Consider the following 57,671-nt stretch of genomic DNA (forward strand, 5'->3'; position numbering starts at 1 on the left):
ATTCCTGTCCGGAGCGGATACCCAATTGCGTGGCTTGGCGGTGACCATGCCTCTGAAGCCAGAAGCGCTGCAGGTTGCCACTTTTGCTGACGGTTTGGCTAAAGTTACCGGCGCGGTTAACACCCTGGTCCCGGCTACGGGAGGGGACTGGACTGGATTTAATACTGACGTCCGGGGCATTGTCGAGGCTTTTCGGGGAACTACCGGGGAGGAATTGCCGTCAACGGGTAGCGCGGTTATCTTTGGCTCGGGCTCCACAGCGGCTTCTGCCCTAGCGGCTTGCGCAGAGCTGGGGATGAAAGAACTGACCATAATTTCGCGGAATACGGAACAAACGGGGGCAGCCTTTCAAGCCGCACGACGGATGGGCTTGTGCATTTCCGCAGTGGCGTGGCACCAGACCGAGGCGGTCAACCGAGCCCTGAGCGTGGCATGCCTGCTGATGGGAACAGTTCCCGCCCCCGTCCAAGATGCCCTGCCCATGGCACAGCTGCGGATTAATCCGAATTCGATATTACTGGACGCGGCTTACGCACCGTGGCCGACTCCGGTCGCCCGCTGGGCAAAGTCCTGCGGTGCTCAGATTATCCCTGGTTGGGAAATGCTGCTGCACCAAGGCGTCGCTCAGGTTAAATTGTTCACCGGAGAGGAAATTGACGCTGCGGTTTTACGCCCCACTTTGCAGAAAGTCGTCAACTCCACAGATTAGAATAAGTGCGAGCTTTGTCTCATGATTTGCAGGCTCCCTATGCAGTTACAGCGCAGTAACGAGAGAGAGGACCGATGCTCTGGCACGTTTTGACATGGATTTTTAGCGGAATTTGGGGTTTCGTGGTGGGCGCACTGACCACCAAAATCCTGCGTCAACGCCATCTCGAACTGCCAGATTTGCATTACCTACCGTTTTCACTGTGCCTCACCTTTGTTACGGTATTAATTAACGTCGCCCAGTGGCTCATTCTGGAATACTTTTCAAACGACATGTGTTGCACGCATCTGTTGCTTACGCTACCGGTGTATTTGAGTACCGCTCCGTTCTGTGCGTTATTCCTGACTGACGCCCGCTATCGGCTGCTGCCGAACCGGTTGCTGGGATTGGGAGCGGCTATGCTTCTGCCTCTGTTGAGTATTCTCGCCATAATCCTGCATGACCCGGAGGCGCTGGCACGGGTCTGGGGTTTGTCTTTGGCTATGGGGTTGGTTCTGGCTTTCGCCACGCATTTCGGTTTAGGGATGGGAGACGTCAAACTCGGAGCGCTACTCAGTGCCTGGTTAGGTCTTTATGATTGGTTTGCACCCCTGGTCATGCTGCTGTTGGCATCCTTTTTAGCCGGAGTGTTTGCCCTAATTCTCATCATCAGCAAGAAGCTCGATTTAGACAATGACATTGCTTTTGGTCCCTGGCTCATCACGGGTGCGTTCATTACGTGGGTCGTGTATCTCCCTTCGATATTGGACGGTATCTAGCTGGGGTTGCTATCACGAGGGCGGGGCATCCGGTTCGGGATGTTTTGCGAAATGTGGCAAGATGAACTCATGCTGGAATGTGTCACTGCGGGGGAATCGCACGGAGCTGCCCTGGTCGCTGTGCTCAGCGGGTTACCTGCGGGCATTGAAATCACCACTGATACCCTGACCAAAGCCCTGGAACAACGGAGAAGGGGATACGGCAGGGGAGCGCGCCAAAAGTTTGAGCAGGACGTGGTGACCATCCTGTCGGGGTTGCGTCACGGAAAAACGTTGGGTTCTCCGGTAGCTGTAGAAATTAAGAACACAGAATGGCCCAGATGGCAGACTGTCATGAGCCCGGACCCGGTGCCTCGTCGGGCGCTGCTTCGGGACGCGGGGCGAGGCGACGTGCGTGAGGTGGCACGGAACCAGAAACTTACGAAACCGCGGCCGGGACATGCTGATTTTGCAGGCATGATGAAGTACGGCTTCACTGATGCCCGTAATGTGTTGGAACGTTCTTCGGCTCGCGAAACCGCTGCCCGGGTGGCGTTGGGGGCTTTTGCGCAAGCATTTCTGGATCAGGTCGCAGGTATTCGTATAGTGTCTCATGTCACGTCCCTGGGACCGGTTTCGGTTTCTCTGCGTGCCCCGGTGCCTCGACCAGAAGATGTGGATTATCTGGATCGTGACCCGGTGCGCTGCTTGGATCCGCATACGTCTGAACAGATGGTGCAGGCTATCGACCAAGCGCAGCATACGGGTGACACTTTAGGAGGAGTGATTCAGGTCATTGCTTACGGGGTGCCGGTCGGTTTAGGCTCTCACGTGAGCCGCGACCGCCGGCTGGATGCGCGTCTCGCCGCTGCCTTGGTTTCTATGCAAGCTGTAAAAGGGATCGAAATTGGTGCTGCTTTCCTGCAAGCCTCCCTGCCTGGCAGCAAAGCTCACGACCCTCTCTACCGCGGTGACCAGCCAGCTGAGGCAAACACCGGCTTGGGCATGATAGTGCGCCCCAGTAACCTGGCAGGTGGCATCGAAGGCGGAATGTCCAACGGCAATCCGATTGTGGTCTCTGCTGCGGTGAAACCTATCTCTACAGTGCCCCACGCCCTACCCACCCTGGATGTGGCAGATGGCAGCCCTGCAACCGGGTTACACCAGCGTTCGGATACAACCGCCGTGGTACCGGCGGCGGTCATCGCGCAGTCCGAAGTTGCCCTGGTGCTGGCTGATGCTCTGTTGGAAAAAACTGGCGGGGATTCGGCCGCGGAGTGTTCGCGAAACTTATGGGCTTATTTGGACGAAGTCACCCAAAGGAACACATTTTCATGACTCGCAAGATTGTTTTGATGGGATTACCAACCTCCGGTAAGACCAAAACTGCCAGGCTGTTGGCTCAAATGTTGCACGCCACCTGGGTTGATACCGATTTAGAAATTGAGCGGCGTTTCGGCAAAGCTATTCCTTGGATTTTTAAAGAACTTGGGGAGGAAGGCTTTCGCGCCCTCGAATATGCGGTGGTACGGGATGTTCTGCGCGGACCAGCTCAGATTGTTTCCCTGGGAGGTGGTGCCCCAATCTATGTCCCGACCCGTGAGTTGCTGCATGGACACACTGTCTACTATCTGAAAGCGGATCCAGACTTTCTGGTGGACCGTCGGGGGGGACGTGCCGGGCGTCCTGGATCACATAAAGGCACCCAAGTCCGTCCTTTGCTGGCAGGCGACTTGCGGAAACGGATGCATGAGCTGTATCGGGAACGAAGAGATATTTATGAAAGCATCGCTTCGGTGGTCATCGACGCGCAGCGCAAAAGTGGCGAAATAGCAAATGCCATTATCACGCAGGAAGAAACTCTGGCTGGTCGTCTCTGGGTGTCTACTCCGAGCCAACCCTATGCCGTCAGTTTCGGGCAAGATTTAAATTCTCAGGTGACCGACTTGATGAAGGCTCACACGAAAAAAGTTTTGGTGTTGAGCGCGCCTCCGGTCGCATCGGCAGCAAACAGTTTAGCGCTGCACCTAGATTCGTTGGGCAAACACGTCACCGTGAAAGTGTTGCCTGACGGAGAGGCTGCTAAGCAGCTTCCGGTGCTTTCTGAAGTATGGGAAGCAGCTGCCAGTGCCGGTCTGGAACGCCGCGATTTAGTGGTTGCCCTGGGCGGAGGAGCCACTACTGATTTGGGTGGTTTCGCGGCTGCGACCTGGCTACGCGGCATTGACCTCATCACGGTGCCGACCACCCTGCTGGCGATGGTTGATGCCGCAGTTGGAGGCAAGACTGGTATTGATTGGAGTACCGGGAAGAATTTGGTGGGAGCGTTTTATCCTCCCATCGGGGTGGCGGTGGATTTCACGACTTTGCGGACGCTCTCTCCCCAGCATCTGCGAGAAGGCTTAGCGGAGGCTCTGAAGTGTGGGTTTATCCGCGACCAACAGATTCTAGACATTGCTCAGGATAATGCGCCGGCGCTGCTGGATCCCGATTCCCCTTCGCTTCGCGAAATTATTCGGCTGGCTGTCACGGTAAAAGCCGACGTGGTATCTGCCGATTTATATGAATCAGGGCAGCGGGAACACCTGAATTACGGTCATACTTTGGCGCACGCCATAGAACGGGTAGAGGACTACCGTTTCCCCCATGGTCTAGCAGTGTCTATTGGGATGGTGTTTGCGGCAAACCTCGCCACGGTGCTGGGTTTAGGTTCAAAAGACTTGTCTGCGCGCCTGCGTGAGCAGCTGGAAGCTGTCGGTCTGCCCACCACCTATACCGACCACACTTTTGCGGAACTATTACCCGTCATGTTCACCGATAAAAAAGTTCGTGGCGGGCAGTTGCGGTTTGTCCTGCTGGAAGATTGGGGCAAACCCGTGGTCGTTCCGGTGGCTGATTCCCAAGCCCTGGTCAAGGCGGCAGAACTGACAGGAATTCCCCTGTGAGTCGACGCTGTTCGCTAGCTTTAGTGTCTCTGCCGGGAGCTCGCCTGCAGGAGTTGGCACAGGCAATTTCGCCGAACCTCGGGCTGCCCGTAATAGGTGCAGAGGACTTCGGTTCCTGGTCGCCGCACTGCGCTCCCGCCGTGTTCGTGTTGCCCTCTGACGTGCTCGAGAGCGGGGCAACTGACCGGGTAGAGGACTTTCGGCACGCCGGGAATCCGGTCTTTTTCCTGGATCTGCCATGGGAGGACTCGTGGCACGCGATGAACCCGGAGAATCTCCGTGACCCCAACGGCTTGCCTTGGCGCGCAGCCTATCGTCGCTTAGCCAAAAGCCGTCGCGAGCAACTCATGGCGCACGCTGACCACACGGTCGACGTGGACGGTACTTTCACAGAATTGGCGCACCGCCTGTTGAAAGTTATTACTACAAACGGCTATAGTTAGCCAGTGGTCTGCTTTTTCGGTAGACTGTTTGAGCTGATTTTGCTAACTGTTAAGACTGTAAAGGATGAAACGTGGCAACGACTAATGATTTGAAAAACGGCTTGGTGATGAAGATTGACAACCAGTTGTGGCAGGTTGTCGAATTCCAACATGTAAAGCCCGGTAAAGGACCGGCTTTCGTGCGCACCAAGATTAAGAACATCCTTTCGGGCAAAATCGTTGACCGGACCTTTAACGCGGGACTAAAGATTGAAACCGCGACCGTGGATCGTCGCGACATGACCTACTCATACAACGACGGCACCGATTACGTATTCATGGACGAAAAGACCTTCGAAATGGTCAACGTCACCCCTGAAATCGTGGGGGATGCCGCACACTTCCTGTTGGAAAACCAGAAATGCATCCTGGCTTTCAACGAAGGCAACGTTTTGTTTATCGAGTTGCCTGCCTCGGTCGTGCTTGAGATTTCGCATACTGAACCCGGTCTGCAAGGTGACCGCTCCAATGCGGGCACCAAGCCTGCCACCCTAGAGACGGGATACGACATTCAGGTACCGCTGTTCTTGAATATCGGTGACAAAGTGAAGGTTGATACCCGCTCTGGCGACTACATTTCGCGGGTCACTGATTAATACTGTCGTGGACGCGAGCCGGGGCGCAGGCTTCCGGCTCGCGTTACGCATTTTCGCGAGGGGATGAGACCGTGGGACACAAATTGCCGCGACGCACGCGGGAGCGGATACGTGCCGTTGACGTGCTGTATGAGGCGCACGTGCGGGGCTGGGACACTCCTGAAGGCATATTTTCTCTGTCTCAGCTGCGTCAAGACGAGACTACCGCCCAAACTCCATTACCGGCGTATGCCGTGGAAATATTGGAAGGCGTGGCGGAGCATTTGGAGCGGATTGACGCAGCTCTAGCTACGTACTCAAAAGCCTGGCCTTTGCATCGGATGCCGGAGGTCGACCTGGCGATTATGCGGGTCGCGGCTTGGGAAATCTTGTTCAATCCTGATGTTACTGGACCGGTCGCTATCACCGCGGCGATGCAAATCGCAGAGGAACGATCGACTGACGAATCGCCGAAATTTATTAACGGTTTGCTGGGCGCCATCGACGACATGAGGGATACGTTGAGCAATACTGAGACTGACCAAACTTTGAGTGGTGAGGCAATTGCCAAACTTGAGTTCTCGGTACCTCAGAGCTTCGATACCGTCGCCAAGACCGCAGCGGCGGGCGGTGTTTTGGAACAGATTGACTTAGACAGCCTGGAATAGAGTCCGCAGTTAGTCTCGATTCATCATTTCACGCAAGATGTCCGCGGATTTTTCCGAGTTCTCCAAAGTCTCGTTGATGGTTTGGGCTTTCTGTTGTGCTTTTGCCCACTTTTGGAAACGAGCCGCAGCCTCTGGTGAGTTGTCTGGTTGGGTGACCTCGTTACTCAATCCCGGCTTGTCCTCGTTGCCAAAAAGAAGCTGCATTAATAGCTCGCGTTTCTCGTCCATAACCCTATTATCGGCGATTAATTCCCCGAGTTTAGCCTGAAAACGCCCGATGTTGAGATTTGTGGGCGGTGGTGTGTCTGTTGCGTGCAGAGACACCATAACTGACCCCTTTTTCGGCGTCATGGCGTGAGATTCGGAGGTGACAGAAAAAACGTGTACTATTGAGTCGCTATAAAACCTTTAATTTTGCCCTGTGAGGCAGAAAGGAAAAATATGGAAAAAACAGTGTTGGGCAGTGCTGACATTGCCCGTTCGCTGAAACGACTGGCCTTCGAGATAATGGAGAAAAACCAAGGTCTTGAAGATGTCGTTCTGTTAGGAATCCCCACCCGTGGCGTTGATTTAGCCAATCGGTTGGGGTCTTTTTTAAAGGAAAATAATCCCGATACAGACGTCCCGGTTGGCACCTTGGACATCACTCTGTACCGCGATGATCTTTCCCGTCAACCGATACGAGTCCCGAAGCCCACTGTGATGCCCAAGGGCGGCATTGACGGCAAGACAGTCATCCTGGTCGACGATGTGCTTTATTCCGGACGAACCATCCGGGCTGCGCTCGATGCTTTGAATGACCACGGTCGACCTGCCCAGGTGCAGTTAGCCGTGCTGGTGGACCGCGGTCACCGTGAACTTCCGATTCGCGCCGACTATATCGGCAAGAATCTGCCCACGTCACGCGCGGAACAGATACTCGTAAAACTTCAAGACAGTGACGGCGAAGACGCCGTGATTATTGCAGACGGGAAGGAATAAAGACTATGCGACATTTGCTCTCTGCGGCTGATTTGAGCCACGAAGATGTCCTGAAAATTTTGGATACTGCCGAAGCTATGGCGATGACCCAGGCTCAAAAGGTGAAAAAATTGCCGACCCTGCGCGGCAAAACCGTGGTCAACCTCTTTTTTGAGAACTCCACTCGCACCCGGATTTCTTTTGAAACCGCTGCTAAGCGTCTCAGCGCGGACGTCATCAACTTTTCCGCGAAAGGATCCTCAGTAGCCAAAGGCGAGTCTTTGAAAGACACGGCTTTGACCCTGCAGGCCATGCGGGTTGACGGTATCGTAATCCGTCATTCCTCCTCCGGAGCGGCTTACCGTTTGGCTAACGCTGGGTGGTCTGACGTGCCGGTGCTTAACGCTGGTGATGGTGAACACCAGCACCCTACCCAGGCTCTGCTCGACGCGATGACACTGCGCCGCCACTACCTGGGGCTGAGCGGTGGCGACTTGGCTGGTAAGGATCTCAACGGTGCCAACGTGGTGATCGTGGGCGACATCCTGCACTCTCGTGTGGCCCGTTCCAATGTGGACTTGATGTCAACTTTGGGTGCCCACGTGACCCTGGTTGGTCCGCCGACCCTGATGCCGGTCGGAGTGGAAAATTGGAAATGTGATGTGAACTACGACTTGGATGCGGCTTTGGCAACCGACCCTGACGCAGTCATGATGCTGCGGGTACAACGCGAGCGTATGAGCTCTGCCGGTGGCGGTTATTTCCCCTCCGTGGTCGAATATCACCGCGCTTACGGTTTGAATAATGTCCGTTTCGCTAACCTGCCGGAACACACGGTAATCATGCACCCCGGTCCGATGAACCGTGGGGTGGAAATCTGCGCCCAAGCCGCAGATTCCGCAAAGTCTGTCATTGTTGAACAAGTTGGAAACGGCGTGAGCGTCCGGATGGCTGCCCTCTACCTTTTGCTCGCGCCGGAAGGAGGCCTGCTGTGAAGGAATATTTGATTAAAAACGTAACCCTGCCGAACGGTAAAGGGGCTGACATTGCTGTCAAAGACGGCATTTTTGCAGGGGTAGGGGCCAACGCGGCGGATGCCGTTTCGGCTGGCGCTACCACCATTGATGCCAACGGCTTAGTGGCTCTGCCCGGTCTGGTTGATATGCACACTCACCTGCGCGAACCCGGTGGCGAAGACGCGGAAACAGTCGCGTCGGGGACCCTCTCAGCTGCTTATGGTGGTTACACCTGTGTTCACGCGATGGCTAACACGACCCCGGTTCAGGACAACGCCGGTATCGTCGAGCAGGTTGTCCACTTGGGGAACCTGGCGGGCTGGGTGCAGGTGTGCCCAGTTGGCGCCGTTTCCGCCGGTCTGCAAGGCGAACACCTGGCTGACTTGGGGTCTATGAACCGTTCGGATGCGCACGTCACGGTGTTTTCTGATGATGGTAAATGCGTTTCTGACCCGGTGCTGATGCGTCGTGCTCTGGAATACGTGAAAACCTTTGACGGTGTAGTCGCGCAGCACGCCCAGGATCCGCGTCTGACCGAAGGCGCCCAGATGAACGAGTCTCCGCTGTCAGCGGAAATGGGTATGCCTGGATGGCCGGCGGTGGCGGAAGAAGCCATTATCTTGCGTGATATTCAGTTGGCTTCTCACGTGGGTTCACGAGTCCACATTTGTCACGTGTCTACCGCAGGTTCGGTTGACATTGTGCGTTGGGCCAAGAGCCGCGGCATTGCCGTGACTGCCGAAGCCACCCCGCACCATATCTTGCTGACCGAAGATAAGGCGCAAACTTACGACCCGCGCTACAAGGTCAACCCGCCGCTGCGCACCTCTGCGGACACCGAAGCCGTGGTGGCAGGTCTGCTGGACGGCACTATCGACTGCATCGGCACCGACCACGCGCCACATCCTCTGGAAGATAAGGACTGTGAGTGGCAAGCTGGGGCTTGCGGCATGATTGGTTTGGAAACCGCTCTGCCGGTGGTCCAGAAAGTCATGGTCGATACCGGCAAGTTCACGTGGGAGGACGTGGCACGAGTCATGTCCACCGCGCCGGCACACATCGGGCGAGTCAAAGAACAGGGTCAGGGCATCGTCACCGGTAAACCGGCGAACCTGACCTTGTGGGATCCCTCCACACGCCGCACTATTGACCTGAACTCCCAGCATTCCCTGTCCACAAACACACCCTACCTGGGCATGGAGCTGCCCGGTCAGGCGCGGTACACCATGTGGAAGGGCGAGTTCACGATTATGGATGCCACGGCTATCCCGCTCGACCAGCGCTGAAAGTATGACCGTGACGGAACTGCCCAATCTGGGTAGCAATCTGCGCGGTTATACCCGGTCTGTGTCGCCGGGTTATATCTGAACTAAATCGACTTCGAAGGCTTTGTCTAAGTGGGCAAAGCCTTCGAAGTTGCTTTTAATGAGCGACGCGAAGGAGCTCGAGTTTCAACGCGCGATTCCGATTCCAAATACTTTGCGCCACCAAATAAATTAAAGAGTGGACCGTCGCAGGCAATCTTTTGGGGAAACGTGAACTGAAAATGGAAAAGTTTGTTACCCGGAACCCCGGTAAGGCATAAAATAACTTTTCAAGACGTTCGAGCGTAGTTGCTCGAGCAGATTCTTGACACTAACTGCGAAAGGGAAGCTATGAGCGCTGCGCCGGAAACTAATCCTGTTAAACCCTTCGGGAAACGCTGCTTGGAAACCATTGCGAACCAGGGTCCCCTGTGTGTGGGCATTGATCCTCATCCGGAGCTGCTGGATGCTTGGGGATTGCCACGCAGCGGGGCCGGCGTCTGGGATTTCGCCATGCGCGTGATAGACGCGCTGGGTGATTTGTGTGGATTCTTTAAACCGCAGTCGGCGCTGTTCGAGGAATACGGCACTTCTGGAATCTCTGCGCTCACCGCGACATTGCGGGCGATTCATGATGTCGGGGCAATCAGTATTGCGGATGTGAAGCGCGGTGACATTGGTTCTACTATGAGTGCTTACGCAAGGGCGTATCTGTCAGAAGGACCGTTGGAAGCGGACGCGATGACGTTGAGTCCTTTCTTGGGATTTGAGTCGCTGCGTCCCGCGCTGGACTTGGCAAAACAGAACGGAAAAGGGACTTTTGTGCTCGCGTTAACTTCAAACCCAGAGTCTGCTCCCGTCCAATCAGCGATGATTATGAATGCGGGCGGACAGCCGGTATCTTCCCTGGCTGCGGACATTATGCAACGTGTGGGTGCGGAGAATCACGTGGCGGCACAAGCGGGACACTGGGGTCACGTGGGCATGGTGGTTGGAGCTACTGTAGGGGAGCGGATGCGCGGTCTAGAGCCTTTGCTAGATGCCGCTAATGCGCCCCTGCTGGTTCCTGGTTTTGGAGCCCAGGGTGGAAACACTGAAAGTATCGCCACAGTGTTTGGAAAGGCCACTGAACGGATTATTGTTTCGAGTTCTCGCGGAATTTTACGCTGCGGTCCGGAACCGAGCGCGCTGCAGGCAGCCTTCAAAGAAAATTTAGATTCCCTTAAATCCCTAATTTCGTGAAGCAATCCTGTATAGAATGCTCAATAGAGTTGGTCATTGACCAATTCGCGTTCACAAAGAAGTCAGAAAACAGGAGTTTAGCAAATGGCACTTCCTCCACTTACCGCTGAACAGCGCGCAGAAGCTTTGAAGAAAGCGGCTGCGGCGCGTAAACACCGTGCTGAGATTAAAGCTGATTTAAAGAACCGCAAAAAGACGCTATCGCAAATCCTTAAGGCTGCCGAAAAGGACGAAGCCCTAGCAAAGATGAAAGTTCAGTCCTTGCTGGAGTCGCTGCCTCGGGTTGGCGCTAAAACTGCCGCTTTGGCAATGGAAGAAATCGGGATTTCCCCGGCTCGTCGCATTCGTGGTCTGGGACCCCACCAGACTGCCGAACTTATCAAGCGTTTCGGCTGATGGTCGCTGCCGGCTCCGCTGCCCGGCTGTTCATACTTAGCGGACCTACCGCTGTTGGAAAAGGAACAGTGGTAGGTTCGCTTTGTGCGACTTTTCCGGGTGAGTTTTATCTTTCTGTCTCTGCCACCACTCGTGACCCTCGACCGGGGGAAGTGGACGGGCAGTCCTATTTCTTTATGACGAATCCCCAATTTGAGCAGCTTATTGAATCCGGGGGTCTGCTCGAGTGGGCACGAGTCCACGGCAAGAATTATTACGGTACTCCCGCTGACCCGGTCGATGAGGCATTGCGTCAGGGCAAACCGGTTCTGTTGGAAATCGATTTGGCAGGAGCCCGGCAGGTGAAAGCGAAACGCCCGGATGCTCATACCATTTTCCTCAAACCCCCGTCTTGGGAAGAGCTGGTGCGTCGTCTGCAAGGTCGCGGTACGGAATCTTCCGAAGAACAGCTCCTGCGCCTCAATACGGCACGCACAGAACTGGCTGCCGCCACGGAATTTGATGAGATTGTGGTCAATGACGAAGTGCCCGCCACCACCGCGCAACTGGCTAAAATTATGGGTTTGCGCTAGGATAGCTGGGCTGAAGAAACCAAATTCACTATTGAGGGGAAACTTTTATGACCGGAACCGTCGCCCGCCCCGAGGGCATTACCGACCCGCCTATTGATGACCTGTTGGAAAACGTTGATTCCAAGTACGCTTTGGTGGCTTTCGCGGCGGCTCGCGCACGCCAGATTAACACGTACAATCAGCAGCTGGAAGCTGGTTTGTTGGATACTATCGGTCCGCTGGTTGAACACGGTCCGCGAGAAAAGCCACTGTCCATCGCGATGCACGAAATCGCCCAGGGCATGTTGGACATGGAGCTGAAGGGCGATGAGCCCGAGGAAGAAACTCCTGAGGAAGACACGCCGGCACCGGTGGATCCGCTGGCAGCCTTGGCAGCATCTTTCCCCGAGGGGCTGGCGAAAGATGACGACGCCTGATAGCAGCGCCCCCGACGCTCCTGAAAAAACCGTCATTTTGGGGGTGGGTGCCTCCGTGGCTGCTTTCAAAGCCATCGAGGTGCTGCGCAATCTCATTGCTGCCGGCGTTGATGTGTGGGTTTGTCCCACGGTCGATTCCCTCAATTTTGTGGGAAAAGCGACTTGGGAATCCCTAAGTAATCACCCCATTCACACCAACGTATTTCAGACTCCGGACTTCATCACCCACATTACTCTGGCCAGGCAAACTGACCTGTTCCTAACGGTGGGGGCTTCTGCCGATTTGATGGCGCGGTTCCGCGTAGGCATGGCAGACGAGTTTCTCACGCTGGTCGCTCTCGCGGTAAATTGCCCACGTCTCATCGCGCCATCTATGCATCCTACGATGTGGGAGAACCCGGCAACACAGGAAAACGCTGCGGTGCTGCGTGATTGGGGCTGGCATTTTATCGGTCCCGGAACCGGTAAGCTGGCTGACAACACTTATGGCATGGGACGTTTGAGTGAACCTGAAGTCATCTGTGATGAGGTTCTGACACAGCTAGGTGTGAGTGTCCCCGGTTCAAATAATTAGTTTTCACAAGGTCGCCCCATGAGTTTTCGTTCTGTAGTGGTTTCCGCGGGGGGAACCCGCGAGCCTTGGGACGAGGTGCGTTTTTTAGGGAATCGTTCCACCGGGCGCCAGGGTTGCGAAGTGGCTCGGGCTGCCCTTGAGGCTGGCGCAGCGGTCACTCTCGTGGCTGCCAATGTGGAAGCTGCGTTGATTCCTCACGGAGTGACGGTTGTGGACGCGCCTACCGCTGAGGATATGCTGCACCATATGACCGCCTTCTCGCCGCAGGCGGACTTGGTGGTCATGTGCGCCGCAGTAGCTGACTTTCGCCCGATTCGTGTTGCCGGAAAAATTTCCCGCCACGACGCAACAATCCCTACCTTGGAACTGGAACGTACCCCAGACGTCCTTCTGAACCTGATTCGACAGCGGCGCGAAGGACAGACCATTGTCGGATTTGGGGCGTTGGCCGGCAGCGAAGCACAGGTACGGGAGAACGGTCGTAAGAAAGCTCTGGATAAGGGCGCTGACCTGCTGTGTGTTAATCGTGTAGGGGACGGTCACGGCTTTGCGACCGCGACCAACACTTTGATATTTTTTGATTCCCAAGGAAACGAACGAGGTCAAGCCAGCGGCACGAAATTTGAGGTGGCACAAGCTATGTTGCGGCTAGCTGGAGAAATCTCACAAAGTCACTAGAATTAATTTATGAGTAAAAAAGTAACTTTCACATCTGAATCTGTCACTGAAGGACATCCCGATAAGGTTTGTGACCGGATTGCCGACTCAATCCTGGACGCTATTTTGGAACAAGATCCGGCGGCGCACGTTGCGGTAGAAACGTTCGTTACGACCGGACTGGTGCATGTTATGGGTGAGGTGACGACTGAGGCCTACGTGGAGATTCCCCACATTGTGCGCCACGAAATCGCCCAGATTGGATACACGTCCTCGGATATTGGTTTCGATGGACGCAGCTGTGGCGTGATGGTGTCTCTGGGGCAGCAATCGCCAGACATCGAAGCGGGCGTCAGTCATTCTCTGGAAGTGCGTCAGCGTCCGGAAGCCTACGATCCTCTGGACGAGCAGGGTGCCGGGGATCAAGGCATCATGTTCGGCTATGCCTGTGATGAAACCCCGGATTTGATGCCCATGCCGATATGGTTGGCACACAAACTTTCCCAACGCCTGGCTCAGGTGCGCAAAGAAGGAATTGTATCCGGATTACGTCCCGACGGCAAAACTCAGGTCTCTATTGAGTACGAGGACGGGGTGCCACGTGCCCTGTCGACCGTCGTGGTATCCACCCAACATGCTCCAGATCGCACCCAGGCTGAGCTCCATGCCATGGTCGAAGCGGAGGTGATTCGTCCGGTGCTCGACCAGTTGAATATCGAATTGGACACGAAAAACGCGGAAATTTTGGTGAACCCCTCGGGACAGTTCATTATCGGCGGACCTGCTGCAGACTCCGGTTTGACCGGTCGCAAGATTATCGTCGATACCTACGGGGGCATGGCACGTCACGGGGGAGGAGCGTTTTCTGGCAAGGACGCTTCAAAGGTCGACCGTTCTGCGTCTTACGCCCTGCGTTGGATAACCAAGAACATCGTGGCGGCAGGTCTGGCGAAGCGTTGCGAGATCCAAATCGCGTATGCCATTGGTCGAGCCAATCCGGTGTCTCTGTCGGTGGAAACCTTCGGGACCGGAGTCGTGTCGGATGAGGAACTGGCAGCGGCGATTCGTGAGACCTTCGATTTGCGACCTGCGGCCATCATTCGAGATTTGGATTTGACTCGTCCGATTTTCCGCTACACCAGCAACTATGGACATTTCGGACGAGACGGTTTCAGCTGGGAAGAGACCAATCGAGCGCAAGCTCTCAAGGATTATTTTCAGTGAAGCCGACTGCGGGGCAGGGCAGGGTTTTGCCCTGACTATCGGGATGAAATGACAACTGTTAGATTTTCGTCTCCGGGGTATGAGCTGTAATTAAGTCGTGTTTTCTGAACCGATTTTGCCGCTGGACGATTTCGCACCTCCCGAACCTCGGGAGGTGCGGGTCCACGGTGTGGAAAAGCCTGTGGCAGCAGTTCTGCTCAATACGTTTGCTCCTGCTTTGTCTCATCCTCTTGACTTCCTGATTCCTGCGAAACTCGATGCTGTGGCGGTTCCAGGGGTGCTGGTGAAAGTGAAAGTGGGGACGAAACGCTACACCGGGGTCATCGTGGAACGCAAGGATAGTACTGATTGGCAAAAACCGCTGCGGGAAATCGAACGGACTTTGGGTGACCTGCCCTTGTTGGACATCCCCACTCTGGAACTGCTGGAAAATGTCTCTCTGTACTACGGGACGGGACCTTCCGCCCTATTGCGTTACGCCCTGCCGGAGCGGCGAGTCAAGGTAGAACAGGACTTTTCTACCGCCCCTTCCGAGCTGGACCCGATTCCAGTCACCGTGCCACCACCAGAACAAACAACTTGGGCACGCTACGCAGGCGGCGTCGAGTTTTTCTCTGACTTGTGTCAGGGACGCCACCCTCGTGCTGTGGTCAGCGCGTTGCCACTGGGGAATAATCCGCATTTCCAGCCATCGTCGCGATTTCAGCCCATCGCTGAGTTAGTGTCGGCGGCATGGTCGAACGGGGAGCAATCCCTGATAGTGATGCCTACGGTAGAACAAGCCGACGAGGCATATCTGTATTTGCGTGACTACTTCGCCGACTCGGATCAAGTGGTGCTCTACACCTCAGAAATTCCCACTGCAGCTTCCTATGAAACATTTTTGCGTTCGCGTTTCGGGACTGCCGCAGTGGTGGTCGGCACCCGCGGTGCGGTGTTCTTACCGTTGGCGCGCCCCGGTTTGTTTTTTCTCTGGGATGATTTGGCTTGGTCCCTTAGCTCGGACATGTTCCCGAACTTTTCTGCCCGACAAGTCCTGCTGATGCGTTCTCAGCTCTGTGGCATAGCCTTAGTGTTGGCGCATTATTCAGTCAACGCAGGGGATTTGCAGCTCGTGACCCGTCACTTTGCTCGCGGGTTGGCTCCCAATCGCGAGGTCTTGCGCCAATGCACGGGACGATTTGAATTCCTCAGCGAGGATGCTCAGTTGGCAGAAGGGATGACGGGGGCAATGCTCCTACCAAATGCCGCTTTGCGTCTGGTTCGCTGGGGTCTGCAATCCGGACCGGTTTTACTGCTGATTCCCCCCGATGGAGCGTTCTCGGTCGTGAGTTGCGCAAACTGCGGTGCTAATGCTGTGTGTGAAGTGTGTGCTGGACCGTTGACCTTTGAAGGTTCCCGCCTGGTCTGCACCCGCTGTGGTAATGTCCCCGCACACTATGCCTGTTTGCGCTGTGCCAGCACGAAACTGCGCGGTCGCCACCTGCAGTCACGTACCGTGATTGATGATATTGGGCGGGCTTTTTCGGGAGTGTCGGTGTTGGTTTCGCGTCCCGGAAAAGGACGAATTGGTCTCGTAGACGGAGCCTCACGCCTGGTCATAGCCTATCCAGGCGGTGAACCTTTCGCCACGGGGGGATACGAAGCTGCGGTTATCCTGCGGGCTCACATGTGGGCTAATCGGACCGCGTTGTGGACTGCCCAAGAACTCATGCGGCAATTTTTAGCAGCCGGATCCTTGGTAAAACCAGAAGGGCGTATTTTGGTGACCAACCGGATTGATTCGCGTCTGGAACAAGCCCTGGTACGTTGGGATCCCTGGAGTTTTGCTGCCCGTGACTTGCGGGAACGCGAAGCGGGTCACTTTGCCCCCGCGTGGCGCACGGCTTTGCTGCAAGGGTCATCACTGAGTGAAGTGTTGGCATTTTTGCGCCAGGATTTCCCCGAAATCATGGTATTTGGTCCGGTTCCCGCACGTGATAATCCCGCACTCAGCACCGCTTTTGTGTCAGTGTCGCTGCGTGATAGCCAAGAATTTGGGCGGGCATTGCGCGCGGTGGAACTCCAAAATGCGCGCGAACGTAAATCCGGTAGTAGCGGTTTGCGTATCGTGGTGGATCCTCCCGATCCTGCCGGTCAAATCGGATAAGTAGTGTCAGCTCCTCGAAAAACCCCAGTTGAACTTAGATAGGATAGATTGCATGCGTATTGTTTTTGCCGGTTCCCCCCCAGTTGCCCTTCCCGTGTTGGAATACCTTGAGCAATCTGCACACGACCTGGTGGCGGTGTTGTCACGCCCGGATGCGCCCTCCGGACGAGGGCGGAAAATGGCTCCGTCAGCGGTATCCAGTTACGCGACTCAGCATGACCTGATGCTTTATCAGCCTAAAACTCTAAAGAATAATGCAGAAGCTGCCACATTTTTGCGTGACCTCCAGCCTGATTTGGGCATCGTCGTGGCTTACGGGGCGATTCTGCCGGCTGACATTTTAGAGATTCCTCAGTTTGGGTGGATTAATATCCATTTTTCACTGTTGCCACGCTGGCGGGGTGCCGCCCCGGTGCAGCGCGCTTTGCAAGCGGGGGATACTGAAACTGGAGTGACGGTATTTCAACTGGAACCGGCTTTGGACACTGGTCCCATTTATGCGACCTGTTCTTATACGGTGCCGGAGCAAGCTACGGCGGGAGACGTATTGCAAGAACTTGCCGAACTCAGCGTCAAACCGCTGGAACAAGCGCTATCCATGATTGCGCGAGGCGTTGCGCCGGAACCGCAATCCGACATCGGCATCACTTATGCGTCGCCGTTGCAGCCAGCAGAAGGTGAAATTGACTGGTCCGCTGCAGATGACACGATTGCCTGCCAGATTAAAGGATTTACGCCTTCTCCGGGAGCCTGGACGATGTGGCAGGGTTCCCGCATGAAATTGGGTGTACTGGAAGTAAATCCGCCCGTAACGATGCCTATCCCGTCTCTGGAACCCGGTCAGATTTTTACCACTCGTCACGAGGTGTGGGTTGGCACCGGTTCCGCCCCTGTTTGTTTAGGCGCGGTGGCTCCCGCCGGAAAAAAACCTATGCCAGCTGACGCGTGGGCGCGTGGAGCCCACCTGGAAAGCGGTGCGAAATTTGAACCTTCGCACTCGATGGGGGGACAAGAGTGAAGCATCCCGGGACATCTTCTGGAGGTAAGCCGCGTACACCGCGCAACCCTGCAAAATCCACGGGCACGGGACGAAATTTCCGTAACTCCCGCACCGGTTACGCCTATCGCAGTAAAACCCGGCGCGACCCCGCTCGTGACGTCGCATTCCAAGCCTTGCGCCGGGTAGACCAAGACCATGCTTACGCAAACTTGGTTTTGCCCGGTCTGATTGAACGAGCACGGTTGCATCGACGTGACGCGGCTTTTGCCACCGAGCTGGTGTATGGCACCCTGCGTTTACAAGGACGCTACGACGCTATCATCGGGCTGCTGAGTGACCGAGACATCGCAGCTTTGGATCCGGAGTTAGTGACGGTGTTGCGGATGGGGATTCATCAGATCCTCCAGATGCGAGTGGAAGATTATGCCGCGGTAGACACCATGGTTGACCTGGCACGCGACCGTTTATCTGCCGGTCCGGCAGGAATGGTAAATGCGGTGTTACGCAAGGTTACGGAACATGACCTGTCCTATTGGCTCGATGCCATCACTTCGGGACTGACCGGAGAAAAAGCCCTGAGTCGAGCGTTTTCCTATCCGGAATGGATTGTGTGGGCGCTGCGCGATGCCCTGGTCGCCACGGGTCGTGATGCCGGTGAGCTACCGGGACTTTTGCACGCCCAAAATCGTCCTGCCTACGTGACCCTGTGCGCCCGACCAGGGTTGATTAGTGCAGATGAGCTGGCGACCGCTGCCGAAACTTATCTCGATGCAGACACACGTTTGGGTGAGCTCTCGGATTGCGCAGTGGTGCTGTCTGGAGGCGACCCGCGGCGGCTGCGTGCGGTGGAGCGTGGTCTCGCCGGGGTTGAGGACGAAGGCTCGCAGCTGGTTGCCAAAGTCTTGGCAGCAGCACCCGTGACGGGGGTGGAGCGGACCTGGGTCGATTTATGTGCTGGTCCGGGCGGGAAAACGGCACTGCTGGCGGGGCTGGCGCGCTCACGTGACGTTTCTGTCATTGCTAATGAGGTTTCGCCGCACCGGGCTGAATTGGTGCGAGACTCTACGAAAGCATTTACAGACCAAATCGTGCAGGTATTACAAGGCGACGGTCGCGATTTCGGGGGACTTCATCCCGGCAAGGCCGACCGGGTTCTGGTGGATGCACCATGTTCGGGCTTAGGGTCGCTGCGGCGTCGACCGGAAGCCCGGTGGAACAAATCCGCCACCGATTTAAAGGATTTGACCGCCCTACAGCAGGATCTGCTGCGTTCCGCATTGGAAACTGTCAAGCCTGGGGGTGTGGTGGGATACGCGACCTGTAGCCCGCATCTGGCTGAGACCCGCCAGGTGGTAGAAACCACAGTGAAAAATCGCGCGGATTTGCAAGTCCTCGATGCCCCCGCGGTAGCGCGTGAGATTATCGTCAACTCGGAACATGACCTTGGTCTGGGACCGTACCTGCAGCTGTGGCCTGACCGAGACGGTACCGACGCCATGTTCCTGGCGTTGATACAGAAAAAGTCCCCTACAGAAGAGGCAATCGCACCAAAACAGTCCGAAACAGACCTCGAAATCAGACAATAGAAGAAAGAATGGATTTGATATGAGCCTTAAGATTTATCCCTCCGTGCTGAACTGTGACCAGATGCATTTTGCCAAAGCGTTGCAAGACATTAAAAGCGCTGATGGGGTTCATCTCGATATTATGGACAATCACTTTGTGCCCAACCTGACGTGGGGACTGCCCACCGCCACGGCGGTGTTAAACTCCACCAGACTGCCGGTTGATGCCCACCTGATGATTGAAAATCCAGACCGTTGGTCCTTGGAATATGCCAAGGCTGGCTGCGCAATCGTCTGTTTCCACCTGGAAGCTTCCCGTGCCCCGATACGAACCGCAGACGTACTGCACAGCTTGGGCGCCAAAGTTGGCATTGCGTTGAATCCAGCGACCCCTGCCAGCGCCATTAAAGATATTTTGGGACGCTTTGACCAAGTGACAGTCATGAGTGTGGAGCCGGGCTTTGGGGGGCAAAAGTTTATCCCTGAGGTTCTTCCCAAGATTCGCCAGCTGCGCGCATATGCCGAAGACGCCCGCTTGCCCCTCGACATTGAAGTTGACGGGGGAATTAACGATGATACCTTGCCTCTTGTGCTGCAAGCCGGAGCAAATGTGGTGGTGGCAGGGTCCTATGTGTTCAAGCGCAACCCCGAACAGGCTATCGCCACGTTGCGCACCATTGGTGCAACCGACCATACCCATTAGCCTCCTCCGGAAATTTGACCGCAGCGCCTCGCTGAGGGGCTATACTGTAGATAGCTCTGGGGGCTGTGTGATTCAGCACCGGCGGTTAAAGTCCGCGACCTCGTGCTTGCACGAGTTGAATCGGTGAAATTCCGATACCGACGGTTATAGTCCGGATGGGAAGAGCCGTGCGTTTCACCGTGCCTGGGTTTGCTTACTCAGGCGTTGGTCAGCGTTCATCTTTCTTTGCCCTGGGCTGTCCAATGAGGTGCTGCACCGAAAGGGGTGAAGATGTCGATGAGTCAGAACCGGGCAACGCCAACGTTTCATGCCGTCTCGGGATTTCGACCGCTCAATGTCATTGCCCCGCTTTCTTTAGCGTTGCTCATTGTGGCAGTCTGGTTCCTCGCGACGAGTTCTGGAAACATTCCGACCTTTATTTTGCCGCGTCCCAGCGATGTAGTTAGCTCCGGTGTGGAGCTGTTGAGCGGGAAAACTTTTTGGGTTTGCCTGGGAAACACCTTGCTGGCAGCGGCGGGCGGAACCGTTTTGGGATTGATAGTGAGCGTGCCGCTTTCTTTTGCGATTCATCATCTGCGACTCCTGAACGCGGCAGTCCAGCCGTTTTTGGGAGCTTCCCAAGCGGTTCCGGCAGTAGCTCTGGCGCCGCTGCTGTTGATTTGGCTGCCGACTCCGCGTCTCGCCATCGCGATGTTGTGCGCGTTGATGGTGTTTTTCCCCATTTTGGTTTCTACCACTGTGGGTTTGCATCACCTGAACGCCAGCATTTTAGAAGCTGCCAAACTCGATGGTGCCGGAACTTGGGACTTGTTGCGATACATGGAGATTCCCCTGGTATTGCCGTCTTTACTGGGGGGCATCCGTAACGGTGTGACCCTGTCTATCACCGGGGCAGTGGTGGGTGAGATGGTCATCGGTGGGCATGGTATGGGCACCCTGATTACTCTGCAGTCACACAACGTGGATACACCGGGCATGTTCGTGAGTTTAATCATGATTTGCACCGTCGCCGCGCTAATTTACCTGGGGGTATATCGCCTGGAGCGTCATTCCAAAACTGTAAACGCAGTTTAGCTGTGTCTCTAAGAAAGGTTCACGAGAAAATGTCACATCGTTTCATCAAGTCCCTAGCAGGGTTGGCGATGAGTGCCGTACTCCTCGCGGGTTGTGCTGCCGGTTCCACTGCGGAAAAGGGAAGTTCCGCGAGGTCTGCCGGTAGTCCTGCCGGGGCGAACCGGGCGGTCACAATCGGTTTGACTTATATCCCCAATGTACAGTTTGCGCCGTTCTATGTGGCAGCCCAAGACCGGCTGTTCCGTTGGGACGGTGGTGGGGGAGTCCGCCAGCAGCCCGTTAACCTGCGTCACCACGGTGCTGATGAGGGACTGTTCAACGCCCTTTTGTCCCACAAAGAGGACTACGTGGTGGCGTTTGCTGACGAAGCGGTACAGGCGATATCCGCCGGTATGGATTTGTGCGTCACGGGTATCCTCTACCAAAAATATCCGGTGGAAGTTATCGCCACCAAGCAATCGGGGATTACCTCTTGGGCGGATTTGAAAGGAAAAACCGTAGGCGTACCGGGTCGCTTCGGCTCGAGCTGGTTTGGTTTCCAGGCAGGTTTACAGCAGGCGGGTTTGAGTCTGGATGACGTGAAAATTTCGGAAATCGGATATACCCAACAGACTCAAATGGCCACCGGAAAAGTTGATGCGGTGGTCGGATTTTCCAATAATGACCTGGTCCAGTTCCAGTTGGCAGGGCTCGCAGTGACCGAGATTCCGCTGCCGCCAAATCTGCCGTTAGTCGGTGCTGCCGTGGTGACGACCGGCGAAAACTGTAAAACCCAAGATTCTGTGAATGAGGGCGTCATCAACGCTATGGCGCAAGCCGTCAACAGTATCCAGCAAAATCCAGAAAAAGCGGTGGAATACACAAAAAAGTATGACCAAACGCTTAACACCGCTGCTTCCTTGCAGGCTGCCAAGAAAGTCAATCAGGCGACGCTGGAGTTGGAGCAAATGCCTGACTACGACCCGGCTGACCCTGGTCGCGCTGCCGCTCCCGACCCGCAAAAATTCAAGGACATGATAGCCCTTTTAGATGAAATCGGAGCGTTGGATAAAAAAGTCGACCTCAGTTCTCTGGACCAGGCAGGTTTAGAAAAAATTGCCCGACCGTGGCAGTCGCTGCAGGCCCATTCTTCAGCCACGAAATAGATGCGGGGAACCTCGGAGGATCCGGATGGCATACACCCATATTTAATTCTGTCATATTGATATTTGGGAAAACTTCTGCCATTGCATAATCTTTAAACGTGAATAATTTCGAAGAACTGTATGAGATTATTGAAAGCCGAAAGAACGAACGTCCGGAGGGATCCCGCACGGTTGAGGAGCTAGACAGGGGAGTCCACGGGATTGGCAAAAAGATTGTAGAAGAAGCTGCCGAAGTGTGGATGGCGTGCGAATATGAATCGGATGAAGCCGCCCAGATTGAAATCTCACAGCTCATTTATCATTTGCAGGTCATGATGGTGGCGAAAGGGTTTACTCCCCAAGACATCTATCAACATATGTAGGACAGGGGCAACTTCGTCTAAAGTTTGCGTCCGATAACACCCGGAAACCAGTCACAATAGTTTGAGAAAAGGGGAATCAGCCATGTTACGAATCGCGGTGCCGAATAAGGGGTCACTGTGCGAACCGGCGGTCACGATGCTAAAAGAAGCCGGTTACAAGGTAACTCGGCGGGGACGTGAGCTGACGATTATTGACAAAAGCAACGATGTCGAGTTCTTTTTCCTGCGTCCGCGTGACATTGCAGTTTATGTCGGTGCCGGGGTCGTGTCTTGCGGTATTACCGGGCGGGATTTGCTGATTGACTCCGGAGTAGCCGCGGTGGAATATCTGGGGTTGGACTTTGCCCGTTCCACATTCCGGTTTGCTGGACCGGCGGGTAAGTTCCAAGAATTGGAGGATATCCAGGGCAAACGAGTCGCGACTTCCTATGACTTGCTGCTGAAAAAGTTTCTCGACGAGCATGAAATTTCTGGGGTCAGCGTGGTACACCTGGACGGTGCGGTGGAGTCTTCAGTCCAGCTGGGTATCGCCGATTTGATTGCTGATGTGGTCGAGACTGGTTCTACGTTGCGAGCTGCAGGTTTGCATACTTTCGGGAAACCTTTGATGGAATCTGAGGCCTTGCTGATTACTGCCGCGGGACAGGAGACTCATGCCCAGCTGCAAACTTTGGCAGCACGCCTGCGGGGCGTGATGGTAGCGCGAACCTACGTGCTGATGGACTACAACGCTCCTTCCGCCCAACTTGCAGACTTGTTAGCGATTACGCCCGGTATTGAATCTCCAACCATTTCCGACTTAGCTGAGGATGCCTGGAAAGCTGTGCGCGTCATGGTGAAAGCCGCGGATGTGAACCTCATTATGGATCGTCTCTATGCGGCGGGGGCACGTGGAATCATTGTGACTGACCTGAAAGCGTGCCGTCTGTAACACTGCGGTCCCCTCAGAGACGCGGCGCGGGGTCGTTCTCTGATTTCTTGGCTTCAGGGACTGGCACAGTGGCTCCGTAGACTCCCGCGGCTGCCGCCGCTAGGAAAGCGGCTGGGTCTTCGCTTAGGGTCCTTCCCATGGTGGAAAGTTTCACCGGGAACTCCTCCAGAGCCGCGTACAGTCCCGTAGTGGGTTGGTTGATAACCCGGTGGTGTTCCTGCAGAAGGCTCAGTTGGGACTTCACCAGGGGCGTGAAGGTTCCTTTCGGGTCGGCGAGGGTCTTTTCAACGGGATTGTCTATGTCGAAAACGGGAAGTACGACATCCAGAGGAGGCAACCCCATCCAAGTCAGCATGGTTAGGGAATGATGCGAAATTCCGTAGTGGCGGGGGCGCGCGTCACCACTGGACATGCGCAGCACTGCAATTGGATGACCGTTTAACGCCGAGGCGGTATGTAAAAATTGTGCTCCGTCCACCCCCGAGTAACCCCAGCGAGTACCGGTGCCCAGGTTGCCCGGACCTTGTGACACAATGACTGCGTCAGCTTTTACCACCGCAGACGCTACGAACAGGGCGGAAGGAAAACTCACGGCTTCGTAATCGCCCCCAAAACACTGACCGCAGGTAATGGTGGCAGCTAAACTGCCGGACTCACGCATTTGAGCTACGGTACGGGAATACGCTAACGGCAGAGCTCCGCCATCGGTTTGAATATAAACCAGCCGGGCTCGCGGGTTGTGGTGCAGGAAACCCGCCACGATAGCCGGTAAAGCCGAATGCAAATCCGTCACCAGAACCGGAAGTCCATCTAGCGTATCAGCGGAACGCAGCAGAGAGTGGTAGGGGCTGTCCGGTTCGTCCGCGCCCAACACGACCTTTTGATGTGGGGTGTAACGAGCCTTCACCAAGTGACCGGGATTAGGCAGCTCGTCCGCCGGCAGACGGGTTTCATTAGCCAGAACCATGGCTTCGCCACCGGTACCCAAGGCCTTTGCCAGGGGAGAAACTTCAATCTGGATGATGTCACCGGGCTGCGCGGCACCAAGCAACTCTGGATAGCAGATGGCTCGGCAGGTATCACCGGGCTGGAAACTCACGGCAGGCCCGGAATCTTGTTGGGGAGGCGCAGCTACAATTTCGCAGAGCAAAACCTGATGAGGGGTCTGCCGCCGCACTTCCAGAACACGTGCTTTCCGAATCATCACAGCTTAAGCATAGCCGCTTTACGCCTGGGTTCAGAACAATCCTGAAGGCGCACAGCTATAATTTTTGTATGCACCAGGTATCCAACGAGCCCGACATTTTCGATGCAGACGACGATTATGAATGGCGCGAAGACTTCCCTAGTGAATCGCAACTTGCCTCGGCATCGCGACGTTACCAGGGGCTTTTAACGATTTTTTATCGGAATGCCCGCCCTCTGACTTATGACGAAATCTATGCCGCCTACAATGCCACCATTGGACCTTACCTGCCGGTCAGCCCCGACACCGACCAGACGCAGCCGCATGACGCTTACAGCCTCAAAATCCGCAATGATATTAAAACTCTGAATAAAATCCTGGGCGGGATTATCGTCCAAGATGAACGCAACAATGCGGGGACTGCCCACCGATACCTGCTGCGACCCGATGTGAGTCGCCAAACGCACTTGGCTTTTGATGCTGCTGAATCAGTCTGGGTACACGTCGCACTGGGATTATTAGAAGGCGACTTTACCCAGATTGATTCCCATGTCCGTTCCGTCAGCGAAATCGACCCCGCAAATCCGTTAGAAGTGCAATCTCAAGCACTCATTTCGCGGTTTACGCAGGATGTTTTTCGGGCAATTGCCGCGGCACAGATAATCGAGTTTGATTATCAGGCACGCTATGGTGAATCTACGCATCGACGAGTGCGACCCACGCGGATGATGCTGTCGCGCGGTTTTTTCTACGTTCGCGGTTTTGACGAAACTCGCCAAGGTTTCCGGACCTTTAAGTTGTCTCGACTCAGTAACCCGGTGATTACGGACCAGACCTTTGACGTTGCGGAACACGTTGAATCCCCGCGCAACGTTTCTCTGGAGAGCCCCCTGGAACGGGTCATTTTTGTGGCGGATCCTGAAAAAGCCTCCGAAGCCGTCATGAATGCGGAACTCATCTGTGTGTATGCCGATTTCGCCTGCCAAGCGCCGAAACTGGGGCTGGACGTACCCGACCGGGTTCCTTCAGGATGGAATTTGTATCGTGCCAAACGACCAGATTTCTATACATGGAGCCGTTTAGCCACCGAAGCAATGGCGCACCTGACAGTGCTGGACCCACCGAAACTTGTGACGGCGACCATACAAGCGGCTCAGCGTCTGACTCATCTCGAATTGACGGCGGGCGAGTCTGAAACCGGACGGCTGAAGTTTGACGAGTTTAGCCACCGCACCGCGGGCGTTTCTATAGATAACCAGACGCGCGTCACAGCTGAATCCCTGGCAGTGATGACATTTATCCTCAAACACACCGCGGCAGGTAACACCTGTACCGTATCTGAACTGGCCAAACATTTTGGTCTGCAACCTGCAGACATCAAAAACATTATTTGGGATTTCTTGGACTTGGACGCGGCAGCCAGCAACGCAGATTCTGACTATGACAGTTTCCTGCCCTCGATTCGTAAAGACGGAACGATTGAGGTCAACGGTTCTCGCAGTTGGGTGATGCCCCCGTCCTTTAGCGCTCATGAGGCGCTGTCCCTCCTGTTGGGGCTGGAAGTCGCCGGATATTTGGCGCCGTCATCACAAGAGGCGATTGCGACCGCTCGTCTGAAGGTTGCCTCCTGGTTGGGGCAAGTGCATGAACTGACCGCCCCGCAGTTGGTGACCAATACGGTGCCGCCCTCGATTCAGAACTCTTTGGAAACGTTGAATCGGGCGATAGAACAGGGTCGCACGGTCGTTTTCACCTATACCAATGCCAGCTGGGATACTGCGCCGCGCCGAGTGGCACCCCAGTCTGTCTATACGGATCGCTACCACGTGTATCTGGTGGGAGTGAATCTGGATAAACGCAAGTGGCACAAGTACCGCCTGGATCGCCTCAGTGACCTGCATGTCACCGCGGAACCGATTCCTGACAAACTCCCGCAAAAACCTAGCTACAAGTACCAGACGGTCGATCTGGAGCTAAAGAACCAAGCGAAATCATATGTTGACACGATTCTTCACGCCCAGACGGTGGAACAATCCGCGACCACATACCGGGTGCGTTTGAAAGTGAAAGATCCTGCCTGGCTGCAGCGGGTGATACAGATTCTCGCCACCGATATTACAGTCATTGTCGGTGGACCTGCACACCAGACCGTAGTGGAGGCAGCTCGACAGACGGGGGTCGTGGCTTTGTCTCGCTACGCCGAACTCGACTCCACGCGGGAGGTAGCGGACGGGTAAGATTGAGTTATGAGTGTTCAGGGTATCGTGTGGCTCATCGCCGTAATTTGTGCCGTGGCAATTTTTGTGGCGACGACCGTATGGATTATTTTGCGGGGGATACGTCTCTATCGGACGGTTCGCGATATTGAGATGCCCGTCCACGATGCCTTGGAGTCAGTTAGCGAACCGGTCCGAAAGCCGGCACCTACGGGAGACCCTGCAACTTTGAGCGCAGCACGCGTGGCACGCGCCGAGGTGAAACAGGCTCGCAAGGTCAACAAACAACGCCGCCTGAACGCCGCTCATGACCGTTGGGCGAGCTACGATTTGGTGGCACCGCGGCAGTAAACATCTGAAATTATGAGTCCTAAACGTCACCGTTACCGTGAAAGCCAGAAAGCTGCCGCACGATTGGCGCAAACGGAAGCCGCCGACGCGACCAACCCCTCTCCTGCACAGCGTTATCAGGCTTTCAAAGCGACCCAGCAGTCTCCGGAACTCTACGAGTTCCAAGCTCTGTTTGATTTTCCCTTGGATGACTTTCAAATCGAGGCCTGCCAGGTACTCGATAAGGGGCAAGATGTTTTGGTTAGTGCCCCGACTTCAGCTGGGAAAACTATTGTCGGCTTTTACGGGATTTTCCTGGCTTTTCACCAGGGCAAACGCCTGTTTTACACGACCCCGATTAAAGCTCTGTCCAACCAAAAGTATCTGGAACTGGTGGAGTTATTCGGTGTCGATAATGTCGGATTGTTGACCGGCGACACCGCGATAAATGGCGACGCCGCCATCATTGTGATGACCACCGAAGTGCTGCGGAACATGATTTACGCCGCGGCGCCGCTGGCAGACCTGGGATATGTAGTCATGGATGAGGTTCATTATCTCTCCGATCATTTCCGTGGACCGGTGTGGGAAGAAATCATTATTCACCTCGATGCGGCGGTGCGTCTGATTTGCCTTTCTGCCACGATTTCTAACGCTAATGTTTTCGCCCAATGGCTCCAGACTTTGCGCGGTCCCACCACCGTCATTTCGACCTCTGTCCGCCCGGTGCCGTTGAAACACTTTATGATTAGCGCCTCGGGCGAAGTTCTGCCCCTATTTGCCAAAGGTGAGGTGGGTGGACACCTGAACCGGGCTCTGCTAGCGCAAGCTGCCCAGCAGGTCATGCCGCGTCGGGGGCGGATGCCCCGCCGGATTCGCGCGGACAGACCCGCCGTAGCACGCAGTCTGGAACAGCAGGATTTGCTCCCGGCGATTGTGTTTATATTTTCCCGGCAGGGCTGTAACGATGCGGCAGCGCAGGTGTTTGACGCCGGTCTACGTTTCACCACTACAGAAGAAGCCGACCAGATTCGTCTCGAGGTAGAAACTACGCTGGCAGGGTTCAGCCAGGGCGATTTGAGCGCTATTGACGTTTCGAACTGGGAAGAAACCCTGGCTGCCGGTATCGCCCCACATCACGCCGGATTACTGCCGATTCAAAAGCAACTGACCGAGTCGCTATTCGCGAAAGGCTTGATTCGCCTGGTCTTTGCTACCGAAACGCTGGCCCTCGGGATTAACATGCCTGCCCGCACCGTTGTCCTGGAATCGCTGAATAAATGGAACGGTCAGGAACGCGCGAACTTGACGCCGGGGGAGTACACCCAGCTCACGGGTCGCGCTGGACGCCGCGGGATTGATTCGGTGGGACATGCGCTGACTCTCATGGAAGTGAAGAATCCGCCCCAGCTGCTGGCTAATTTGGCGAGTCAACAAACCTACCCGCTGCACTCGGCTTTCGTACCAACGTTTAACATGGCAGTAAACCTGCTGGCTCGCACTACGCTGGAGGGGGCAAAGGAAACCGTTGAAAAGTCTTTTGCTCAATATGTAGCGTTGGGAAGTTCACGCAAATTGTTCGCACAACTGCGCCGGTTTGAAGATTTGGCAGCGGATCAAGAACGCAGTGCCAGTTGCGAGCGCGGGGACGTGATGGCGCTGCTGGACTTGATGAACGCCCTTTCCAAAACCGAAAAACAAGCTAAACAGCGACGCCACAGCGGGGAAAATACCCCCCAGAACCAGCAAGCCGACCGTCGGGCTATAGAGCAGGCACGCGCCCAGATGAAAGCCCACCCGGTCTATAACTGTCCAGAACGGGACAAACATCTGGTGAAAGCCCACCAGGCTGCCAAAAACCGAGAATCTGCCCGGATCACTCGCCAGCGGATTGAAACTCGCACAAAGTCCCTGGCACGTCAGTTGGATCACACCTGTCAAGTGCTGCGGGAACTGGACTATGTTGATGATAATTTTCAGCTTCGTGACGCGGGAATCATGTTGCAGTCGGTCTATAACGAGCGTGATTTGCTGGTGGTGGAATGTTTACGTCGCGGCGTCTTCGATGACTTGAACGTGGCGGATTTAGCAGGGGCGCTCTCGGTGTGCCTGGCGCAAAACCGTACTGGCGGACTGTCCCGTTTGATTCCAGCCGAGGCATCTGCCAGTCTGGCGATAGCACTGGAATCGATGGGGCGAATTAACTTTGAAATCGCTACTCTCCAGCAAGAACACTATCTGGAGGCATACCCGCCATTGGAGACAGATTTGTTGCCTGGAGTTGTGGCGTGGGCGCAAGACATCAGTCTCGGGCAATGCTTGGAGCTGACCGGCATGAGCGCCGGGGACTTCGTGCGGGTCATCCGCCAGGTTATAGACCTCGCCGACCAGTTGCGCAAACTGAACCTCAATCCGGCTCTGCACGCGAAATTCCGCAGCGTTATCAATCAGGTGAAGCGGGGAGTGGTGACGTGGGACTTCTGATAGCTCTGCCCCTAGCTTTCATAGGGGGAGTGGCGGGAGCCCTGGCTTTTCCGCACTGGAATGTGTGGCCTTTGCTGATTCTTTCCCTCATGATTTTGCTGGGAACCTTGCGTCGTCAGTTCGGTTGTGGTTCTCGCAGGCGGCGTGTTTTGTTAGTGTCAGCAGTGTGGGGGCTCGGTTTTTTCGGTCCGCAGCTGAGCTGGACCGGGGTTTCTGCAGGTTCAGCTTTTCCGTGGATTGCCCTGACGATTTTAGAGACGCTGTTTATTTGTTTTTTTGCACAAGTGTGGGTGCGTGGGGATCAGGCTATTCCACGGTTTCCCCGTTCGTTGGGGATGTTACGGCTGGTTTGGGCGCCTCTGGCATGGGTCGGCGTGGAACAGTTGCGCTCCTTGATTCCTTTCGGTGGGTTTCCCTGGGCAAAACTTGCTTTTGCGGTGGTGGATACGCCGTTGTTGGCATGGGCACCCTGGGGAGGCAGTGTGCTGGTCAGCGGGGTTTGTGTATTCATAGCCGCTGCCGTGCTGGAACTTTTGAATCGCCACCGTGGTCTGATGCTGAGGATGGTGTCGCTGGTCGCTCTCATTGCCGTCGTCGTATTCCCCACCTTGGTGCATCCGGCGTTGCCCGTTGTTACCAGGCATGTGACAGTCGCTGCGGTCCAGGGCAATACGCCGGGACGCGAGCCACAAACGGCATTCGGGCAGCCTTATGAAGTGTTGCTAAACCACGTAGCGGAGTCTCTCCGCCTGCGTCAACGGACGTCTCGTCACGTTGATTTGGTGTTGTGGGCGGAAAACGCGGCAGACATAGACCCGCGGACCAGTCATCATGCAGCTGCTCTGGTGAACCAGGTGACAGCCGCCTTTCAAGCTCCGCTCATTACGGGTACGTTAGGAGCGGGAGCCCGCGGACCAGGCGTAGCTAACCTTGCCGGATCGAACCTCGACACAAGTTCTTTGCAAAACACCATCTTGGTGTGGACCAACGGGCAAGCCCGCGACACTTATGCCAAGAAGCATCTGGTTCCTTTCGGCGAGTACCTGCCTTGGCGAAAATTTTTTGCCACATTTATTCCCTTTTTAGCCGATTTGGTTCCCGCGGACCTAATTGCCGGGCAGAGTGTGGCACAGCTTGAGGTTTCGCTCTCCGGTCGAGACGTGCATTTGGCCAGTCCCATCTGTTACGAGATTGCTGACGATGACCTGGTGCGACAAGCGGTCAAAGGTGCGAACTTTATCTATGTGCCTACGTCGAGTTCCTTCTTTGGTTCTTCCGATGAAGCTGACCAGCAACTCGCTATTGCCCGCTTTCGTGCGGCTGAACACGGTTTGGACACCATCCAAGTATCCACGATGGATTCCACAGCCCGGATTAATGCTCGTGGACAGATTGTGGGGCGGGTGATTCCAAACTTCCAGGCAGGCAGTTTCGTCACGAGCCTTCCTCTGCGCAGCGGGACCACCCCCGCAACCTTCACCGGCGAACTGCTCGGTCTGGGGGCGCAGGTATTGGTGGTGCTGGCGGCGGTTTTACAAGTTTTATTGGCACTCTCAGAAAGTTGGAAACGTGAAAAACACTAACTATAACGCGCAGACCGTTATCGCTATCCCGACCTATAACGAGCGAGAAAACCTCGAGTGGATTACCACAGAGGTTTTGGCGCAAGCGCCAGGAATTCACATCCTCATCGTGGATGATAATTCACCTGATGGGACGGGGGAATTGGCAGACGCTTTAGCTGCGAATCACCCGCAGCTTCATGTGTTGCACCGCACGGGTAAGGAGGGTCTGGGACCGGCTTATTTGGCAGCATTTGCCTGGGCGGATAGCCACGGATACAGCTGGGTTGGGGAATTCGATGCAGATGGTTCGCACCAGCCTCGGGATTTACCGCGTCTGTTGGCTTTAGCTCATGGTAGCGGTCGTCCGGACCTGGTCATCGGATCGCGCTGGCGGCGTGGGGGAGCGACCTCAGGGTGGTCGCTCCCGCGTCAGGCGCTGAGCCGGGCGGGAAGCGTTTATGTCAATGTGGTGCTGGGATTGGGCGTAGCTGACACCACAGCGGGTTTCCGGGTCTATCGGGTGGATTTCCTGTCCCGTTTATTGCAGCGTTACGTCATTGAATCAAAAGGGTACGGTTTCCAGATTGAGATGACCTGGCGGACGCGCCGGGCGGGGGGCAAGATTGTGGAAGTGCCCATTACCTTTGTGGAACGCCGGGCAGGTACTTCGAAAATGAGCGGGTCAATCATTAAGGAAGCGTTCCTAGAAGTCGCCAAGTGGCGGATACGGGAACTATGCCAACGTGCCTAGTGTTATGTCATTTTATTAGTGTAGCTCCACGGAGTGTTGAAACCGGGAATATTAGCGTCCGTAGTGGCGCCGCCCGGAACGCAAGGCTTCTAAACGCTCATCAAGCAGCACGCGGAGTTCCTCCTCGCTGCGTCGTTCAATGAGATGTTCCCAGTGGTTGCGCTGAGGTTTAGCTGTGTTTTCCTCCTGGAAGTCTTCCGCGCCGTTGCGTACCGCAGTCTTGGAGCAAATCGGGCAATCCCAGGTGTCAGGCACCTCGGCGTCAATGGCGAAGGGAATATCGAAAGCGTGTCCTTCCGGGCAGGTGTAGTCTACGTTTTGGCGCTCGACGAAAACGACGCCTTCTTCAGACTCGAGAGAATTGGAACCCATACGCATCCCGCGTAGTGCGCGATCAGCCACGATTAGTGCCTCCTTTTATGCTTAGCGGTTCATTCTAACCGATTTAGCGGAATTTTGCTCAAGGACGGTGCGAAGCTTTGGTATCGCACGCTCGCGACGCTCCTTCAATCCGATAATATATATTATGTCATTTTACACATGACGGGTTTATGTGTCTGTCCCCGCGGATATATGTACAAAAAAGTGTCCCGGTCGTTACGCATCTCCCTAACCTCCGACCGGGACACTACCTTGCCAAAAAGTTTGGCACCGCGCTTGTGAACGCGAGAAACCTCTCAGCTGACTTGACGCCGACGCGCGCGACGCTCCGCCAGTTCATCGTGGACCACCAAGTTGTCATCATTAATGTTTTCTACAGGCAGCTGCGCCAGCTCGCCCTCAATTTCGTGCCAGACGCGACCTACCGCGATGCCGAACACACCTTGTCCGCCCTGCACCAAGTCGATAACTTCGTCCTGTGACGTGCAGGCGTAAACCGAAGCGCCATCACTCATCAAGGTGATGCCAGCTAAATCCTCGACACCCATCTTGGACAGAGTCGCTACCGCAACTCGAATCTGTTGCAGGGAAACACCGGTATCCAGCAGACGTTTAACCACCTTTAACAGCAGGCAATCCCGGAAAGAATAGAGACGCTGTGACCCTGAACCGCGAGCGTTACGCACAGAAGGCTCTACCAAACCGGTACGCGCCCAGTAATCGAGCTGCCGGTAGGTAATTCCGGCGGCTTTACAGGCAGTCGGTCCGCGGAACCCGGTTTCTTCGTCAATAACCGGCAGGGTTTCACCAAATAGCATCCCCTGCTTAATCTGCGGTACTCCAGATTTGCTCGGCTTTTCCAAGGCAACCTCCGTTCAAGTATGTTTCTATTTTAGATTATGCACCATAGAAACGTGGTCCGATGCGCGGCGCGCCCAAACCTTGCACTTAAAGTTTAAGTGCAAGGTTGTCGGGGAACCAAACCTTATTCCCGCAGCCTTACAGCTCCTCGACACCGACAGTCAGCAATGCCTCAGCTAACGCCGCTAGCTGTGCCGAGAGTTCCGTTGCTCGCATTTGGGCACGATCCTTGGCAACAGCGTTATTCTTTTGCCGCTCCGGAGCCACCACTCGATCCACCAAATCCAAAATCGCATTGACCGCAGAATAGACGGAACGCAAATTGCGTGGCTCGATACCCTGCTTTTCCAAGACTTCCAAAGCCTGCACCACCGCAACTGCCCCGGCAGAAAAGCGAGAGGAAAAATCTGGAGCAATGAGCTTGGCATTGACCGCCTTTTCCAACAGTTCATCAGAAGCGCCGGTATAAACCTGCAAATCACGCAACGAAATCCGGGAGTGAGTCGGCAGACGCATCTGTCCTTCCGAAGCCACCACTCGCATGACTGGCTGCACCGGCAGGGGCTCCTCCCCCAGATCCAACAGCCGCAAATTTTCGCCAATCTGATTTAGAGGCAAGTAACTGTCTCGCTGGGCTTTCAGGGCGTAGCGTATCCGCTCCACATCTGCCAGGGAGTAACCGCGGTAACCGTTGGACATCCGTGCCGGGCTGACAATCCCGTGCTTCTCAAAATTGCGCAATTTAGCCTGAGATACCGAAGGAAATTCCTTCACGATAATCTCGTGGACTCGTCCAATAGACATAGTTGGCTCATGGCTTACCTCGGGAGGCCACGAGCTGCCAATGTCATTGACTTTTCGGGCGACCTGACTCATTGCTTAAAATTCACCGCCGGGTAGTAAGCCAATCTAAACTTGCCAATCTGGACTTCTTCCCCCGAAGTCAGCAGGTGCGACTCTACCCTCTCCCGGTCAATATAGGTGCCGTTGAGAGAACCGACATCGCGAACCATGTAGCCGTTTTCCTGGCGAATAAACTCGCAATGCCGGCGTGAAACCGTTACATCATCAAGGAAAATATCCGATTTGGGATGTCTGCCCGCGGTGATGCGGTCTGTATCGAGCAGGAAACGCGCCCCCGCGGAGGGACCACGCTGCACAATTAACAGTGCCGAACCTGCAGGTAGAGCCGCCACAGCTTCCTCGTCAGCGGAGGACAAAACTCGCTTCCCCAGTTCTGGTTCCGTTTCGGTAACGCTGCCTATAGCCCCAAATACTGCCGTTTCAGTAGGGTCCGGTCCTGGATTCGTTTCCGACACTTCGTCCTCCTTAAAAAATCACGTATCTCTACTTTAGTAGAACCGCCGGAAAAAAGTTAACCGATTTGTTATCTTTCGGTCTGTCACAAGCTCGAACGGTAATCCAGGACCTAGAATGGCATTTGCGTGTAAGTTAAGAGACGGAATATCGGGGTAAAGGGGAAATATAGTGACGGATGCAGCCTACCTTGAATGGGCGCTTTCTCTGACTGATAAGCAAATCGGAGTCACTCCCCTAGCACCACCTGCCGCTGCCCTGACTTTCCCCTTTTCCGCGGACTCCCTGAATGCAACCTATCGCCAGTTGCGCGCTGGCGGGACTTTCCCGCTTTCTACCGTTGGTGGGGATGCGGACAAGCAGCTCACTATCGCCGAACATTGGCGCTGGCTCTTGGCAAATCGATGTGATGGTCTGGAACTACAACTCGCTTTCGGTTTCCTGGTCGCGAACCGTGGGAATGTTCGTTTTCCAATTTTTCAAGCCAGATTAGACCCCGACCCCGATCGCCCCCTGGGATATTTACGTCTGGCACCGGGTGACAAGCTAGAGCTGAACAGTACAGTAGTGCGTTTGTTGCACCAAAAGTTTCGGATTCCGTCCCGCTGGGTGAAAGCCGGTCGAACTTCTCACGGTCTCGACCTCGACGCTATTCTGGTGGCTTTGGAGAAAGCTCTCCAAGACAGCTCCCTCCACGGCAAAATGCAGCTGGAACGTCAAGCTGCCCTGGGGCTGTCCCATCGTAACTGGTCCCCCGTGGCGACCGACCTGAAAGCGCACCACCAGGATTACAGCAGTTCCGCCCTGGTGCAACGTTATGCCACCAACAGTGCCCCCACCCAACTTTCCGAAGATAACACTGACACCGTCCCTCTCTCGGGAGATGTTTTTGCGCCCTTAAAAGCCGACCGCAAACAACTCCAGATACCAAAGTTATTTGGTCAAGGTCATAGCCTCATTCTGTCCGGAGCCCCGGCGACCGGCAAGACTGATGCCGTCGTGAATGCACTGGCGCAGTCCCTAGTACAGCAGCATTCCGTTCTGGTCGTGGGGAGCCGCACCAGCCTTAAGAAACTGCGTAACCGGGTTCGTAAAGCCGGATTTGAACACGTGTTCCTCACTCTTGACCCGCACGCCGAGAAACGCGATGAGCGTAGCCGGGACTTGCTTAGAGGGGCTTGGGATCGCCCAGTCAACGCTGACACAGGATACCTCGATTCTTGCCGAGCTTCCCTGAAAACTCTGTCCCAGGATTTGGATTTGTATCTCAACCAGATTCACGAGGTCGGACCCAACCATGTTTCCGCATGGCAGGCTTACACTGCACAAATCATGACTGCCGCCGAGTTGGAACCCGAAGAACGGGTTTTGGCAGGTCGCCTGGCGGCGGCTCCGAACTTCCCCTATCTGTCTAATGACCGGTCTACGGCGGCGAAACTTGGCAAAGAACTGGCAAATCTGGATGCCAACTCGGTGAACGGCATCGGTGCTAATCCCTGGTCCCTGGTGGGCGAAAGTGCGCGCAGCATAGACCGCACGGAATTGAAATTGGCGTTGCAAACCTTGGAAGATGCCATTACCCAAGCCCACCCTGCCGTGCTGGAAATTATGTCTGCCACTTCCGACCTGGCAGCCTGGCCGATTTTCGCGCGATGGCTGGACCTGTTAGAGATTGGATACGGCAGGGCTCCAGTGGAACTAACCGAAGCGGAACGTCGTGCGGTTACTTCCGGCATCGAAACTTTGCAGCAGTCCTTGCAAAACCTGTGGGACGAAGCCACTCCCCTGCTAGAAATTGCTGCCCCCGCTTACCATTCCGGCAAAGACTTAGACTTGCTGATGGATGCGCGTCACGCCGAAGCTTCCGGAGGTTTTACCCGCAACAGTCGCCGCAAAGCCGTGTTATCTCAGTTGCAACCCTACCTCGCCGGTCCGGTTACCCCCAATAAGGTGGCAGATTTATTAGAGGACCTCAATGCCCTGCGGATGCGCGCGGAAGCCTTGGGTTCGCAAATCGGCGCCAATCCCGTGTTAGGGCTGAAAGATTTTGATGCCTTAGCCCCTGACTCGCGTGAAAAATTCGCAAACCATGCCGATACGGTGCGAAGCGCTATCGAATTGGGTCGGTATCTGCCCAGCCGCCGCGATGATTTGGAGTCTTTGATGCCCCTGGCTCGCCAGGGTGGTCATTTAGGTCAGCAAGTGCGCGCGATTTCTGACGCGTTTGCTGAGGTTTTACAGGTTTTGCAGGTCTCGAACCCGGATTTGGAAACGTGGTCAAAAGGTCTGCCGCCCTTGGGTCGTTACTTGCAGGTTCGCAAGGTTTGGGGGACGTCGCTCAGCTCGGAGGACTCGACCCTGGACGATATTTTGGCTTTTCGAGCCTTGACCCCTCATCTGAGAGCCTTGGGGCTGGATGACCTGGTCACTTGGGTGGCGGAAGGAACCCTCAGCGGAATGGCGATTCAGGGCGTGTTGGAACACGCCCTGTCGGTCGCGGCGGTACGCGAACGGCAGCGAGCCTTGGCGCAGCAGGGATTTGATCCGGTGACTCATGTTGCCCAGGTGGAACGACTCTCGCTGAACTGCACGGAAACTCGTCGTGAGATTCTGAATCAGGTGATTACCGCGGCAGGCGAATTTGCTCAGCGCGCAGATAAAGAAACCTTGCGCAGTTTTGGGGCACGATTGCGTGATGATAATTTCTCCATCCATCAAGCACTGCGTGAAGACTTGGACGGTGTCTTGACTCGTACCCCGATTGTGGGTTTGACTCCGCTGGAAGTCGTGACCCGTTTGCCTGATTTTACCCAGGAAACACCCCGTTTTGACGCCGTAGTGATTCTCGATGCCACCGAGTTACCTTCCGGGTCCGTGGTGAAAGCTCTCGCGGGTGCGGCACAAGCCATGTTCGTGGCGAGCTTGCCCGCAGCCACGAGTTTTGCAAAAGGGCGGGCGTGCAGCGCCTACGAGTTCGCCAAGTCAGCAGGTTTCCCCGAATACGAACTGACTATCCGCTATGGTCGAGATTTAACCCCCACCCCCGGTCGTTTGGCACAGCTGCTCAGTCCCGATCAGCTGGACACCTGGCCGGTAGCACAAGTGCAAGCGCATCCAGTTTTAATTATGGAATTTCCCGCGGCGCATCATCCCCTCCCCCTGCAACTTGCCAGCGAAAATCCGGGCTGGCAGGGACTGGGCGCCGATTACGTGTGGTTTGAAAAGGCCGGGAATCTGTTGATGAATCTGTGCCTGAAAAACCGTGGTAAAGCCGTCACGGCGCTGACGTGGACGGCTGAGTTAGCAGCGGGTATCCGCTGGTATCTCGATGACGCTAACCGACAGGGTGAAATCAATCTGATGAATCTGCGGGTCACCCACCTGGGTGCGGTCGGAGCAGCGTTCCCCAGCGCCGATACGGGAGTACCGGGGAATGGTGGAGGCTTCAGCGATGGTGACGGCGTCGCGACTTGCGATTTACTGGTGTGTTTCCTGGGGTCTGATTCGCAACCGGAGACGTCGAAATCTGCAGTCACGCGTGATTTGTCCCTGGCTTGGACTCGAATTTTGTTAGAGACAAATCGCCAGGTGCTATTTGTCGTAAACCGCGACCTTGATCAATCTGGACTGCCTGCCATACTGCAAGACGTCTTAAACGTCCCGAGCATCATGCCCAATACCGTTCCAGTTTCGGCAGTGCGTGACCACCTCGCGAGGCTACTGGGGCACGCGGGTTTGGAAGTCCGCACAGATATGGGGTCGGCATCATTACGTCTGGATTTAGCGGTTCGTGGTGATGCAGGCGCGCCGTGGCTAGGTCTAATTTTGGATAGTCCCGAACAGCGACAGGTTCGTTCCGCTTGGGATCGCGAGGTCGGTATTCCCCAATTCCTCCTGGAACATTGCGGTTTTGGCGCTATCGAACATGTGTATTTGACTCAACTGATGGAAAACACAGATGAAGTGACGCGGCGTCTCGTTTCCATAGCGTTAGACCTCGCATTTCCCGGTGACGTTACGGACGGCTCGGTAGCTAGCGATGACCGCTACACCTCTCCGTCGCGTATTGCAGCGGCGCAAAATAACCGTGACGACGAGCCGTGGAAAGTTCCGGATGAAACGGAATGGGATTTACCGCAGCCCCTGCGCGAAGCCGCGGCTCGCACGCAGACCGACGGGGCTGCCCCTCCTCCCGCACTGACACCAGCCCTGCCACAAAGTGAAACTGATTCTGAGGAAACAAAGCCGGAACCTTCTGCGCCTACCCCGCCTCCGTCGGAACAGCCTGCCGCCCGCATCGAGGACCTTCCCCCTGCCGTACAACGGAAAACCCGTTCAGCGCTACCGGTCATCGCGGACATTCCTGCGGATGCATTTGCGCATGTAGAGAGAGGAGAGCTCACCTCGACTCACGATGCCCCAACTCTGGGAGATCAGCTCGGCGCACAAGAAACCGACTTTTTTATAGAGCTTGCCCAAAATCCTGAGCCAAACGAGGAACTCGGCAAAATTTCTAAGCCCGGTTTAGGTGCGTTCGCTCCCCTCTTTTCACCCGAGGAAACCGCGGAAGGCACTGAAAAAACTGATACCCCCGCGATGTCTACATCACCCCTGGCAAACCCCATACCAGAACCTTCCGAAGCCAAGCTCTCGGAACCTCAAGCCCCCAGTTTTACTGCGCAAATTCCCGCCATTGTTCGTCCTAAAACGGTCCCACAGCCGTTTGTCCCTCGCGGCAAACCCTTACAAAATCAGGGTTCCAAGGAAGTTCTCGATGATTTACAGGATCCCGCTAATGCAGCCGCTGTGGCTGACGTGTTGGCGCAGGTGCTGTATACGGAAGGGCCTATCGGGGAAGTTCGGCTGGCTAAACTCGTTGCCGATGCCTTCGGGATGCAACGTCTGCATCCGAAACGCCGTCAACGGATTTTGGAACTGCTTAATCCAGAAGTCCAGAAAATTAAGACGAAATTCGGCACATTTGTTTGGCCTGCCGGAACATCAGCCGCGGATTTTACCGTGTTTCGAACTGGGTCAATCTATGGTCAACGCTCCTTGGTAGACATCTGTGACGAAGAGTTTAATAATGCTTTGACCTGGGTCATCGACACGCAGCAGCCCCTTGAGGACGAGACCTCAGAAGCAGTGGCACGAGTGCTAGATTTAACTCCCGCGCGTACCGATATCCGTCAACGGATGCAAGACGGACTGAAGTCTTTGGAACAGACCGGACGAATCCGGCGTCTGGCGGGTCACCTGTATCTGCAATAATTTTCAAATGTTGAAACATTCCCATCTCTCAGGGTTTAATGGCGGTAAGTGATTGGAGTTCACAGATGTCAAAACAGAAAAAAGGTTCTTCTCGGACGAACTTGACGGTGTCTCGCCCCGGCAATCGTTCTGGCGCCATCCTGGCGATTGTTTTGGTCGCCATCGTGCTGGCGTTGATTATCGTGTTCGTTAAGATTGCGACCACGAAACACGATTTAGAGGCTCAGCCTACGGACACAATCTCGGGAACAAAGACGATGATTGGCTATGCCGAACCCCAAACCTACGCCGCCGGGCGGGGTATCTGGCTCAAAGATGGCAAAGTTTTGACTAACGACGAAATCACTGCCGAGTCGAAAAAAGGCACTAAGGTCCTGGAACTGTACTACGACTACTTGTGCAACATCTGTAATGACTTCGAGGATCAACTCAACCAAGGTAAACAGCTCAACGACTTGGTCGAGGGAGGTCAGGCGATAGTCGTGTTGCGCCCGACGCTGACTCACGCCCAGCAGCTGAAGTTCCCCAACATTGCGTATTCTGCAAATAACCTCATGTACTGGACCGCCGAAAATAAGCCCGAGAAACTATGGGGACTTAGCAAGGACTTGACCAAGTTCGCGATGGATAACTATAAGTCCGCTGATTACGAAAAGAACCAGAACAATGAACAGTGGGCGCAGACCATCCGTAACCCCGATGCGGAACTGGCTAAAATTGCTGGAAAGCATGGCATAGATTACAAATCAGTGCCACCGGCTACCGAACAATCTGGTCTGATGCCGATTAATATTTTGGCGCAGCAGCGTCTCAAGAGCCTCGGTCGGGAAAATGCGGGGACGCCCCTGTACATTGCGAACGGTCACCCCGTCGACATGAGTGGAATCGGGAAAGACGACAAGCTGCTTGAGAAAGCCACCCTGTAAGGTCTTTTCCGTCGTGGATAGTTTCGGCGCATCTCCCAACATTTTGGTCAGATGCGCCGATTGACGTTCAACTGGTGGGAACTGGTCATTCCTGAGGCTGAAAACTAAGCGCCACCGAATTCATGCAAAATCGGTTTCCGGTCGGGGTTTGCGGCGCGTCCGGGAATACGTGTCCCAAGTGAGATCCACAGTTTGCACAGCGAACTTCGGTGCGGGTCATGCCGTGGGATGTATCGGTCACTTCGCGTACGGCTCCCGGCTTCGCTTCAAAAAAGCTTGGCCAACCGCACCCGGAATCAAACTTTGTGTCGGCATCAAACAGTGTCGCCCCGCAGGCTCCGCAGCTGTAGAGACCAGCACGGGATTCAAAGAGCAATTCCCCGGTACCCGGTCGTTCCGTAGCGGCTTGACGGAGCACCGCATAAGCGCGGGGGCTCAGTCGTTCTTTCCATTCCTCGTCGCTCAAATTTACAGTCATTTTGTGCCTTTCACTTTGAGGATTTCTGCCAAGTATTGCGCGGTAAATGAACCGGGTACTGTTGCCACGGTTTCTGGAGTGCCTTCCGCAACCACCGTACCGCCGCCTTTACCGCCTTCTGGACCGAGGTCGATAACCCAGTCAGCACACTTGATGACATCCAGGTTATGTTCGATGACCACGACCGTGTTACCTTTCTCGACCAGTCCCTGCAGGATGACCATAAGCTTGCGGATGTCGTCGACGTGCAGACCAGTGGTTGGTTCGTCAAGCACATAAATGGCGCGCCCGTTCGTGCGTTTGTGCAGTTCACTGGCTAGTTTGACCCGTTGGGCTTCGCCTCCAGACAGCGTGGTTGCGCTCTGCCCAAGTTTCACGTAGCCCAAGCCGACCGCTGTCAATGTGTCCAAGTAGCGAGACACGCTGGGAATTGCGGAAAAGAACTGGGCGGCTTGTGCAATCGGCAAATCCAAAACATCGCGCACATTTTTTCCGTGATAGTACACTTCCAAGGTCTCCCGGTTATACCGCGCCCCGGCGCAAACCTCACAGGGCACATAAACATCGGGCAGAAAATTCATCTCGATTTTCAATGTGCCGTCACCTCGGCAAGCTTCACAGCGTCCGCCCTTGACGTTAAAGGAAAAGCGCCCCGGACCGTAGCCGCGAATCCGGGCTTCTTCAGTCTGGGCAAAGAGCTTTCGGATTGCATCCCATACTCCGGTATAAGTCGCAGGATTCGAACGTGGAGTGCGACCGATGGGTGATTGGTCCACGTGGATAATCTTGTCCAGATGAGCAGCGCCGTCAATCTGCTTGTGACGTCCCGGCACCGTGTGGGCGCGGTTCAAATCCCTGGCTAACGCTTGGTACAAAATGGAGTTGACCAGCGTGGATTTACCGGATCCTGACACCCCAGTGACGGCGATGAGGCATCCCAGGGGGAACGATACGTCAATGTTTCGTAGGTTATTTTCGCGCGCGCCTCTTACTGTCAGAATGCGCTCCGGGTCAGGTTTGCGGCGATGCTGCGGGATTTCAATAGATTTCCGTCCCGCTAAATAATCTGCGGTAAGCGAAGACTTATTTCGCAATAATTCCTTGACGGTTCCGGAATGCACAATCTGTCCGCCGGACACTCCTGCGCCGGGACCAATATCCACCACCCAATCTGCTGCCCGGATAGTGTCTTCATCGTGTTCCACCACGATGAGGGTATTGCCTAAATCACGCAAACCTTTCAGGGTATCAATGAGGCGTTGGTTATCTCGCTGGTGCAGACCGATGGAAGGTTCGTCCAAGACATAAAGCACGCCTACCAGTCCGGATCCAATCTGAGTAGCTAACCGAATACGTTGTGCTTCACCGCCTGACAAGGTGTTGGCAGCTCGTGACAAAGTGAGATAGTTCAATCCCACATCAATTAGGAAAGCCAATCGCGCGTGTACCTCTTGTAAAATCGGTGCAGCGATTTTAGCTTTCATACCCGATAAAGGAATATCCTTTAAATAGGATTGCGCTTCATCAATTGATAAATCCGTGACTTCTGAGATATTGAGTTTCCCGATGCGAACGGCCAGAACTTCAGGCTTTAACCGCCGTCCCTGGCACGTCGGACAGGGAACTTCGCGCATATAACCTTCATATTTGGCTTTGGATAAATCAGAATCGGTTTCATCGTAACGACGCTGGATATAGTTCGCTGCCCCCTCAAAGCCCGTGGTATATACCCGTTCCCGTCCCCACCGGTTGCGATATTTCACTCGTACCTTATAGTTCTTGCCCCACATCAAATAGTCGCGTACTTGTGCAGACAAATCCTTCCACGGAGTGTCGAGGTCAAAGCCTACTTCATCACCCAGTCCTGTTAATATACGTTGCATGGTATCTTTGGAACTCGTCCAAGGGCTGACAGCGCCTTCACGCAGGGTCAAATCAGGATTTGGTACCACCAGTTCTGGGTCAATCACTAACCGAGAACCAATTCCGGAACAATCGGGACAGGCTCCGTATGGCGCATTAAAAGAGAACGTCCGCGGTTCGATTTCTTCCAAAGCGAGCGGATGATTATTTGGGCAGGCTCGTTTTTCTGAAAATCGACGACTGCGTTCAGGGTCGTCCGGGTCGCGGTCCACAAAATCCACCACGACCAGTCCTTCTGCCAACTCTAAAGCGGTCTCAATAGAATCCGCCACTCGTGAACGGGAGCCTTCCCGAATTACTACCCGGTCGACAGACACCGAAATGTCGTGCTTCAGTTGTTTTTCCAGGGTCGGTGGTTCTTCCAGGCGATGAGTTTCACCATCCACGCGCATCCGGGTAAAGCCCTTGGCGGCGAGCTGTGCAAACAATTCCGAGTACTCGCCTTTACGCCCCCGGACCACTGGAGCCAAGACCTCTAACCGCGTCCCCTCCCCCAAAGTGAACAGCCAATTCACGATTTGTTCCGCAGACTGGGCAGTAATTTCCTCGCCGCACACCGGACAATACTGGGTGCCGGCTCTCGCAAACAGCAGGCGCAGATAATCGTAAATCTCGGTAATGGTACCCACGGTGGAGCGTGGGTTGTGAGATGTAGACTTCTGGTCAATCGACACCGCGGGGGATAGACCTTCTATGAAATCCACCACGGGTTTGTCCATCCGCCCGAGGAACTGCCGAGCATAGGAGGACAGCGATTCTACGTAACGGCGCTGCCCTTCTGCAAAAATTGTGTCAAAAGCTAGCGATGACTTGCCCGAGCCGGACAGACCGGTGAACACCACCAAAGCATTCCGAGGGATTTCAACGTCCACTGCCTTGAGGTTATGTTCGCGAGCTCCGTGGACTTTCAAAGTTTCATGCACCTGTTAAGTTTAATGCCCAAGTGTGTTTCTGACGATTCGGATCGGTTTCGTTGGCGCTGGGCACACGCCTAGAATTGCAGCATGAGTAAAGTCGTCGTTATCTACCACTATGACCCCGCTCGGGAAGCCGACCGAGCCACGATTCGCCCCGAACACCTGGCTTACCTGGGAAATTTGGAAAAATCAGGGAAACTTCAGGCCGCCGGTGCCTGGATGAATGAAACCGAAAAGCCCGGTGCGCTGCTGCTGATGAACGTCGAGACGCCGGAGGAGGCGTTGATGTTTCTCAAGCACGATCCCAATCAGGTCCACGGCATCGTGCAAGCCATTGAGACTCACCAGTGGGGTCCGGCGATCGGTTCCTAAGGGCTACTTCAAAAGAGTTAGTTGGCACGGCTCCATGCCTTTCATTCGGTGGTTTTTTGCTTACGTAGACTGGTTCGTTTTTACCCTCCTGCTGATTATGGTTGCGGGGATTTTTATCCCTCTGCCGGTCACTGTGGTGACTGGGGTGGGGTCAGTCAGCCACTACGCCATTGCGGTACTGTTCTTTGTCTACGGGGCACGTTTAAAAACCGTCGAAGTGCTGGGCGGACTAAAAAACTATCGCCTGCAGCTGGTCATTTTGACCTCCACTTTCGTGCTCTATCCCCTGTTGGGAATGCTGAATTACCAATCCTGTGGATGGTTTTTGGGACCGAGTTTTGCCCTGGGCATGTATTACACCTGTCTGTTGCCCTCCACGGTGCAATCCTCCATTGGGTTCACATCCATTGCCGGGGGTAATGTCGCCGGGGCAGTCACTGCCGCCACTATCTCCAACCTAGTCGGGACATTTGCAACTCCCCTGCTGGTGCTGTTGCTGTTAGGGAGGGTCGGTACCGTCTCTCTAACGACGTTACGCGATATTGCCATACTGATTTTGCTGCCTTTTGTTCTGGGACAGCTAAGTGGTCGATGGACCCGCGATTGGCTGAATGCTCACCCCGTCATCACCAAAACCGTCGATAAGGGCACGATTTATTTGGTCGTTATCGCGGCAGTTTCCAGCGCAAAGCTGCATGGCTTGTGGGACACCGTGGAAGCTTTAGACTTCGTGCTGATAGGTGCAGATGCGCTGGTCATTGTCGGTATCATGCTGATTTTGACCTGGTATGGGTGGGGGAAACTTTGCGCCTTGAATCGGGCTGACCGTATAGCTGCCATGATGTGTGGCTCAAAAAAATCTCTCGCTACCGGTCTGCCGATGGCGATGATTATCTTCCCAACCTCCACGTTCGGTGCTATCGCGGTGCCCATCATGCTGCTGCATTTGGAACAGCTCATCATGTGTTCGGTCATTGCTACGCAGCTCGGGCGTGGTGCCGGTCCTCGTCAGGCTGATTTCTAAAATTCTCTAACCTCGTACTCCCCAAGCTACTGCTTCGCTAATAGCCCCTGATCCGCCGATAATGACGGAGGCAGCGCGGTTGGGCAAGTGTGCCAATCTGGCTGCCGTTGGCGGTGAAAGCCGACTTGGGTCGGTCAGCAACAGGCAAGCATTACGGTGAGCTGCCAGAGCTGCTCCTGCCAGCCCATCGGGAAAGCTCACTCCGCTGGCTACCACCGCGGAGGTTGCCCCGGGGGCAAAGGCTTGCGCCACAAACTGAGCTGTTTGATAACGATCCAGACCTTGAATCGGTTGCGATCGGAAATCCGCTAACCCCGCCTGGTTCCACGCTTGCGCTGCCGGTCCCCCAATGGGGAATATGCTTCCTCCCGACTGTGCCCGATGATTTTGGATGAACTCTGTAGTCTCTGGAGGCAGGGAGGCTCCTGCATTCAACACCACCACGCCGTGTATAGAAGCCGCTCCCGCTCCCGCACTCAGGGCGTCAGGGAAAGACATTCCATCTGCCAGCAAGATAGGAGTTTGCGTAATTCCACGCTGGTTCCATTCCGTAATCGTCTGGCGAGCTACCGCCGCGGCAGTACCGTAGCGATTCATGCCGTAAATTCGACTCACTTGAATTCCCCGTGCCTGGAAATCCCTCATCGTAACAGGGTCAAAAGTCACTTGACCTCCCACCAATCTCACGTCACGAATTCCCCTCCCCAGAATCTCGGCGACTATGCCGGGTTCGATGCGGGGACCGTTAGATAGCACCAGCGGTGCGTCCAGCGCTGCAGCTAGCGGACCGGCACTCAAAGCATCGGGTGCTGTTCTCCCGGTGGCAATGACCAGGGAAGGTCCGGTGAACCCGCCTTGTCGCCAGGCTTGCAGAGATGTCTCGACACGATTGGTGCCGGCAATTCTTCCCGGAGCGGTCCCCGGTTGAGGCTGAGCAGCAGGCTGTGGCTGCGGTTGCGGCTCGGGTTTTGTTGGGGAGGGCGATACTACCCTCGCAATGCCGTCGATACTGGAAACTCCGATAGTTTCAAAAATCCAGTTGGCAAAAGCAGAACTCGGCACATATTTGTAGTCTTCAGAGAGCAGGAAGCCTCGTGGTGTTTGCACCGCTGCCGAGAGCACCCCATAGAGCTTTCCCCCACTAATGAGAGGTCCGCCGGAATCACCAACCTCTGAATACTTTCCTCGTGAGGAACGAGCATAGAGATAACCATCATTGAGAGTGCCGAGAGAAGTTAATTGTGTCGTTTTAAGATTCAATCCGGTACCAAACCCATAGGCCTCACTTACCTGTCCGGAGGGCAAATTTTGACTGCTGAAAGGCAGGATGGCTCTACCAGGGGAATCTAAACGCACCAAGGCTATGTCATAGTGGGGATGCGCGACAATACCCGTTACCGCAAGGGGAAAGTTTCGATTGATGCTCGCCCCCACCGAAGCGTAAGCGACTTCCAGGTTGGCATTCGCCACGCAATGCGCAGCTGTAAGGACCCAATTTGCGGCTACGAAAGAACCGCTGCATTCCATCCATCCGCTATCAGATTGATTAGAAATACGTAAAGCAGCTGCCCAGCCTGATTCACTTGGATCAGTTAGGTTCCCACCCTCGATGGCATAGGCGGGGGTTTCATATCCCGCTGCCAGACCGAGGGTTGCCCCTAAAATGGAAAAAAGGGCGATGCACCGATAGATAAAACGTCCACTCACGTCTTTATTATCGGTGAAAATCGCTGATTTTTAAGCATCCGGATGGTTCTGAACTGTTCCATTCGATTGATTCTTTTGACGGCGTCGGCTGACCAACAGGGAGACCACCGCGGTAATAATCAGCACCGCAACGATGTAGCCCAAAGACACCACGTTGCTCGCTTCAGGCAATCCCGTAAAGGGCTGACCGCCGTTGATAAACGGAATCTCATTCGTGCTCAAGGCGTGAATTATGAGCTTTGCCCCGATGAAACCCAGAATGGCGGCCAGACCGTAATGTAAGAAAATCAAACGTTCCATCAGACCTTCAATTAGGAAGTACAGTTGGCGCAGTCCCATTAACGCAAAAGCATTGGCAGCAAACACGATAAAGGCTTCGTTAGTTAGACCAAAAATGGCAGGAATGGAGTCTACGGCAAACATCACGTCTGCTGATCCCACCGCTACGACCACCAGCAGGAAAGGAGTAATGTGACGTTTACCGTCAATCTTGGCAAAGTATTGATGCCCCACGTAATCGGGCGTGACCGGGAAAATCCGGCGTACCCCGGACACAAAAAAGTTATCTTTGTACTCCGCTTCTTCCTCTGCGTCAGCGCTGCCTTCGCGAATCTGCTGTAGCGCAGTGAAGAGCAGGAACAGCCCGAAAATATAAAAAATCCAACTGAAATGTTCGATGAGGGCGGCGCCCAACAAAATGAAGATTAAACGGAATACCAACGCCAAAGTGATGCCAACCGCAATAATTTTTTGCTGGACTTCCCGCGGCGCTTTAAATGCAGCAATGATGATAACGAATACAAACAGGTTATCCAGCGACAATGACCACTCGGTTACCCAGCCGGCGAAGTATTGTCCGCCTAGGTCCCAGCCCAACGTCAAACTGATAACCAATCCGGCTACCAAAGCTATGGAAATGTAGATGATGGTCCACGCTGCAGACTCCCGCAGCGATGGAAAGTGGTCTTTGCGCACGTGGGCGAAAAAATCAAAAGTCAAAACGCCGATAATTACGACAAACAGAATTATCCAAGCCAACAGGGGCACATGCATATGTAAACTTTCCTCCGGTACGAAATCGTTGGGTACCGAAAGTCTCTCCCCGCCTGCGGTTCAGCAGGCTGGTGACACCGAGTGACGCGGTTCCGCAGCATTGGCAGCGGACGGTTTCACCGTGATGACGATGCCCCATTAGTGGGAATACTCCCCTTCGCACCAGCGATTGTACCAGGATGCGGTCACGTTTCTAAAATATAAGGACTTAAGTACTATGATGACGCTGTCGAAGCATTGTGCCCGCGTTGTTGCTGGTTTAATTATTTTCAGAAAGGTTCAATATGTACATAACCACAGTTGTACCCGCGGGAGCCGCTGGAACCACGGCTAATCCCGCAGGCATCGCCATCGCGATGATCATCTATTTCGTAGCCATGATTCTGATTGGCGTCTATGGTTATACCCGTTCCAAGAGCCTGGACGACTATATGCTGGGCGGTCGCGATTTGCCCCCGTTTGTAGCCGCCCTTTCCGCAGGTGCGGCTGACATGTCTGGCTGGCTGATGATGGGGCTGCCCGGTGCCATGTACTTGAGCGGGATTTTTAACGGCTGGATTGCAATCGGTTTAACCGTTGGAGCCTGGATTAACTGGCTGGTCACCGCGCCACGTTTACGTGCATATACGGAAGTCGCCGGTGACTCGATTACCGTCCCTTCGTTTTTTTCAAACCGTACCCACGATACTTCTAAGATCATCCGCTACGTAGCGGGCATTATCATCGTGGTGTTCTTTACGTTGTACGTATCCTCCGGCATGGTGGCTGGTGGCACTTTCTTTCACTCGACTTTTGGCTGGGACTATCACGTCGGCATGGTTTTCGTAGCGGGCATCGTGATTCTCTACACTTTGGTGGGCGGGTTCCTGGCGGTGTCTTGGACCGATATGGTGCAAGGGCTAATCATGATGGTGGCGCTGGTAGCGGTGCCAATTATGGGTCTGTTTGTTATCGGTGGTTTCGGCGGTGTTGCGGCGGGCTTGTCCATCACCGGCGATAACTCCCTGCTGAACCCCCTGGGTACCGGACTTGACGCCGTAGGCTGGATGGACTGGATTTCCAACGTCGCGTGGGGACTGGGATACTTCGGAATGCCCCACATTATTGTGCGTTTCATGGCGCTGCGTTCTCCGCGCCAAGCCACTCCGGCACGTCGTTTCTGGCTGGGTTGGATGGTTTTCTGTCTACTCGGCACCGGCATGACCGCCATCATTGGTCGCGCCATGAGCGAGCAAGGCATCATCCCCGACCTTATGCCCAAAGATGGGGTGGAGGGTAACCCCCAGGAAACCGTGTTCCTGGTCATGGGTACGAAACTGTTCCCCGCCGTTCTGGCTGGGTTCATGCTGGCTGCTATCCTTGCGGCGATTATGTCCACCGTCTCCTCCCAATTGCTGGTAACGTCTTCGGCGATGGTCGAGGACATCTATCACGGTGCCACCAAAAAGGAACTCAGTGATTACAAGGGCGTTCTGCTCGGTCGGATTACGGTTCTTTTGGTGTCCATAGTGGCGGCTTTGCTGGCGATAGATCCCACGAACTCCGTATTGGGACTGGTGTCTTTTGCTTGGGCAGGTTTTGGGGCTGCCTTTGGTCCCATCGTCATTTTGTCTCTCTATTGGAAGAAACTGACCTGGCAAGGAGCGGCTTCCGGAATGGTTGCAGGCGCGGGGGTAGCAGTGCTGTGGAACAAGGCGTTCAACAACGGTGACGCTTCGTGGGTCGCCTATACGCACCTGTATGAAATTGTGCCCGGTTTCCTGGCTTGCTTGCTGGTGGCGTGGCTCATCTCGCAAGCCACCTGGCGGGACGACCCGCAGATTCTTGAGGAATTTGAGCGCGCCGTGGCTATTGCCAAGGGACGACCTGATCCGAAAGGACTGCTGGTGGCATTTGAGGAAAAAGGAACTGATTCCGCGGCGGAATAGACGTTTTTATACCTTTTCACAAGAAAGGTTAAAGTATCTGCAAAATATTGCAGTAGATTATAGGTAGAAAGTGACTGAATTGCTCTGGTGAGCAATGAGTACCTCCCGAGCGAAAACACAACCCAAAGGAGACAAGTTGAAACCGCTCAATGAACAAGAATTAGCTGAACTGAGGGAAGTCGGTCAGTTGGCTGTCGAGAGAGCTCAAAAGTGGATTGAGGCCTCAAAAAAGTACCCGATTGACTACGCTTCTAAGCTGCTGTCACGCACCTTAAAGGATCCGCGTGGTTTGGATTTTACCGTCGCATTTGTCGATGAAGTGGTACGTCCGGAGGACATTAAAATTGCCGGCAAGAACCTGTCGGCTTTGGTGAAAGAAAACCAGCCGTCTTTCCTCCCTCCCTACCTGAAGCTGCCGGCTGTGTACGGTGGGGCTTTGGGCACGCTCATACCTGATATTGCGGTTCCGGCGGCCCGGCGCATATTCCGGGAACTGGTAGGCGACTTGGCGATTGACGTGACCAACAAGTCCTTGGGACGAGCTATCGCGAAATTGCGCGCTGACGGTTCTCGACTGAACATGAACCTTTTGGGTGAAGCGGTATTGGGCAATAAAGAGGCCTCCCGACGCTTGAACGACGTGGTGGAATTGCTGCAGCGTGACGATGTGGACTATGTGTCTATCAAAGTCTCCGCCGTAACCGGTCCGCACATCGCCTGGGACTACCAAGAGATGGTGGCTTACGCGGTCGAAAACCTGTTGCCGCTGTACCGGGAAGCCAACAAGTTCAGCCCCAAGAAGTTCATCAACTTGGACATGGAGGAATACCACGACCTGCATATGACTATCGATGTGTTCAAGCAGCTGCTGGACCGCGAGGAGTTCAAAAACCTGGAGGCAGGTATCGTGCTTCAGGCCTACCTGCCGGATTCACTCGCTGCCATGCAAGACTTGCAAACTTGGGCGGCAAAGCGCGTCGCAAACGGCGGGGCTCGAGTTAAAGTGCGGGTGGTTAAAGGCGCAAACCTGTCCATGGAACACGTCGACGCCATGATGCACGGCTGGTCGATGACCCCGCAGCCATCGAAGCAGCACACTGATGCGAACTATATGCGTATCCTCAACTATGCGTTGACTCCTGAGCACACCCAGAATATTCGCATCGGGGTGGCTGGTATGAACGTGTTTACTGCCGGCTTTGCTTACGAGCTGGCGAACCAGCGCGGAGTGTTCCAAAACCATGGCTGCGAGTTCGAAATGCTGACAGGCATGAACAGCTCCATGGCGCGCGCAGTAATGGAAGACACCGGTCCGCTGCTGTACTACGTTCCGGTGGTACACCCCGAAGAATTCGACGTCGCCATCAGTTACCTGGTGCGTCGTCTCGAAGAGATCGCCGCGGAAGAAAACTTCATGAGCGCGGCTTTTGAGCTGACCACGAACCAGTCTATGTACGAACGGGAACGCAACCGTTTCGAAAAGGCTATTTCTATGCTCAATGACCTGGAATTCGGGCCGCGCCGTCTGCAAGACCGGAGCCAGGAAACCGCGGACGAACTCACCAAACTTGTCCAGGATGACTCCGGTGAGTGGATTTTCCGCAATGTTCCGGATTCCGATCCCTCCCTGCCTGCCAACGTGGCTTGGGGTGAGGCAATTGCTGCCAGGATGCGCAATTCTCAGGTCGGTCAAAAGACCGTTGACGCCTCCAAGATTAACAACGAGGACGAATTGCAGCAGGTGTTGCATCGCGCTGAGAAAGGTGGTCAAAAGTGGCTGGCACTCAGCCCGAAGGAACGCGCCGAAATCCTGCACCGGGCAGGTGTCATCATGGGTCAGCGTCGCGGCGAATTCCTCGAAGTGATGGGTTCCGAAGCCGGTAAAGCTATCGACCAAGGAGACGTGGAGGTTTCCGAAGCAGTTGATTACGCTCACTACTACGCCGCTGAGTCCATCGCGATGACAAAGGTAGCGGGGGCTAAATTCACTCCTGCCAAGATTACCGTGGTGACTCCCCCGTGGAATTTCCCGGTGGCGATTCCCGTTGGTTCGACCATTGCTGGTTTGGCAGCGGGTTCTCCGATTATTTTGAAACCTGCCTCCCCCACCCGCCGCTGTGGGGCATTGCTTGCGGAATGCCTGTGGGAAGCCGGCGTGCCCAAGGATGTGCTGCAGTTTGTGACCCTCGCCAATCACGACTTGGGCAAGACTCTGGTCACCGATTCGCGGGTAGAACGAGTCATTCTGACCGGCGGTATCGAGACCGCGCAAATGTTCCGCTCCTGGCGTCCCGACCTGGGTCTGCTGGCTGAGACTTCCGGCAAGAATGCCATAATCGTCACACCTTCGGCGGATCTTGACCTAGCGGTCAAAGACGTGGTCACAAGTGCGTTTGGGCATGCTGGTCAAAAGTGTTCGGCTGCCTCCCTGGTCATTTTGGTTGGCACCGTGGGCACTTCCAAGCGTTTCCACAATCAGCTGATTGACGCGGTGCAGTCCCTGAAAGTTGGCTATCCGTGGGATTTGGGTATCCAGATGGGGCCGGTCGTGGAAAAGCCCGGCGAGAAGTTGCGGCGCGGCTTGACCCAGCTGGAGCCCGGTCAGAGCTGGGCAGTCAAGCCTAAGCAACTGGATGATTCCGGGCGACTGTGGAGTCCAGGCGTGCGCGCCAATGTGAAACCCGGCAGCGAATACCACTTAACCGAATACTTCGGTCCGATTTTGGGCGTGATGCGCTGCGACACTTTGGAAGAAGCTGTCGAGTTGCAAAATCAGGTCGAATACGGTTTGACCGGCGGGATTCACTCGCTGAATCCGGACGAAATCAAGTATTGGCTCGATCATGTCCAGGTCGGTAATGCCTATATCAACCGTGGTATTACCGGCGCTATCGTGCGCCGTCAGCCGTTCGGTGGCTGGAAGCGTTCCGTAGTGGGTGCGGGTTCCAAGGCAGGTGGTCCCTCCTACCTGTACGCGTTGGGTGAATGGAGTCCAGACGATGCTACGTTGAGCGACATTACCGGTTCCGCATCCGGTGCTTTGGCGCGTGAATTGACCGCGCTAGCTGATGAAATCGGTGACCGCGACAAGCTTGAGAAGTCGTTGGCTGGTGATGAAACCGCTTATGCACAGGAATTTCAGGTCAATCGCGATCCGTCCCAGCTCGGTGTGGAGCGCAACATTTTCCGTTGTCTGCCGGTCCCAGTGGTGGTGCGAATCGGTGAAAACGTCAAGAACTGGGAGATTGCCCACGTGCTGCACGCTGGTTTGCTGATGGGTTCCAAGATAACGATTTCGACCGCTAAACCATTGATAACCGGTTTGGCAGGTTTTGCCTCCCAACACGGCGTCAGCGTGATGGTTCAAGATGAAGCTGCCTGGTTGAACTGGGCTCGAAGCTGGGCGGCTCACGATACCGGCTATGACGGGCGTATCCGCATCCTTGGTGAAACCCGCACCAAGGTCGCCGAAGCTATCAACGGTTCAGTTGATATTGCTATCTGGGATCACCCGGTAACGTATTCTGGTCGAGTCGAAATGATTCCGTTCTTCCACGAGCAGGCAGTTGCTTTGACGAACCATCGCTTTGGTGATCCCACACCAATCACCAAGGGAATCCTGGAGGAACACGTGGTGGATTACTAATCCCCCTACCTGTTCGGTCTCGAGCTCCTAACTTAATCGTCCGGTGGCTGCTGAAACTCAGCAGCCACCGGCGTTTTTAGCAAACTTAGACACCGCAAAGCCGAGTGCGCCGAAGCGGGCAAAGCCAAGCCAACCCGACCGCCCTTGTGCATAATTTAACCTGAAGCACGATCCCGGAACGCTAGTTGCCCAGGGGTTTGCCACGGCGAATTTCTTTCTTAAGGTCGGCGATTTCATCTCGCAGCCGGGCTGCTAGCTCGAATCGCAGTTCGCTGGCAGCGGTATGCATCTGATCGGTCAGTTCTGCAACCAGCGATGGTAAGTCCACGGTGTTTTCATGCGCACCAGCCTGACTCGGCTGGTCCTCTGTCGCATTGACCCGCGCTCTATTGATAACTTCCAATGCCGCACGAGCTGCTGCCGCGTCCTGAGCTGCGCTACGGGCCGCAGCAGAAGGCTTTTGGTCAGGCTGACGGTACCCGGTGCCCAATAATTCTGCGGTATCAATGTCTTCGCGTGCCAGCATATCGGTCACGTCAGAGATTTTTTTGCGTAACGGCTGCGGATCGATACCGTGAGCTTCGTTATAAGCAATCTGTTTATGGCGGCGCCGCTCAGTTTCATCAATTGCCTCCCGCATCGCGTCGGAAACCGCGTCGGCGTACATATGGACTTCACCGTGCACATTACGGGCCGCTCGCCCAATCGTTTGAATCAGGGACTTCGTGGAACGCAAGAAACCTTGCTTGTCGGCATCCAAAATCGAAACCAGCGAAACCTCGGGCAAATCCAACCCCTCACGCAACAGGTTAATGCCTACCAAGACATCGAACTCGCCTTGACGCAAGGAACGCAGCAGCTCCACCCGGCGCAACGTATCCACATCCGAGTGCAGGTATTCCACCCGGATGCCGCGCTGAGCCAGGTATGTGGTCAAGTCCTCCGCCATGCGTTTGGTCAGTGTAGTCACCAAGACCCGCTCATCAGCTTCGGTACGCAGGCGAATCTGTTCCATCAGGTCATCAATCTGACCCTCCACCGGTTTCACCACAATCTTCGGGTCAACCAGACCGGTAGGACGAATGATTTGCTCCACTACCCCGTCGCTGAGCCCCAGTTCATAGTCACCCGGTGTGGCAGACAAATATACCGTTTGCCCGATGCGGTCTTGGAATTCTTCCCATTTCAAGGGACGGTTATCCATCGCTGAGGGCAGGCGAAATCCGAAATCCACCAGCGTGCGTTTGCGTGACATGTCACCTTCAAACATGCCGCCAATCTGGGGCACCGTCACGTGAGACTCGTCAATAACCAGCAGGAAATCCTCCGGGAAGTAATCCAGCAGGGTGTGGGGTGGCTCGCCCGGTTGCCGACCATCAATGTGCAGAGAATAATTCTCAATGCCCGCACACATCCCAATTTGGCGCAGCATCTCTAAGTCATAGGTGGTACGCATCCTGAGGCGCTGTTCTTCCAACAGTTTGCCTTGGTCGTGGAACCATTTGCAGCGTTCTTCCAGTTCACTCTCGATTCCGGCGAGGGCGCGTTCCATGCGCTCAGGACCGGCGACATAGTGAGAGGCTGGGAACACGTAGATTTCGTTCACTTCGTGCAAGGTCGCCCCGGTCACCGGGTGCAGCAAAGCCAGAGCGTCAATCTCATCGCCGAACATTTCCACGCGCACCCCAAGCTCTTCATACATGGGAATAATGTCAATCGTGTCTCCGCGCACCCGAAAATTGCCACGCGTAAATTCCACATCATTGCGGTTGTACTGCATCTGCACAAATCGCTTGATCAGGTCTTGACGTTCAATCTGCATTCCTCGGGTCAGGTGAATGCCACGCGAAACGTACTCTTCCGGGGTACCCAAACCGTAAATGCAAGACACCGAGGAAACTACTACCACGTCCCGGCGCGTCAGCAGTGAGTTTGTCGCCGAGTGCCGCAAGCGTTCGACTTCATCGTTGATTGCGGAATCTTTTTCGATATAGGTATCGGTCTGCGGTACGTACGCTTCGGGTTGATAGTAGTCGTAGTAAGACACGAAGTATTCCACGGCGTTATGGGGTAATAGTTCCCGAAATTCGGCCGTCAACTGGGCTGCCAGAGTTTTGTTAGGTTCCAGCACAAGGGTGGGGCGTTGCAGTTTTTCGATGAGCCAAGCGGTGGTGGCGGTCTTGCCGGTGCCTGTCGCACCCAAGAGAACAACGTCCTTTTCACCGGAGTTAATCCGTTCGGCTAACTCTGCTATGGCTTCTGGCTGGTCCCCAGAGGGGGTGTATTCGCTGACGACTTCCAACGGAATCGGATTTTCTACCAAATCACGAGGTAACGCCTTTTTTTCAGTCATAGTCCCAGTTTAGGCAAATCCGGGTCACGGTGCTTTGCAAAGGGGAATCTCCGACCGGTTAAACCCGCGAGAGAAGATTCCAAAGCGCCGTAGCGTCCGCGTTGAGGTCCTCAGGCGTACCGCAGTTGTCCACCCAAAACGTTGCAATGGCTTCACGCTGTACGCGACTGGCTTGTGCATTAATCCTGGCACGAGCTTGCGCCTCGGTCAGTTGACGACCCCCAATTAGACGTGACAGACGCACTTCCAGGGGGGCATCCACCATGACGCAACAGTCAAAACGGGTGTGATTGCCGGTTTCGGTGAGCAGGGGAATCTCCGCTAGCAGCACGTCCCCTGGTTCCAGGGATGCTAAAACTAGGTCCATTTCCTGCCATACCAAGGGGTGCAAGATGCTTTCCAAGCGAGCCTTCGCGGCGGGGTCAGAGAAAATGAGTTGTGCCAAGGCAGCACGGTTCAGTTGTCCTCCGGGCTCCCATACCGATGCCCCAAAAGCTTCCCTAATCTGAGTTAATGCCCGCCCTGGGGAACCGGTGATAGTGCGCAACACTTCATCCGCATCAAATCGAACCCCGCCCAGGGCGGCTAAACAGTTGGTGAACGCCGTTTTTCCGGAACCAATACCACCGCTGATACCGACTTTAAGGGCGCGGTCATCCGGGGCGGAAAACTTACGCAGTTGTTTAAGCATCCAATGCTTTCAGTAAGATGTCACTAATGGCAGGATTTGCTCCCACGGTCATCAACTGCAGAGTCAAGGTCACCGTGTCTTCCAACATGACAGATGCTTTTTCGATAGCAACTTTTTCGCCGGTCATTGCCTGGTGCATGATGGGAATGATTGCGGTGAAGCCGTCCTGCAGCAAAATTTCGTGTCCCAACCCCAATCGCGCGGTAAACGCCAGGACAGGAATACTGCGCTGTCGAGCCAGCTGTGCCACGCCCCAAGGTGTCTTGCCACGTTGGGTTTGTCGGTCTAGCTGCCCTTCCCCGGTCAACACCAAGTCAGCACCTTCCATAGCCTCGTTGAGGTTCGTGGCTTCGGCTACGACTTCGAAACCGTGGCGATTTTCCGCACCTAAGGCGAGGAAAGCAGCTCCCATGCCTCCGGCGGCACCGGATCCTTCCACGTCAACTACCTTGGTACCGGTGGTTTCTTCCAACAACCGACCCCAGTTCTTAAGGCAGCGATCGAGTTTGCCTAACTGCAGTGGCTTAGCACCCTTTTGCGGACCAAATGAGGCGGATGCGCCACTGGAACCAGTGAGGGGGTTACGCACATCGTTAGCTGCCACAATCTTTACTTTGCTCAAGCGCGGATCCAGCCCGGACAAATCCAACCGGGCGGCGTTAGCCAAAACATGTACTTTCGGTTCGAGCTCGTGGCCAGCCTCGTCAAACAATTTTGCTCCGAGATTGTGCATCATGCCCCAGCCACCATCGTTGGTCGCGGAGCCGCCTAAACCGACCACAATAGTTTCGGGATCCAAATCCAAGGCGGCTTTCAGGAGCATCCCGACGCCTTCGGTGTTGGACTCCATAACGTTGCGTTCCAACATGGAAATGTACATAATTC

Annotated in this window: 49 protein-coding genes and 1 riboswitch (2 of these 50 cut by a window edge); of the genes, 36 read left to right on the forward strand and 13 right to left on the reverse strand. The window is 55.0% G+C overall.

Translation table 11 applies throughout. The features are described from left to right. The 7 genes from HMPREF0574_RS00895 to nusB form a co-directional block, all read left to right on the forward strand. Positions 1-709, forward strand: partial view of a shikimate dehydrogenase family protein gene (locus HMPREF0574_RS00895; RefSeq protein WP_004006779.1) — the 3' portion only. The gene continues 134 nt to the left of window position 1, outside the view; 709 of the gene's 843 nt are visible here — the last part of the coding sequence; its start codon lies beyond the left edge, outside the window; its stop codon occupies positions 707-709. A gap of 74 nt (positions 710-783) precedes the next feature. Then, positions 784-1,467, forward strand: coding sequence for a prepilin peptidase (locus HMPREF0574_RS00900; protein ID WP_004006780.1), 684 nt, complete (start codon positions 784-786; stop codon positions 1,465-1,467). Between the two features lie 39 nt (positions 1,468-1,506). Further along, entirely contained in the window at positions 1,507-2,784 is a 1,278-nt protein-coding gene (aroC, locus tag HMPREF0574_RS00905; protein ID WP_004006781.1) for a chorismate synthase, read from the forward strand. Then, positions 2,781-4,391 carry a 3-dehydroquinate synthase gene (gene aroB / locus HMPREF0574_RS00910; protein WP_004006782.1) on the forward strand — a complete coding sequence of 537 codons (1,611 nt, stop codon included), beginning with the start codon at positions 2,781-2,783 and terminating at the stop codon, positions 4,389-4,391. The genes aroC and aroB overlap by 4 nt, the downstream gene beginning before the upstream one ends. After that, entirely contained in the window at positions 4,388-4,834 is a 447-nt protein-coding gene (locus HMPREF0574_RS00915) for a hypothetical protein (protein ID WP_236585886.1), read from the forward strand. Before aroB ends, HMPREF0574_RS00915 begins: the two co-directional genes overlap by 4 nt. A gap of 71 nt (positions 4,835-4,905) precedes the next feature. Further along, positions 4,906-5,469 (forward strand): elongation factor P, encoded by a 564-nt coding sequence (gene efp / locus HMPREF0574_RS00920; protein WP_004006784.1) that lies wholly within the window; start codon positions 4,906-4,908, stop codon positions 5,467-5,469. Positions 5,470-5,540: 71 nt separating this feature from the next. Then, a complete protein-coding gene (gene nusB, locus HMPREF0574_RS00925) occupies positions 5,541-6,116 on the forward strand; it encodes a transcription antitermination factor NusB (protein ID WP_004006785.1) in 576 nt (191 codons plus the stop codon). 9 nt (positions 6,117-6,125) lie between these two features. On the opposite strand, the gene HMPREF0574_RS09755 is transcribed toward nusB, so the two are convergent. After that, a complete protein-coding gene (locus HMPREF0574_RS09755; protein WP_236585885.1) occupies positions 6,126-6,344 on the reverse strand; it encodes a hypothetical protein in 219 nt (72 codons plus the stop codon). A gap of 183 nt (positions 6,345-6,527) precedes the next feature. On the opposite strand from HMPREF0574_RS09755, the gene pyrR reads away from it, so the two are divergent. From pyrR to hisG, 18 genes are all read left to right on the forward strand, one after another. Next, on the forward strand, positions 6,528-7,097 hold the full coding sequence (gene pyrR / locus HMPREF0574_RS00935; RefSeq protein ID WP_370446370.1) for a bifunctional pyr operon transcriptional regulator/uracil phosphoribosyltransferase PyrR: 570 nt from the start codon (positions 6,528-6,530) through the stop codon (positions 7,095-7,097). Between the two features lie 5 nt (positions 7,098-7,102). Further along, positions 7,103-8,071 (forward strand): aspartate carbamoyltransferase catalytic subunit, encoded by a 969-nt coding sequence (locus HMPREF0574_RS00940; RefSeq protein WP_004006788.1) that lies wholly within the window; start codon positions 7,103-7,105, stop codon positions 8,069-8,071. Beyond that, the gene (locus HMPREF0574_RS00945) at positions 8,068-9,378 is read left to right on the forward strand and encodes a dihydroorotase (RefSeq protein ID WP_004006789.1); all 1,311 of its coding nucleotides are present in this window, start codon (positions 8,068-8,070) and stop codon (positions 9,376-9,378) included. The genes HMPREF0574_RS00940 and HMPREF0574_RS00945 overlap by 4 nt, the downstream gene beginning before the upstream one ends. A gap of 369 nt (positions 9,379-9,747) precedes the next feature. Then, positions 9,748-10,638 (forward strand): orotidine-5'-phosphate decarboxylase, encoded by an 891-nt coding sequence (gene pyrF, locus HMPREF0574_RS00950; RefSeq protein ID WP_036324813.1) that lies wholly within the window; start codon positions 9,748-9,750, stop codon positions 10,636-10,638. An 84-nt stretch (positions 10,639-10,722) separates the two neighbouring features. Further along, complete coding sequence (mihF, locus tag HMPREF0574_RS00955; RefSeq protein WP_004006792.1) at positions 10,723-11,034, forward strand: integration host factor, actinobacterial type; 312 nt, start codon at positions 10,723-10,725, stop codon at positions 11,032-11,034. After that, positions 11,034-11,606 (forward strand): guanylate kinase, encoded by a 573-nt coding sequence (gene gmk / locus HMPREF0574_RS00960; protein WP_004006793.1) that lies wholly within the window; start codon positions 11,034-11,036, stop codon positions 11,604-11,606. Before mihF ends, gmk begins: the two co-directional genes overlap by 1 nt. Positions 11,607-11,653: 47 nt before the next feature. Continuing rightward, positions 11,654-12,022: a DNA-directed RNA polymerase subunit omega gene (gene rpoZ / locus HMPREF0574_RS00965; protein ID WP_004006794.1), complete on the forward strand. Its 369-nt coding sequence runs from the start codon at positions 11,654-11,656 to the stop codon at positions 12,020-12,022. Then, a complete protein-coding gene (locus HMPREF0574_RS00970) occupies positions 12,009-12,596 on the forward strand; it encodes a flavoprotein (RefSeq protein WP_004006795.1) in 588 nt (195 codons plus the stop codon). The genes rpoZ and HMPREF0574_RS00970 overlap by 14 nt, the downstream gene beginning before the upstream one ends. 18 nt (positions 12,597-12,614) lie before the next feature. Then, positions 12,615-13,274, forward strand: coding sequence for a phosphopantothenoylcysteine decarboxylase domain-containing protein (locus HMPREF0574_RS00975; protein WP_004006796.1), 660 nt, complete (start codon positions 12,615-12,617; stop codon positions 13,272-13,274). A 9-nt stretch (positions 13,275-13,283) separates the two neighbouring features. After that, a complete protein-coding gene (gene metK / locus HMPREF0574_RS00980; RefSeq protein ID WP_004006797.1) occupies positions 13,284-14,477 on the forward strand; it encodes a methionine adenosyltransferase in 1,194 nt (397 codons plus the stop codon). A 97-nt stretch (positions 14,478-14,574) separates the two neighbouring features. Next, on the forward strand, positions 14,575-16,626 hold the full coding sequence (locus HMPREF0574_RS00985) for a primosomal protein N' family DNA-binding protein (RefSeq protein WP_004006798.1): 2,052 nt from the start codon (positions 14,575-14,577) through the stop codon (positions 16,624-16,626). Between the two features lie 52 nt (positions 16,627-16,678). After that, the gene (fmt, locus tag HMPREF0574_RS00990) at positions 16,679-17,644 is read left to right on the forward strand and encodes a methionyl-tRNA formyltransferase (RefSeq protein ID WP_004006799.1); all 966 of its coding nucleotides are present in this window, start codon (positions 16,679-16,681) and stop codon (positions 17,642-17,644) included. Next, positions 17,641-19,212 carry an RsmB/NOP family class I SAM-dependent RNA methyltransferase gene (locus tag HMPREF0574_RS00995; protein ID WP_004006800.1) on the forward strand — a complete coding sequence of 524 codons (1,572 nt, stop codon included), beginning with the start codon at positions 17,641-17,643 and terminating at the stop codon, positions 19,210-19,212. The genes fmt and HMPREF0574_RS00995 overlap by 4 nt, the downstream gene beginning before the upstream one ends. Before the next feature lie 19 nt (positions 19,213-19,231). Further along, positions 19,232-19,894, forward strand: coding sequence for a ribulose-phosphate 3-epimerase (gene rpe / locus HMPREF0574_RS01000; protein WP_004006801.1), 663 nt, complete (start codon positions 19,232-19,234; stop codon positions 19,892-19,894). 48 nt (positions 19,895-19,942) lie between these two features. Continuing rightward, positions 19,943-20,065: riboswitch (FMN riboswitch) on the forward strand. A 99-nt stretch (positions 20,066-20,164) separates the two neighbouring features. Next, a complete protein-coding gene (locus tag HMPREF0574_RS01005; RefSeq protein ID WP_013189554.1) occupies positions 20,165-20,968 on the forward strand; it encodes an ABC transporter permease in 804 nt (267 codons plus the stop codon). A gap of 29 nt (positions 20,969-20,997) precedes the next feature. After that, the gene (locus HMPREF0574_RS01010) at positions 20,998-22,113 is read left to right on the forward strand and encodes an ABC transporter substrate-binding protein (RefSeq protein ID WP_004006803.1); all 1,116 of its coding nucleotides are present in this window, start codon (positions 20,998-21,000) and stop codon (positions 22,111-22,113) included. A 98-nt stretch (positions 22,114-22,211) separates the two neighbouring features. Continuing rightward, complete coding sequence (locus HMPREF0574_RS01015; protein ID WP_004006804.1) at positions 22,212-22,475, forward strand: phosphoribosyl-ATP diphosphatase; 264 nt, start codon at positions 22,212-22,214, stop codon at positions 22,473-22,475. Positions 22,476-22,557: 82 nt separating this feature from the next. Continuing rightward, entirely contained in the window at positions 22,558-23,406 is an 849-nt protein-coding gene (hisG, locus tag HMPREF0574_RS01020) for an ATP phosphoribosyltransferase (RefSeq protein WP_004006805.1), read from the forward strand. Between the two features lie 13 nt (positions 23,407-23,419). Here hisG and HMPREF0574_RS01025 read toward each other — a convergent pair whose 3' ends face one another. Then, on the reverse strand, positions 23,420-24,613 hold the full coding sequence (locus tag HMPREF0574_RS01025; RefSeq protein WP_004006806.1) for a DUF3866 family protein: 1,194 nt from the start codon (positions 24,611-24,613) through the stop codon (positions 23,420-23,422). Positions 24,614-24,681: 68 nt separating this feature from the next. On the opposite strand from HMPREF0574_RS01025, the gene HMPREF0574_RS01030 reads away from it, so the two are divergent. Genes HMPREF0574_RS01030 through HMPREF0574_RS01050 form a run of 5 tightly spaced genes read left to right on the forward strand, consistent with a single transcriptional unit; the run spans position 24,682 to position 31,938 of the window. Then, complete coding sequence (locus HMPREF0574_RS01030) at positions 24,682-26,829, forward strand: WYL domain-containing protein (protein ID WP_004006807.1); 2,148 nt, start codon at positions 24,682-24,684, stop codon at positions 26,827-26,829. A gap of 9 nt (positions 26,830-26,838) precedes the next feature. Next, positions 26,839-27,159 carry a hypothetical protein gene (locus HMPREF0574_RS01035; protein ID WP_004006808.1) on the forward strand — a complete coding sequence of 107 codons (321 nt, stop codon included), beginning with the start codon at positions 26,839-26,841 and terminating at the stop codon, positions 27,157-27,159. Positions 27,160-27,171: 12 nt separating this feature from the next. After that, positions 27,172-29,622, forward strand: a complete 2,451-nt coding sequence (locus HMPREF0574_RS01040) for a DEAD/DEAH box helicase (RefSeq protein WP_004006809.1) — start codon at positions 27,172-27,174, stop codon at positions 29,620-29,622. Next, positions 29,610-31,205 carry an apolipoprotein N-acyltransferase gene (lnt, locus tag HMPREF0574_RS01045; RefSeq protein ID WP_004006810.1) on the forward strand — a complete coding sequence of 532 codons (1,596 nt, stop codon included), beginning with the start codon at positions 29,610-29,612 and terminating at the stop codon, positions 31,203-31,205. The genes HMPREF0574_RS01040 and lnt overlap by 13 nt, the downstream gene beginning before the upstream one ends. Next, on the forward strand, positions 31,192-31,938 hold the full coding sequence (locus HMPREF0574_RS01050) for a polyprenol monophosphomannose synthase (RefSeq protein WP_004006811.1): 747 nt from the start codon (positions 31,192-31,194) through the stop codon (positions 31,936-31,938). The genes lnt and HMPREF0574_RS01050 overlap by 14 nt, the downstream gene beginning before the upstream one ends. 51 nt (positions 31,939-31,989) lie before the next feature. Here the strand turns inward: HMPREF0574_RS01050 and HMPREF0574_RS01055 are convergent, their stop codons facing one another. From HMPREF0574_RS01055 to HMPREF0574_RS01070, 4 genes are all read right to left on the reverse strand, one after another. Continuing rightward, positions 31,990-32,340, reverse strand: coding sequence for an RNA polymerase-binding protein RbpA (locus HMPREF0574_RS01055; protein WP_004006812.1), 351 nt, complete (start codon positions 32,338-32,340; stop codon positions 31,990-31,992). A gap of 275 nt (positions 32,341-32,615) precedes the next feature. Next, positions 32,616-33,137, reverse strand: a complete 522-nt coding sequence (locus HMPREF0574_RS01060) for a MerR family transcriptional regulator (protein ID WP_050748356.1) — start codon at positions 33,135-33,137, stop codon at positions 32,616-32,618. A 181-nt stretch (positions 33,138-33,318) separates the two neighbouring features. Next, entirely contained in the window at positions 33,319-34,056 is a 738-nt protein-coding gene (gene ftsR / locus HMPREF0574_RS01065) for a transcriptional regulator FtsR (RefSeq protein WP_004006814.1), read from the reverse strand. Beyond that, complete coding sequence (locus HMPREF0574_RS01070) at positions 34,053-34,499, reverse strand: FHA domain-containing protein (protein ID WP_004006815.1); 447 nt, start codon at positions 34,497-34,499, stop codon at positions 34,053-34,055. The genes ftsR and HMPREF0574_RS01070 overlap by 4 nt, the downstream gene beginning before the upstream one ends. A 169-nt stretch (positions 34,500-34,668) precedes the next feature. On the opposite strand from HMPREF0574_RS01070, the gene HMPREF0574_RS01075 reads away from it, so the two are divergent. Both HMPREF0574_RS01075 and HMPREF0574_RS01080 read left to right on the forward strand, forming a co-directional pair. After that, the gene (locus tag HMPREF0574_RS01075; RefSeq protein ID WP_004006816.1) at positions 34,669-39,768 is read left to right on the forward strand and encodes a DUF3320 domain-containing protein; all 5,100 of its coding nucleotides are present in this window, start codon (positions 34,669-34,671) and stop codon (positions 39,766-39,768) included. A gap of 65 nt (positions 39,769-39,833) precedes the next feature. Continuing rightward, positions 39,834-40,694 carry a hypothetical protein gene (locus HMPREF0574_RS01080; RefSeq protein WP_004006817.1) on the forward strand — a complete coding sequence of 287 codons (861 nt, stop codon included), beginning with the start codon at positions 39,834-39,836 and terminating at the stop codon, positions 40,692-40,694. An 85-nt stretch (positions 40,695-40,779) separates the two neighbouring features. Here HMPREF0574_RS01080 and msrB read toward each other — a convergent pair whose 3' ends face one another. Together msrB and uvrA are read right to left on the reverse strand one after the other, a co-directional pair. Further along, positions 40,780-41,172, reverse strand: a complete 393-nt coding sequence (msrB, locus tag HMPREF0574_RS01085) for a peptide-methionine (R)-S-oxide reductase MsrB (protein WP_004006818.1) — start codon at positions 41,170-41,172, stop codon at positions 40,780-40,782. After that, complete coding sequence (uvrA, locus tag HMPREF0574_RS01090) at positions 41,169-44,018, reverse strand: excinuclease ABC subunit UvrA (RefSeq protein ID WP_004006819.1); 2,850 nt, start codon at positions 44,016-44,018, stop codon at positions 41,169-41,171. The genes msrB and uvrA overlap by 4 nt, the downstream gene beginning before the upstream one ends. Before the next feature lie 81 nt (positions 44,019-44,099). Here uvrA and HMPREF0574_RS01095 point away from each other — a divergent pair, with 81 nt between their 5' ends. Then, positions 44,100-44,384: a YciI family protein gene (locus HMPREF0574_RS01095; protein WP_004006820.1), complete on the forward strand. Its 285-nt coding sequence runs from the start codon at positions 44,100-44,102 to the stop codon at positions 44,382-44,384. Positions 44,385-44,418: 34 nt separating this feature from the next. Further along, entirely contained in the window at positions 44,419-45,408 is a 990-nt protein-coding gene (locus HMPREF0574_RS01100) for a bile acid:sodium symporter family protein (protein WP_004006821.1), read from the forward strand. A 6-nt stretch (positions 45,409-45,414) separates the two neighbouring features. On the opposite strand, the gene HMPREF0574_RS01105 is transcribed toward HMPREF0574_RS01100, so the two are convergent. Together HMPREF0574_RS01105 and HMPREF0574_RS01110 are read right to left on the reverse strand one after the other, a co-directional pair. After that, positions 45,415-47,115, reverse strand: coding sequence for a cell wall-binding repeat-containing protein (locus HMPREF0574_RS01105; protein WP_236585884.1), 1,701 nt, complete (start codon positions 47,113-47,115; stop codon positions 45,415-45,417). A 30-nt stretch (positions 47,116-47,145) separates the two neighbouring features. Next, complete coding sequence (locus HMPREF0574_RS01110; RefSeq protein WP_004006823.1) at positions 47,146-48,168, reverse strand: TerC/Alx family metal homeostasis membrane protein; 1,023 nt, start codon at positions 48,166-48,168, stop codon at positions 47,146-47,148. A gap of 284 nt (positions 48,169-48,452) precedes the next feature. On the opposite strand from HMPREF0574_RS01110, the gene putP reads away from it, so the two are divergent. Together putP and HMPREF0574_RS01120 are read left to right on the forward strand one after the other, a co-directional pair. Continuing rightward, entirely contained in the window at positions 48,453-50,096 is a 1,644-nt protein-coding gene (gene putP, locus HMPREF0574_RS01115; RefSeq protein ID WP_004006824.1) for a sodium/proline symporter PutP, read from the forward strand. Positions 50,097-50,190: 94 nt separating this feature from the next. Continuing rightward, on the forward strand, positions 50,191-53,742 hold the full coding sequence (locus tag HMPREF0574_RS01120) for a bifunctional proline dehydrogenase/L-glutamate gamma-semialdehyde dehydrogenase (protein WP_004006825.1): 3,552 nt from the start codon (positions 50,191-50,193) through the stop codon (positions 53,740-53,742). Between the two features lie 181 nt (positions 53,743-53,923). Here HMPREF0574_RS01120 and uvrB read toward each other — a convergent pair whose 3' ends face one another. The 3 genes in view from uvrB to HMPREF0574_RS01135 are tightly spaced (at most 58 nt apart) and all read right to left on the reverse strand, a layout consistent with a single transcriptional unit that may run on beyond the window. Continuing rightward, positions 53,924-56,095, reverse strand: a complete 2,172-nt coding sequence (gene uvrB / locus HMPREF0574_RS01125) for an excinuclease ABC subunit UvrB (RefSeq protein WP_004006827.1) — start codon at positions 56,093-56,095, stop codon at positions 53,924-53,926. 58 nt (positions 56,096-56,153) lie between these two features. Continuing rightward, positions 56,154-56,786 carry a dephospho-CoA kinase gene (gene coaE, locus HMPREF0574_RS01130; RefSeq protein ID WP_004006828.1) on the reverse strand — a complete coding sequence of 211 codons (633 nt, stop codon included), beginning with the start codon at positions 56,784-56,786 and terminating at the stop codon, positions 56,154-56,156. Then, positions 56,779-57,671, reverse strand: partial view of a glycerate kinase gene (locus HMPREF0574_RS01135; RefSeq protein WP_004006829.1) — the 3' portion only. The gene runs 283 nt beyond the window's last position; the window shows 893 of its 1,176 coding nt (coding positions 284-1,176); the start codon falls outside the window, past its right edge; the stop codon is at positions 56,779-56,781. Before HMPREF0574_RS01135 ends, coaE begins: the two co-directional genes overlap by 8 nt.

This window comes from Mobiluncus curtisii subsp. curtisii ATCC 35241 (genome assembly GCF_000146285.1).
GTDB lineage: Bacteria > Actinomycetota > Actinomycetes > Actinomycetales > Actinomycetaceae > Mobiluncus > Mobiluncus curtisii.

Coding starts and splice junctions, on each gene's coding strand:
- metK (WP_004006797.1), top strand. CDS start 13,284: ATGAGTAAAAAAGTAACTTTCACATCTGAATCTGTCACTGAAGGACAT.
- aroC (WP_004006781.1), top strand. CDS start 1,507: ATGTTTTGCGAAATGTGGCAAGATGAACTCATGCTGGAATGTGTCACT.
- uvrB (WP_004006827.1), bottom strand. CDS start 56,095: ATGACTGAAAAAAAGGCGTTACCTCGTGATTTGGTAGAAAATCCGATT.
- aroB (WP_004006782.1), top strand. CDS start 2,781: ATGACTCGCAAGATTGTTTTGATGGGATTACCAACCTCCGGTAAGACC.
- hisG (WP_004006805.1), top strand. CDS start 22,558: ATGTTACGAATCGCGGTGCCGAATAAGGGGTCACTGTGCGAACCGGCG.
- HMPREF0574_RS01005 (WP_013189554.1), top strand. CDS start 20,165: ATGTCGATGAGTCAGAACCGGGCAACGCCAACGTTTCATGCCGTCTCG.
- fmt (WP_004006799.1), top strand. CDS start 16,679: ATGCGTATTGTTTTTGCCGGTTCCCCCCCAGTTGCCCTTCCCGTGTTG.
- HMPREF0574_RS09755 (WP_236585885.1), bottom strand. CDS start 6,344: ATGGACGAGAAACGCGAGCTATTAATGCAGCTTCTTTTTGGCAACGAG.
- HMPREF0574_RS01030 (WP_004006807.1), top strand. CDS start 24,682: ATGCACCAGGTATCCAACGAGCCCGACATTTTCGATGCAGACGACGAT.
- putP (WP_004006824.1), top strand. CDS start 48,453: ATGTACATAACCACAGTTGTACCCGCGGGAGCCGCTGGAACCACGGCT.
- HMPREF0574_RS01095 (WP_004006820.1), top strand. CDS start 44,100: ATGAGTAAAGTCGTCGTTATCTACCACTATGACCCCGCTCGGGAAGCC.
- rpoZ (WP_004006794.1), top strand. CDS start 11,654: ATGACCGGAACCGTCGCCCGCCCCGAGGGCATTACCGACCCGCCTATT.
- HMPREF0574_RS01080 (WP_004006817.1), top strand. CDS start 39,834: ATGTCAAAACAGAAAAAAGGTTCTTCTCGGACGAACTTGACGGTGTCT.
- HMPREF0574_RS01060 (WP_050748356.1), bottom strand. CDS start 33,137: ATGCTATTTGGTGAAACCCTGCCGGTTATTGACGAAGAAACCGGGTTC.
- HMPREF0574_RS01110 (WP_004006823.1), bottom strand. CDS start 48,168: ATGCATGTGCCCCTGTTGGCTTGGATAATTCTGTTTGTCGTAATTATC.
- HMPREF0574_RS00975 (WP_004006796.1), top strand. CDS start 12,615: ATGAGTTTTCGTTCTGTAGTGGTTTCCGCGGGGGGAACCCGCGAGCCT.
- msrB (WP_004006818.1), bottom strand. CDS start 41,172: ATGACTGTAAATTTGAGCGACGAGGAATGGAAAGAACGACTGAGCCCC.
- gmk (WP_004006793.1), top strand. CDS start 11,034: ATGGTCGCTGCCGGCTCCGCTGCCCGGCTGTTCATACTTAGCGGACCT.
- HMPREF0574_RS01120 (WP_004006825.1), top strand. CDS start 50,191: ATGAGTACCTCCCGAGCGAAAACACAACCCAAAGGAGACAAGTTGAAA.
- coaE (WP_004006828.1), bottom strand. CDS start 56,786: ATGCTTAAACAACTGCGTAAGTTTTCCGCCCCGGATGACCGCGCCCTT.
- HMPREF0574_RS01035 (WP_004006808.1), top strand. CDS start 26,839: ATGAGTGTTCAGGGTATCGTGTGGCTCATCGCCGTAATTTGTGCCGTG.
- HMPREF0574_RS01010 (WP_004006803.1), top strand. CDS start 20,998: ATGTCACATCGTTTCATCAAGTCCCTAGCAGGGTTGGCGATGAGTGCC.
- HMPREF0574_RS00970 (WP_004006795.1), top strand. CDS start 12,009: ATGACGACGCCTGATAGCAGCGCCCCCGACGCTCCTGAAAAAACCGTC.
- HMPREF0574_RS00900 (WP_004006780.1), top strand. CDS start 784: ATGCTCTGGCACGTTTTGACATGGATTTTTAGCGGAATTTGGGGTTTC.
- pyrF (WP_036324813.1), top strand. CDS start 9,748: ATGAGCGCTGCGCCGGAAACTAATCCTGTTAAACCCTTCGGGAAACGC.
- mihF (WP_004006792.1), top strand. CDS start 10,723: ATGGCACTTCCTCCACTTACCGCTGAACAGCGCGCAGAAGCTTTGAAG.
- HMPREF0574_RS00940 (WP_004006788.1), top strand. CDS start 7,103: ATGCGACATTTGCTCTCTGCGGCTGATTTGAGCCACGAAGATGTCCTG.
- HMPREF0574_RS01100 (WP_004006821.1), top strand. CDS start 44,419: ATGCCTTTCATTCGGTGGTTTTTTGCTTACGTAGACTGGTTCGTTTTT.
- rpe (WP_004006801.1), top strand. CDS start 19,232: ATGAGCCTTAAGATTTATCCCTCCGTGCTGAACTGTGACCAGATGCAT.
- HMPREF0574_RS01040 (WP_004006809.1), top strand. CDS start 27,172: ATGAGTCCTAAACGTCACCGTTACCGTGAAAGCCAGAAAGCTGCCGCA.
- ftsR (WP_004006814.1), bottom strand. CDS start 34,056: ATGAGTCAGGTCGCCCGAAAAGTCAATGACATTGGCAGCTCGTGGCCT.